The organism is Pseudomonas sp. TH39(2020) (assembly GCF_016650715.1).
GTDB classification, from domain to species: Bacteria; Pseudomonadota; Gammaproteobacteria; order Pseudomonadales; family Pseudomonadaceae; genus Aquipseudomonas; species Aquipseudomonas mandelii_C.
This window is the reverse complement of sequence record NZ_JAEKFF010000002.1, coordinates 1-57,099: the sequence shown is the minus strand read 5'-3', so window position 1 is coordinate 57,099 and position 57,099 is coordinate 1. Positions and strand designations below refer to the sequence as shown.

Annotated in this window: 51 protein-coding genes and 5 pseudogenes (1 of these 56 only partly in view); 32 read left to right on the top strand and 24 right to left on the bottom strand. The window is 57.4% G+C overall.

Annotated features, from left to right (window positions below; all coding sequences use genetic code 11):
* The 11 genes from JFU47_RS00295 to JFU47_RS00245 all read left to right on the top strand — a co-directional run.
* Nucleotides 1–596: the 3' portion of an ABC transporter substrate-binding protein gene (locus JFU47_RS00295; protein ID WP_123368010.1), read on the top strand. Its footprint begins 430 nt before the window's first position; only the last 596 of its 1,026 coding nucleotides appear in the window; its start codon lies off the left edge, out of view; the stop codon is at nt 594–596.
* A complete protein-coding gene (locus JFU47_RS00290) occupies nt 593–1,537 on the top strand; it encodes an ABC transporter permease (protein ID WP_201180145.1) in 945 nt (314 codons plus the stop codon). Before JFU47_RS00295 ends, JFU47_RS00290 begins: the two co-directional genes overlap by 4 nt.
* A 6-nt stretch (nt 1,538–1,543) precedes the next feature.
* Nucleotides 1,544–2,353, top strand: coding sequence for an ABC transporter permease (locus JFU47_RS00285; protein ID WP_059404770.1), 810 nt, complete (start codon nt 1,544–1,546; stop codon nt 2,351–2,353).
* 17 nt (nt 2,354–2,370) lie between these two features.
* Nucleotides 2,371–3,525 (top strand): ABC transporter ATP-binding protein, encoded by a 1,155-nt coding sequence (locus JFU47_RS00280; RefSeq protein ID WP_201180144.1) that lies wholly within the window; start codon nt 2,371–2,373, stop codon nt 3,523–3,525.
* 329 nt (nt 3,526–3,854) lie between these two features.
* Nucleotides 3,855–4,721, top strand: coding sequence for a formyltetrahydrofolate deformylase (gene purU, locus JFU47_RS00275; RefSeq protein WP_123366043.1), 867 nt, complete (start codon nt 3,855–3,857; stop codon nt 4,719–4,721).
* The gene (gene folD, locus JFU47_RS00270; RefSeq protein WP_140683848.1) at nt 4,718–5,623 is read left to right on the top strand and encodes a bifunctional methylenetetrahydrofolate dehydrogenase/methenyltetrahydrofolate cyclohydrolase FolD; all 906 of its coding nucleotides are present in this window, start codon (nt 4,718–4,720) and stop codon (nt 5,621–5,623) included. Before purU ends, folD begins: the two co-directional genes overlap by 4 nt.
* Nucleotides 5,605–6,846, top strand: a complete 1,242-nt coding sequence (locus JFU47_RS00265; protein ID WP_201180143.1) for an FAD-dependent oxidoreductase — start codon at nt 5,605–5,607, stop codon at nt 6,844–6,846. The genes folD and JFU47_RS00265 overlap by 19 nt, the downstream gene beginning before the upstream one ends.
* 13 nt (nt 6,847–6,859) lie before the next feature.
* A complete protein-coding gene (locus tag JFU47_RS00260) occupies nt 6,860–7,159 on the top strand; it encodes a sarcosine oxidase subunit delta (protein WP_140683846.1) in 300 nt (99 codons plus the stop codon).
* Nucleotides 7,156–10,053, top strand: coding sequence for a 2Fe-2S iron-sulfur cluster-binding protein (locus tag JFU47_RS00255; protein ID WP_201180142.1), 2,898 nt, complete (start codon nt 7,156–7,158; stop codon nt 10,051–10,053). Before JFU47_RS00260 ends, JFU47_RS00255 begins: the two co-directional genes overlap by 4 nt.
* Nucleotides 10,054–10,056: 3 nt before the next feature.
* On the top strand, nt 10,057–10,653 hold the full coding sequence (locus JFU47_RS00250) for a sarcosine oxidase subunit gamma (RefSeq protein WP_140683842.1): 597 nt from the start codon (nt 10,057–10,059) through the stop codon (nt 10,651–10,653).
* 394 nt (nt 10,654–11,047) lie between these two features.
* Nucleotides 11,048–11,272: an AbrB/MazE/SpoVT family DNA-binding domain-containing protein gene (locus JFU47_RS00245; protein WP_207202827.1), complete on the top strand. Its 225-nt coding sequence runs from the start codon at nt 11,048–11,050 to the stop codon at nt 11,270–11,272.
* 257 nt (nt 11,273–11,529) lie between these two features.
* Here the strand turns inward: JFU47_RS00245 and JFU47_RS00240 are convergent, their stop codons facing one another.
* Nucleotides 11,530–12,567, bottom strand: a complete 1,038-nt coding sequence (locus tag JFU47_RS00240; protein WP_185049265.1) for a GGDEF domain-containing protein — start codon at nt 12,565–12,567, stop codon at nt 11,530–11,532.
* 444 nt (nt 12,568–13,011) lie between these two features.
* Here JFU47_RS00240 and JFU47_RS00235 point away from each other — a divergent pair, with 444 nt between their 5' ends.
* A complete protein-coding gene (locus JFU47_RS00235) occupies nt 13,012–13,293 on the top strand; it encodes a hypothetical protein (protein WP_140682411.1) in 282 nt (93 codons plus the stop codon).
* Between the two features lie 90 nt (nt 13,294–13,383).
* On the opposite strand, the pseudogene JFU47_RS33420 reads toward JFU47_RS00235, so the two are convergent.
* Nucleotides 13,384–13,515, bottom strand: a pseudogene (locus JFU47_RS33420) (DNA methylase); the annotation flags it as partial.
* Between the two features lie 310 nt (nt 13,516–13,825).
* Here JFU47_RS33420 and JFU47_RS33250 point away from each other — a divergent pair.
* Nucleotides 13,826–13,957, top strand: a complete 132-nt coding sequence (locus JFU47_RS33250; RefSeq protein ID WP_274609972.1) for a hypothetical protein — start codon at nt 13,826–13,828, stop codon at nt 13,955–13,957.
* Nucleotides 13,958–13,961: 4 nt separating this feature from the next.
* Here JFU47_RS33250 and JFU47_RS00225 read toward each other — a convergent pair whose 3' ends face one another.
* The gene (locus JFU47_RS00225) at nt 13,962–14,894 is read right to left on the bottom strand and encodes a helix-turn-helix transcriptional regulator (protein WP_046048641.1); all 933 of its coding nucleotides are present in this window, start codon (nt 14,892–14,894) and stop codon (nt 13,962–13,964) included.
* 584 nt (nt 14,895–15,478) lie between these two features.
* Between JFU47_RS00225 and JFU47_RS00220 the strand changes: the two genes are divergently transcribed.
* From JFU47_RS00220 to JFU47_RS00205, 4 genes are all read left to right on the top strand, one after another.
* The gene (locus JFU47_RS00220; RefSeq protein ID WP_201180140.1) at nt 15,479–16,828 is read left to right on the top strand and encodes an MFS transporter; all 1,350 of its coding nucleotides are present in this window, start codon (nt 15,479–15,481) and stop codon (nt 16,826–16,828) included.
* A gap of 98 nt (nt 16,829–16,926) precedes the next feature.
* Entirely contained in the window at nt 16,927–17,619 is a 693-nt protein-coding gene (locus JFU47_RS00215; RefSeq protein ID WP_201180139.1) for a fumarylacetoacetate hydrolase family protein, read from the top strand.
* Between the two features lie 43 nt (nt 17,620–17,662).
* Nucleotides 17,663–18,421, top strand: a complete 759-nt coding sequence (locus JFU47_RS00210) for an SDR family oxidoreductase (RefSeq protein ID WP_140682420.1) — start codon at nt 17,663–17,665, stop codon at nt 18,419–18,421.
* Between the two features lie 33 nt (nt 18,422–18,454).
* Nucleotides 18,455–19,411, top strand: a complete 957-nt coding sequence (locus JFU47_RS00205; protein WP_140682423.1) for a 2-hydroxyacid dehydrogenase — start codon at nt 18,455–18,457, stop codon at nt 19,409–19,411.
* A 45-nt stretch (nt 19,412–19,456) separates the two neighbouring features.
* On the opposite strand, the gene JFU47_RS00200 is transcribed toward JFU47_RS00205, so the two are convergent.
* On the bottom strand, nt 19,457–20,758 hold the full coding sequence (locus JFU47_RS00200; protein WP_140893153.1) for an Nramp family divalent metal transporter: 1,302 nt from the start codon (nt 20,756–20,758) through the stop codon (nt 19,457–19,459).
* A 281-nt stretch (nt 20,759–21,039) separates the two neighbouring features.
* On the opposite strand from JFU47_RS00200, the gene JFU47_RS00195 reads away from it, so the two are divergent.
* Nucleotides 21,040–22,173 (top strand): beta-propeller fold lactonase family protein, encoded by a 1,134-nt coding sequence (locus JFU47_RS00195; protein WP_201180138.1) that lies wholly within the window; start codon nt 21,040–21,042, stop codon nt 22,171–22,173.
* 202 nt (nt 22,174–22,375) lie between these two features.
* Here the strand turns inward: JFU47_RS00195 and JFU47_RS00190 are convergent, their stop codons facing one another.
* The 3 genes from JFU47_RS00190 to JFU47_RS00180 form a co-directional block, all read right to left on the bottom strand.
* A complete protein-coding gene (locus JFU47_RS00190; protein ID WP_201180137.1) occupies nt 22,376–25,462 on the bottom strand; it encodes an efflux RND transporter permease subunit in 3,087 nt (1,028 codons plus the stop codon).
* Nucleotides 25,459–26,580 carry an efflux RND transporter periplasmic adaptor subunit gene (locus JFU47_RS00185; RefSeq protein ID WP_201180136.1) on the bottom strand — a complete coding sequence of 374 codons (1,122 nt, stop codon included), beginning with the start codon at nt 26,578–26,580 and terminating at the stop codon, nt 25,459–25,461. Before JFU47_RS00185 ends, JFU47_RS00190 begins: the two co-directional genes overlap by 4 nt.
* A 178-nt stretch (nt 26,581–26,758) precedes the next feature.
* Nucleotides 26,759–27,379, bottom strand: coding sequence for a TetR/AcrR family transcriptional regulator (locus JFU47_RS00180; RefSeq protein ID WP_201180135.1), 621 nt, complete (start codon nt 27,377–27,379; stop codon nt 26,759–26,761).
* 87 nt (nt 27,380–27,466) lie between these two features.
* Here JFU47_RS00180 and JFU47_RS00175 point away from each other — a divergent pair, with 87 nt between their 5' ends.
* Nucleotides 27,467–28,933, top strand: coding sequence for an efflux transporter outer membrane subunit (locus tag JFU47_RS00175; protein ID WP_201180134.1), 1,467 nt, complete (start codon nt 27,467–27,469; stop codon nt 28,931–28,933).
* 70 nt (nt 28,934–29,003) lie between these two features.
* Here JFU47_RS00175 and JFU47_RS00170 read toward each other — a convergent pair whose 3' ends face one another.
* Nucleotides 29,004–30,131, bottom strand: coding sequence for a GGDEF domain-containing protein (locus JFU47_RS00170; RefSeq protein WP_201180133.1), 1,128 nt, complete (start codon nt 30,129–30,131; stop codon nt 29,004–29,006).
* A 184-nt stretch (nt 30,132–30,315) separates the two neighbouring features.
* Here JFU47_RS00170 and JFU47_RS00165 point away from each other — a divergent pair, with 184 nt between their 5' ends.
* Nucleotides 30,316–30,543 carry a hypothetical protein gene (locus JFU47_RS00165; RefSeq protein WP_242485022.1) on the top strand — a complete coding sequence of 76 codons (228 nt, stop codon included), beginning with the start codon at nt 30,316–30,318 and terminating at the stop codon, nt 30,541–30,543.
* 62 nt (nt 30,544–30,605) lie between these two features.
* On the opposite strand, the gene JFU47_RS00160 is transcribed toward JFU47_RS00165, so the two are convergent.
* The 3 genes from JFU47_RS00160 to JFU47_RS00150 all read right to left on the bottom strand — a co-directional run bounded on the left by JFU47_RS00160 (nt 30,606) and on the right by JFU47_RS00150 (nt 34,039).
* Nucleotides 30,606–30,842, bottom strand: a complete 237-nt coding sequence (locus JFU47_RS00160; protein ID WP_140893159.1) for a hypothetical protein — start codon at nt 30,840–30,842, stop codon at nt 30,606–30,608.
* A gap of 797 nt (nt 30,843–31,639) precedes the next feature.
* Nucleotides 31,640–32,833: an MFS transporter gene (locus tag JFU47_RS00155; RefSeq protein WP_201180132.1), complete on the bottom strand. Its 1,194-nt coding sequence runs from the start codon at nt 32,831–32,833 to the stop codon at nt 31,640–31,642.
* Between the two features lie 177 nt (nt 32,834–33,010).
* Nucleotides 33,011–34,039, bottom strand: coding sequence for an alpha/beta hydrolase (locus JFU47_RS00150; protein WP_201180131.1), 1,029 nt, complete (start codon nt 34,037–34,039; stop codon nt 33,011–33,013).
* 191 nt (nt 34,040–34,230) lie between these two features.
* On the opposite strand from JFU47_RS00150, the gene JFU47_RS00145 reads away from it, so the two are divergent.
* The 3 genes from JFU47_RS00145 to JFU47_RS00135 all read left to right on the top strand — a co-directional run bounded on the left by JFU47_RS00145 (nt 34,231) and on the right by JFU47_RS00135 (nt 35,875).
* Complete coding sequence (locus tag JFU47_RS00145) at nt 34,231–35,130, top strand: LysR family transcriptional regulator (protein WP_201180130.1); 900 nt, start codon at nt 34,231–34,233, stop codon at nt 35,128–35,130.
* Nucleotides 35,131–35,195: 65 nt separating this feature from the next.
* The gene (locus JFU47_RS00140) at nt 35,196–35,369 is read left to right on the top strand and encodes a hypothetical protein (protein ID WP_201180129.1); all 174 of its coding nucleotides are present in this window, start codon (nt 35,196–35,198) and stop codon (nt 35,367–35,369) included.
* Nucleotides 35,370–35,689: 320 nt separating this feature from the next.
* Nucleotides 35,690–35,875, top strand: a complete 186-nt coding sequence (locus tag JFU47_RS00135) for a ribbon-helix-helix protein, CopG family (protein WP_045060687.1) — start codon at nt 35,690–35,692, stop codon at nt 35,873–35,875.
* 63 nt (nt 35,876–35,938) lie between these two features.
* Here the strand turns inward: JFU47_RS00135 and JFU47_RS00130 are convergent.
* Nucleotides 35,939–36,262: pseudogene (locus tag JFU47_RS00130) on the bottom strand (hypothetical protein); the annotation flags it as partial.
* A 257-nt stretch (nt 36,263–36,519) separates the two neighbouring features.
* Between JFU47_RS00130 and JFU47_RS00125 the strand changes: the two are divergent.
* From JFU47_RS00125 to JFU47_RS00110, 4 genes are all read left to right on the top strand, one after another.
* On the top strand, nt 36,520–36,750 hold the full coding sequence (locus JFU47_RS00125) for a hypothetical protein (protein ID WP_140893163.1): 231 nt from the start codon (nt 36,520–36,522) through the stop codon (nt 36,748–36,750).
* A gap of 791 nt (nt 36,751–37,541) precedes the next feature.
* A complete protein-coding gene (locus tag JFU47_RS00120; protein ID WP_201180128.1) occupies nt 37,542–38,786 on the top strand; it encodes a malic enzyme-like NAD(P)-binding protein in 1,245 nt (414 codons plus the stop codon).
* Between the two features lie 317 nt (nt 38,787–39,103).
* Entirely contained in the window at nt 39,104–39,865 is a 762-nt protein-coding gene (locus JFU47_RS00115) for a YoaK family protein (RefSeq protein WP_123366082.1), read from the top strand.
* Between the two features lie 488 nt (nt 39,866–40,353).
* The gene (locus JFU47_RS00110) at nt 40,354–41,367 is read left to right on the top strand and encodes an isocitrate dehydrogenase (protein WP_201180127.1); all 1,014 of its coding nucleotides are present in this window, start codon (nt 40,354–40,356) and stop codon (nt 41,365–41,367) included.
* Between the two features lie 339 nt (nt 41,368–41,706).
* Here JFU47_RS00110 and JFU47_RS00105 read toward each other — a convergent pair whose 3' ends face one another.
* On the bottom strand, nt 41,707–41,937 hold the full coding sequence (locus JFU47_RS00105) for a hypothetical protein (protein WP_045060682.1): 231 nt from the start codon (nt 41,935–41,937) through the stop codon (nt 41,707–41,709).
* A 525-nt stretch (nt 41,938–42,462) separates the two neighbouring features.
* Here JFU47_RS00105 and JFU47_RS00100 point away from each other — a divergent pair.
* Nucleotides 42,463–42,729, top strand: coding sequence for a hypothetical protein (locus JFU47_RS00100; protein WP_201180126.1), 267 nt, complete (start codon nt 42,463–42,465; stop codon nt 42,727–42,729).
* A gap of 155 nt (nt 42,730–42,884) precedes the next feature.
* Here JFU47_RS00100 and JFU47_RS00095 read toward each other — a convergent pair.
* Together JFU47_RS00095 and JFU47_RS00090 are read right to left on the bottom strand one after the other, a co-directional pair.
* A pseudogene (locus tag JFU47_RS00095) lies at nt 42,885–43,064 on the bottom strand (L-serine ammonia-lyase, iron-sulfur-dependent, subunit beta); the annotation flags it as partial.
* A 24-nt stretch (nt 43,065–43,088) separates the two neighbouring features.
* Nucleotides 43,089–43,727: pseudogene (locus JFU47_RS00090) on the bottom strand (LysR substrate-binding domain-containing protein); the annotation flags it as partial.
* Nucleotides 43,728–43,729: 2 nt separating this feature from the next.
* Between JFU47_RS00090 and JFU47_RS00085 the strand changes: the two are divergent.
* The 3 genes from JFU47_RS00085 to JFU47_RS00075 all read left to right on the top strand — a co-directional run bounded on the left by JFU47_RS00085 (nt 43,730) and on the right by JFU47_RS00075 (nt 45,547).
* The gene (locus tag JFU47_RS00085; RefSeq protein ID WP_242485039.1) at nt 43,730–44,035 is read left to right on the top strand and encodes an alginate export family protein; all 306 of its coding nucleotides are present in this window, start codon (nt 43,730–43,732) and stop codon (nt 44,033–44,035) included.
* A gap of 398 nt (nt 44,036–44,433) precedes the next feature.
* Entirely contained in the window at nt 44,434–45,186 is a 753-nt protein-coding gene (locus JFU47_RS00080; RefSeq protein ID WP_207202825.1) for an SPOR domain-containing protein, read from the top strand.
* A gap of 70 nt (nt 45,187–45,256) precedes the next feature.
* Complete coding sequence (locus JFU47_RS00075; RefSeq protein ID WP_201180125.1) at nt 45,257–45,547, top strand: DUF6388 family protein; 291 nt, start codon at nt 45,257–45,259, stop codon at nt 45,545–45,547.
* A gap of 103 nt (nt 45,548–45,650) precedes the next feature.
* Here the strand turns inward: JFU47_RS00075 and JFU47_RS00070 are convergent, their stop codons facing one another.
* Together JFU47_RS00070 and JFU47_RS00065 are read right to left on the bottom strand one after the other, a co-directional pair.
* Nucleotides 45,651–46,505: a helix-turn-helix transcriptional regulator gene (locus JFU47_RS00070; RefSeq protein ID WP_201180124.1), complete on the bottom strand. Its 855-nt coding sequence runs from the start codon at nt 46,503–46,505 to the stop codon at nt 45,651–45,653.
* 189 nt (nt 46,506–46,694) lie between these two features.
* Entirely contained in the window at nt 46,695–47,666 is a 972-nt protein-coding gene (locus tag JFU47_RS00065) for an XdhC family protein (RefSeq protein WP_201180123.1), read from the bottom strand.
* 90 nt (nt 47,667–47,756) lie between these two features.
* Here JFU47_RS00065 and JFU47_RS00060 point away from each other — a divergent pair, with 90 nt between their 5' ends.
* On the top strand, nt 47,757–48,542 hold the full coding sequence (locus JFU47_RS00060; protein ID WP_201180122.1) for an alpha/beta fold hydrolase: 786 nt from the start codon (nt 47,757–47,759) through the stop codon (nt 48,540–48,542).
* Here JFU47_RS00060 and JFU47_RS00055 read toward each other — a convergent pair.
* The 7 genes and pseudogenes from JFU47_RS00055 to JFU47_RS00025 all read right to left on the bottom strand — a co-directional run.
* Nucleotides 48,535–49,887 carry an MFS transporter gene (locus JFU47_RS00055; protein WP_201180121.1) on the bottom strand — a complete coding sequence of 451 codons (1,353 nt, stop codon included), beginning with the start codon at nt 49,885–49,887 and terminating at the stop codon, nt 48,535–48,537. The genes JFU47_RS00060 and JFU47_RS00055 overlap by 8 nt on opposite strands.
* A gap of 185 nt (nt 49,888–50,072) precedes the next feature.
* Nucleotides 50,073–50,876: an enoyl-CoA hydratase/isomerase family protein gene (locus JFU47_RS00050; protein ID WP_201180120.1), complete on the bottom strand. Its 804-nt coding sequence runs from the start codon at nt 50,874–50,876 to the stop codon at nt 50,073–50,075.
* A gap of 19 nt (nt 50,877–50,895) precedes the next feature.
* A complete protein-coding gene (locus tag JFU47_RS00045; protein ID WP_201180119.1) occupies nt 50,896–52,434 on the bottom strand; it encodes an AMP-binding protein in 1,539 nt (512 codons plus the stop codon).
* A gap of 5 nt (nt 52,435–52,439) precedes the next feature.
* Complete coding sequence (locus tag JFU47_RS00040; protein ID WP_201180118.1) at nt 52,440–52,940, bottom strand: (2Fe-2S)-binding protein; 501 nt, start codon at nt 52,938–52,940, stop codon at nt 52,440–52,442.
* Nucleotides 52,941–52,942: 2 nt separating this feature from the next.
* Nucleotides 52,943–53,749 (bottom strand): FAD binding domain-containing protein, encoded by an 807-nt coding sequence (locus JFU47_RS00035; protein ID WP_201180117.1) that lies wholly within the window; start codon nt 53,747–53,749, stop codon nt 52,943–52,945.
* A pseudogene (locus tag JFU47_RS33245) lies at nt 53,746–56,746 on the bottom strand (xanthine dehydrogenase family protein molybdopterin-binding subunit). Before JFU47_RS33245 ends, JFU47_RS00035 begins: the two are co-directional and overlap by 4 nt.
* A 162-nt stretch (nt 56,747–56,908) precedes the next feature.
* Nucleotides 56,909–57,099 (bottom strand): EAL domain-containing protein (locus JFU47_RS00025; RefSeq protein WP_201180116.1); only part of this gene is annotated, 191 nt, incomplete at its 5' end.

Genomic DNA, 57,099 nt, shown 5'->3' with positions numbered 1-57,099 from the left:
AGGACTGGTCCGCGCTGTTCGACACCAAGACCTACCCCGGTAAACGCGCCCTCTACAAATGGCCAAGCCCAGGCGTGCTTGAACTGGCCCTGCTGGCCGATGGCGTAGCCGCCGACAAGCTCTACCCGCTGGACCTGGATCGCGCCTTCAAGAAACTCGACACCATCAAGAAAGACATCGTCTGGTGGGGCGGCGGCGCCCAGTCGCAACAGTTGCTGGCCTCTGGCGAAGCCAGCATGGGGCAATTCTGGAACGGCCGGATCCACGCCCTGCAAGAAGACGGCGCACCCGTGGGCGTGAGCTGGAAACAGAACCTGGTCATGGCTGACATTCTGGTCGTGCCTAAAGGGACAAAAAACAAGGCTGCGGCCATGAAGTTCCTGGCCAACGCCAGCAGCGCCAAAGGACAAGCTGACTTCTCCAACCTGACCGCCTATGCGCCGGTCAACGTCGACAGCGTGGCCCGCCTGGATTCGGTACTGGCCCCTAACCTGCCGACTGCCTACGCTAAGGATCAGATCACTCTTGATTTCGCGTACTGGGCCAAAAACGGTCCGGCCATCGCGACACGGTGGAACGAATGGCTGGTCAAATGAAAATGACGGTAACCGCGTCCCGTCAACCCACGCAGGTCGGGAGCGCCACGGGCGCTGCCGGCTCGGCACTCGGCAAGGCGGCTACGATGAACCAATCCCCTTCCCTGGCACAGCGCTGGCGCGGCGCAAGCAACCTGATCCCCGCCCTGCTGTTCCTCGGCCTGTTTTTTCTGGCACCGCTGATCGGGCTTCTGCTGCGTGGTGTGCTGGAGCCGGTACCGGGACTGGGCAACTACGAGCAGCTGTTCGCCAACTCGGCGTATGCGCGGGTATTGCTCAACACCTTCTCGGTGGCGGGACTGGTGACATTGTTCAGCCTGCTGCTCGGCTTTCCACTGGCCTGGGCCATCACCCTGGTGCCCCGTGGCTGGGGGCGCTGGATCCTCAACATCGTGCTGCTGTCGATGTGGACCAGCCTCCTCGCCCGCACCTATTCCTGGCTGGTGTTGCTGCAAGCGTCCGGGGTGATCAACAAGGCGTTGATGGCGATGGGCATCATCGATCAGCCGCTGGAGATGGTGCATAACCTCACCGGCGTGGTGATCGGCATGAGCTACATCATGATCCCGTTCATCGTGCTGCCACTGCAGGCGACCATGCAGGCCATCGACCCGATGATCCTGCAGGCCGGTTCCATTTGCGGCGCGAGCCCCTGGACCAACTTCTTCCGGGTGTTCCTGCCGCTGTGCCGGCCGGGGTTGTTCTCCGGTGGCCTGATGGTGTTCGTGATGTCGCTCGGTTACTACGTCACCCCGGCACTGCTGGGTGGTGCGCAGAACATGATGCTGCCCGAGTTCATCATTCAGCAGGTGCAGTCGTTCCTCAATTGGGGCCTGGCCAGCGCCGGCGCCGCGTTGTTGATCGTCATTACGCTGGTGTTGTTCTACTTCTACCTGAAGCTCCAGCCGGAATCCCCGGTTGGCGCCAGCAACGCGAGGTAAGCCGTCATGCTCCTGACCCCCAATGCCATGAGCCGGCGCATGCGCTTCGGCCTGTACTTCACGACCGGATTGATCGCGCTGTTTCTGTTGCTGCCGATCGTATTCATCGTGCTGCTGTCCTTCGGTTCCTCCCAGTGGCTGGTGTTCCCGCCGCCGGGCTGGACGCTGAAATGGTACGGCCAGTTCTTCTCCAACGCCGACTGGATGAACGCGGCGCTGGCCAGCCTCAAGGTTGCGGTGCTGACCACCTTCTTCGCCGTGGCGCTGGGTTTGCCCACCGCTTTTGCACTGGTGCGTGGGCGCTTCCCGGGACGGGAGATGCTTTACGGTCTGTTCACCCTGCCGATGATCGTGCCGCTGGTGATTATCGCGGTGGCGGTGTACGCGCTGTTTCTGAAACTGGGCTACACCGGGACGATGTTCGCCTTCGTCGTGAGCCACGTCATTGTTGCGTTGCCGTTCACCATCATCTCGATCATCAACTCGCTGAAGCTGTTCGATCAGTCGATTGAAGATGCCGCGGTGATCTGCGGCGCCTCACGCTTGCAAGCGGTGTTCAAGGTGACCTTTCCGGCGATTCGTCCGGGCATGGTGGCCGGCGCGCTGTTTGCGTTCCTGGTTTCCTGGGATGAAGTGGTGCTGAGCGTGATGATGGCCAGCCCGACCCTGCAAACCCTTCCCGTGAAAATGTGGACCACCCTGCGCCAGGACCTGACGCCCGTGATCGCCGTCGCCTCGACGCTGCTGATCGGCCTCTCGGTACTGGTCATGGTGATCGCCGCCGCCCTTCGCCGGCGCAATGAAATCAGCGCCTGAGCGCCCAGGAGTACGACATGAGTGCAGTGATCAAAGATTCCGCGCATCAGAACGACCAACCGTTGGTTAGTCTGCGCAACCTGAACAAGTACTACGGTGACTTTGCCGCCGTGGACGACATCTCGCTGGACATCAAGGACGGCGAATTCCTAACGTTCCTTGGCTCCAGCGGCTCAGGTAAAAGTACAACGCTGTCGATGCTGGCCGGCTTCGAAACCCCGAGCAGCGGCGAGATCCTGGTCAATGGCCAATCGCTGGTCAACGTGCCGCCGCACAAGCGTGACATCGGCATGGTGTTTCAGCGTTACTCGTTGTTCCCGCACCTGTCGGTACGCGACAACATCGCGTTCCCATTGGCCATTCGCAAACTGGCCACCGCCGAGCGCGAGCGCCGGGTCGATGCGATGCTCAAACTGGTGCAGCTTGAGCAATTTGCGCATCGCCGCCCTTCGCAACTGTCCGGCGGCCAGCAGCAACGTGTAGCGATTGCTCGGGCGTTGGTATATGAACCACGCATTCTGCTGATGGACGAACCGCTCGGTGCTCTGGACAAGAAACTGCGTGAAGACTTGCAGGATGAACTGCGTCAACTGCATCGGCGTCTGGGCATCACCATCGTCTATGTGACCCACGACCAGGAAGAAGCCATGCGCCTGTCCCAGCGCATCGCGATTTTCAGCCACGGCAAGATCGTCGGCCTGGGCAGCGGTTTTGACCTGTACCAGAATCCGCCGAATGCCTTTGTTGCTTCATTCCTGGGTAACTCGAACTTCCTCAAGCTCAAGGCTCAGGGCAATGCAGTGGCTTCGTTTGAAGGGCAATCGTTGTCGATTCGCCTGACTGCAGGTTTGCAAACTGATCAGGATGTGCTGCTGATGGTGCGTCCGGAAAAAGCGCTAGCCTTGAGTGTTGAACAATCCGCTCAAGAACCCTTGGCGGCGGGCTGGAATGAAGTCTCGGCGATAGTGGGTGAGGTGCTGTTCCTCGGTGAAAGCCAGACCTGCACGGTGAAAACCCTGGGCGGCACTTCGATGACCGTCAAGGCGCTCTCCGCCGCCGGCATGCCGCTGAAGACTGGCGATCCTGTGCGTGTGCGTTGGGCTACTGCGGATGCATGTGTGTATACCGAATGGGCTGAGAGTGATTTGAACAAGGCTGCTGGGGCTCATTGATTTGGCGCCGGTCCATGCCAGTGGGCCGTGATTCATCTGTCACCCTCGGGTCGCTGCAACGTCGGGTTGTGGCGGCCTTTTTTTTGCTTTTTGGTTGGGGGTACACGATTAAATCACCCAGGCCGACTATCAGGCCGCCCTCTCATAATTTCCTCCCAGTTAAAAAACTTTCACAAAACCCCTAGACGCCACGCACCCATTTCCCCTATAAAGCCATCAACAGGAATAATTTATTCCCCACAAGAAAACGCGCTCATGGATGAGCCTGCTGTCCGCTGACACTTTTTTCGCTATGCGATGAGCTGCCGCCATCATCCCGAGGACGTGTCATGCAACACGAAAAAAACCATTTCATCATCAAGATCACCTGTCCCGCAGTGTCCGGCATCGTCGCTGCCGTCACCACCTACCTGGCGGACAACAGTTGCTACATCGGGGAGATGGCGCAATTCGACGACGACTTCAGCGGCCGGTTTTTCATGCGTGCGGTGTTCCGCTTCAACGACGGCCATCAGGGCGACATTCAACAGATCAAGGACGGCTTCGCCGACGTCGCCAAGGCGTTCGAGATGACCTGGGAATTGCACGACACCCGCGAGCCGATGCGTGTGCTGCTGATGGTCAGCAAGTTCGACCACTGCCTGACCGACCTGCTCTATCGCTACCACAAGGGCGAGATGGACATGACCATCACCGCCATCGTCTCCAACCACCTCGACTTGCGGCCCATGGCCGAACGCGAGGGCATTCGCTTCATCTACTTGCCGGTGACGAAGGAAACCAAGGCCCGACAGGAAGCCGAACTGATGAAGATCGTCGACGACACCGGCACCGAACTGGTGGTGTTGGCGCGCTACATGCAGATCCTCTCCGATGACCTGTGCAAGCAACTCTCGGGGCGGGCGATCAACATTCACCATTCGTTCTTGCCCGGCTTCAAAGGAGCCAAGCCTTATCACCAGGCCTACCAGCGCGGCGTGAAACTGATCGGCGCCACCGCCCATTACGTCACCAGCGACCTCGACGAGGGACCGATCATTGAGCAGGAAGTACAGCGGGTCGATCACGTCTACCTGCCCGACGACCTGGTCGCCACCGGCCGTGACACCGAAACCGTGGCCCTGTCCAAGGCGGTCAAGTACCACCTGGAACACCGGGTTTTCCTCAACCAGGACAGAACGGTGATCTTCCGGTGAACGCACACAAACTGATCGACGGAAAGGCTACCGCCGCCCGCGTCCTGGTGCAGGTCCGCAAGGACGTGGAGCGCCTGCGCGAGCAAGACATTCAACCGGCACTGGCGGTGATTCTGGTGGGCAGCGACCCTGCCAGCCAGGTCTACGTGCGAAACAAGATCCTGCGCGCCGAAGAGGTGGGTATCCGCTCGCTGGAACATCGGCTGTCCACGGACACCAGCACTGAACAGTTACTCATCTTGATCGCCCGACTGAATGCCGATCGCTCGATCCACGGCATTCTTCTGCAGCTGCCGCTGCCTTCGCATATCGACGAATTACGCGCACTGGAGGCTATCGCTCCGGACAAGGATGTAGACGGGTTCCACAGTCAGAACGTCGGCGGTCTCAGCCAGGGTCGCACGGTACTCGCGCCCTGCACCCCCAGTGGTTGTTTGTATTTGCTGGAACAAACCTGCGGCGATCTGCGCGGCAAGCACGCAGTGGTGATCGGTCGCTCGAACATCGTCGGCAAACCCATGGCCGCGTTGTTGCTGCAAGCCGACTGCTCAGTGACCGTCCTGCATTCGCGCAGCCCGGATCCGCAGGCTCTGTGCCGGCAGGCAGACATCGTCATCGCCGCCGTGGGGCGCCCAAGGCTGATCGACGCCAGTTGGCTGAAGTCAGGCGCAGTGGTGATCGACGTCGGCATCAACCGCATCGAAGACGATGGCCGCAGCCGTCTGGTGGGCGATGTCGACTTCGACAGCGCCCTGCCCCACGTCGCGGCGATCACCCCGGTACCTGGTGGTGTCGGGCCGATGACCATCGCCTTTCTGATGAAAAACACTGTCACCGCAGCCCTTGCGCAACACCAGGCTCAACGCAGCCAATCGGAGGCCCTATGCCATTCAATCTATTGAAATACGGGCTGAGTTCGGAGTACCCGGTGGAAGTGGATTTGCCGCCACCGAAGGAACTCAAGTCGAGTTATGACGTGGTGATCATCGGTGCCGGCGGCCACGGTCTGGCCACCGCTTACTACCTGGCCAAGTACCACGGCATCACCAACATCGCGGTGCTGGAAAAGTCCTATCTGGGCGGCGGCAATACCGCGCGCAACACCGCAGTGATCCGCTCCAATTACCTGACCAGCGAAGGCGTGCGCTTTTATGCCGAGTCGGTGCGGATGTTCCAGTCGCTGTCCAACGAATTCGATTTCAACATCATGTACTCCGAGCGCGGCCAACTGACCCTGGCTCACACCGATGCCACGGTGCGTTCGTTCCGTCAGCGCGCCGAGGTCAACAAACACTTCGGCGGCCGTACAGAGATGATCGACCGCCAGCAGATCCGCGAACTGGTGCCCAGCCTTAACCTCGATCCCGGCCACTTGCCAGTGATCGCCGGTCTGTGGCACATCGACGGCGCCACCGCGCGCCACGACGCCGTGGCCTGGGGTTACGCCAAGCAGGCGGCCAAGCGTGGCGTGGAAATCCATCAGCTGACCGAAGTCCAGGACCTGATCATCGAGAACGGCGCCATCACCGCCGTGAAAACCAATCGCGGCACCATCAAGTGCGGTTGTGCAGTGCAGGCGATTGCCGGACACAGTTCCTTGTTGATGGCCAAGGCCGGGATCCGTTCGCCGATCCAGACCTTTCCGCTGCAAGCGATGGTCACCCAGCCGTTCAAACCGTTTCTCGATCCGCTGGTGAGCTCCTCCGCCCTGCACTGCTATGTGCAGCAGACCGGCCGCGGTGAAGTGGTGTTCGGTGGCGGCTCCGATCCCTATCCACTGTTCAATACACGCTCGACGCTGGACCTCAAGGAAAGCTTGCTGGCCCATGCCATCGAGATGTTCCCGTTCCTGGCCAACGCCAAGCTGATGCGCCAATGGGCCGGTATCACCGACATGACCCCGGATTACAGCCCGATCATGGGCCTGTCGCCGGTGAAGAATTACTACCTCGACGCCGGCTGGGGCACCTGGGGCTTCAAGGCCACGCCGATCTGCGGCAAGACCATGGCAGAGTTGGTGGCCAGCGGCGGCAAGGTGCCGGATCTGATCAAACCTTTCGGCCTCGAACGTTTCTCGACCTTCCAGCAAGTCAACGAAATGGGCGCCACGGCGGCCAGTCACTGACGGAGAGCGGACTATGAAAATCATGAATTGCCCGCTCAACGGGCCGCGCAATATCAGCGAGTTCACCTATGGCGGTGAATTCAAGCCGATGCCTGACCCGGTCAGTTGCAGCGACGCCGAATGGGCCGACTACGTGTTCAACACCGACAACCTCGCCGGTGTGGTGCGCGAATGGTGGATGCACACGCCATCCAGCTACTGGTTTCTGGCGGAGCGGCACACCGTAACCGATGAAATCCTGCGCACCTTCGACCCCAAAGAACTGTTCACCGCCCGCGTCGACTTCAGCGTCGCCAAGGAGATCGCAGGATGAATCGCCTACCCGCCCCCATGGGCTTGCTGATCGACCGTGATCAGCCGCTGGATTTCAGCTTCGACGGCCACCGCTACCAAGGCTTGCAAGGCGACAGCATCGCCAGCGCCCTATTGGCCAATGGGCGTTTCCTGATCTCCCGTTCGTTCAAATACCATCGTCCGCGTGGCCCGCTGACCATGGCCGGCCAGGACGCCAACAGCCTGGTGCAGTTGCCCGAAGAGCCCAACGTACTGGCCGACGCACATGCGTTGTCCGCTGGGTTGCAGGTGACGGCGCAGAACGTCAACGGCTCGCTGGATAACGACAAGGACGCCTACCTCGGCAAGTTCTCGAAATTCATGCCGGTGGGTTTCTACTACCGTTCTTTCTACAAGCCCAAAGGCATGTGGAAAGTCTGGGAACCGATCATTCGCAAGAAGGCCGGCCTCGGTGTGCTCGACCTGACCTTCCGGCCCGAGTACTACGACAAGGCTTACCTTTTCACCGACCTGGCAGTCATCGGCGCAGGCCCCGCCGGGCTCCATGCGGCGCTGACGGCAGCCAACGCGGGGGCCAAGGTGTTGCTCATCGAGCAACAACCGGTGCTCGGCGGTTCGCTAACCTATGCCCGCTTCGATATCGAAGGCACCAGGGCTGAAAACCTGCGCCGCGAACTGCTCGCTGCGGTAGAGCAACACGCCAATATCCAGATCCTGACCGAAGCCACTTGCAACGCCTGGTTCACCGACAACTACCTGCCGGTGATTCAGGGCAAACGCATGTACAAGGTCCGCGCCCGCCAGTGCCTGGTGTGCAGCGGGGCCTTCGATCAACCGGTGATCTTTCGCAACAACGACCTGCCGGGCGTCATGCTGACCAGCGCCGCGCAACGACTGATGAAACTGTATGCGGTCAAACCCGGTAAACGCGCCGTGGTGCTGACAGGCAACGATGACGGTTACCTCGCCGCGCTGGATCTGCATGACCAGGGCGTGGAGGTCGTCGCGGTGGTGGACCTGCGCCATGGTCCTTCGGACGAATCCTTGCTGGGTGCACTGGCGCAACGCAAGATCTACCGTCAGAGCAACAGCACCGTCTATGAAGCCCAGCACGAGAAAGGCATGCGCCATATCAACGGCGTCGACGTGCGCAAGATCACCGCACAAGGCCAGGTCGCCGAGAGCGGGCAACATCTGGAGTGCGATTTACTGTGCATGTCCGCCGGTTACATGCCGGTCTATCAACTGCTGTGCCAGGCCGGCGGCAAACTGGCCTACGACGATCAGCGTGCCGAGTTCACTCTCAGCGGCCTGCCAAAGAATCTGAATGTCGCCGGCTCGGTCAACGGTCGTCACCAGCTGGATAACGTGATTGCCGATGGTGTGAATGCCGGTACCGAAGCCGCCCTCGCGCTGGGTCTGACAGTCGGTACGCAACGCGCGCCATTCAGCGGCGAGGCTCGGGTCAACTTTAATTGGCCAATCTTCCCGCATCCCAAAGGCAAGGACTTCGTCGACTTCGACGAGGATCTGCAAGTAGCCGACATCGTCAACGCCACCCGGATCGGTTATCGCGACGTGCAACTGGTCAAGCGCTACTCCACCGTCGGCATGGGCCCGTCTCAAGGTCGTCACTCGGCGCTGCCGACCGCGCGATTGGTGGCCTGGGCCACCCAACGCAACATCAGTGAAACCGGCGTGACCACCGCACGACCACCGTTTGTGGCTGAAAAGCTGGCGCATGTCGCCGGTCGCGCGTTCGACCCGTACCGGCAAACGCCGATGCACGCACGTCACCTGCAAGCCGGGGCGAAGATGATGCCTGCGGGCATCTGGCAACGCCCGGCCTACTACGGCAACGCGAAGGATCGCGAGGCGTGCATGCAGGCTGAAGCCCTGCACGTGCGCAACAAGGTCGGCATCATCGATGTCTCGACCCTCGGTGGCCTTGATGTGCGCGGCCCGGATGCGGCCGAACTGCTCAATCGGATGTACACGTTCGCCTTTCTCAAGCAGCCGATCGGCCGCTCCCGTTATGCGCTGATGACCAATGAGCACGGCGTGGTGATCGACGACGGTGTCTGCGCGCGGTTTGCCGAGAACCATTTCTACGTCACCGCCACCACCAGCGGTGTCGACCGGATCTATCAGCAAATGCTTAAGTGGAACGCGCAATGGCGCCTCGACGTGGATGTCGCCAACGTCACTGCGGCCATTTGTGCAGTCAACGTCGCCGGGCCGGACTCGCGCAAGGTGCTGGAACAGGTCTGCACCGACCTCGACCTGAGCGCCGATGCCTTCCCTTATCTGGGCGTTCGCCAGGGCACCGTGGCCGGCATCAAGGCCCGGTTGTTGCGAGTCGGTTTTGTCGGCGAACTGGGCTATGAAATCCACGTACCCGCGCGTCATGGGCTCAAGCTCTGGGACGCACTGATTGAGGCCGGCAAAGCACATGACATCCGCCCCTTCGGCGTCGAAACCCAGCGCCTGCTGCGTCTGGAAAAAGGCCACGTGATCATCAGTCAGGACACTGACGGCATGACCCACCCGGCGGAAATCGACATGGGCTGGGCGATCAGCCGCACCAAGCCGTTCTTCGTCGGCCGCCGCTCGGTAGACATCCTCGAAGCCCAGCCACTGAAACGCAAACTGGTGGGTTTCAGCCTGCCCAAAGGCAGCCTGCAACCGCTGGAAGGCCATCTGGTGCTGAACGGCCCCGACATCAGCGGCAACGTCACCTCCTGCGAATATTCCGCCTCCCTGGGCAAGATCATTGGCCTGGCCTACGCCGGCATCGATCAGAGCACGCCAGGGCAACGGATTCCGATCCGCGTCGAAGGCGGCATCGTGGTCCAGGCCGAGGTGGTGCAGTTGCCCTTCTTCGATCCCGATAACCAACGCCAGGAGCTTTGACTCATGACCAGTCTGAGAGAACAACACAGCATCCCTCGGCAAGCCCTGGCACCGATGCCAGGGTGCCGCCTGGCGGACCTGACTGACCTGCCGCGAGTCGGTTTCCGCGGCGCCCACAGTGCCGCGTACCTGCGCAGCCGCGGCTTCGTCCTGCCGGATGCGCCCAACCGTGCGGTGATTCAAGCCGACGGCAGTCAGGTGGCGCGGCTGTCGCAGACCGAATACCTGCTGCTCGGCAGCCCAGAGGATCAAGGCCAACGAATGGCGGATGAAGAGGCACGCTGGGAACTTGATCATCAAGCCAACTATCTGCTGCCTCGGCAGGACAGCCATGCCTGTTTTCAGCTGACGGGGGATCATCTGAGCGAAGTGTTGGCCAAGCTCTGCGGGGTTGACCTGAGCCCTCAGGCGTTCGGCCCGGGAGCGGTGGCCCAGACGTCGGCGGCACGCATCAACGTGATCGTGATCAATTCCGGCACCGTGCAGCAGGCGAGCTTGCACATCCTTTGTGACCGGGCGTCGCGGGAGTATTTTCGGGGGGCGTTGGAGGATGCAATGCAGGAGTATTCAGGTCTGGCTACCGCTGTGAAAACGCGCTGACTCTGCCGTCCTACTGGTCATGACTGCTGAGACGAAATTCCGTTCCAAGCATGCATGGGCAGATGCCGACAGTGATGGCAATGCCGCTTGTAAATGTCACGCACAAAAAAACGCCACTCATTGAGTGGCGTTTTTTTGTGGATCCTGGAGCAGGAACGGACTCAATTCTGAGGGGGTCTATAACAGTCAGCGGCAAGTACTTTCGCAAGTGTGTGATTTCCCCGGCCTTAATGACAAACAGGAAATTACAGATGGAGCGGTTGTTCGGTCAGAGCGCCGGAGCCGTAGAGCTTAGCTATTTGGGATGTCTAGGTTCGCTCTAAACCGGATAGACCAAAACACGTTACCATTGCCGACTCAGAAGCATTGGAGACTACACGTGAGAAAGCCCCCTATGAAAATCATCATCGAAGAATGGGATGGTGACGGTGCTATTCGAATTCCCGATGAAGCGTTGCAGGAGTTGGAGCTGGATGTCGGCGACTCTGTGTATCTGATAGAAGAATTTGTCGGCAACACGCGCTGCCTGGTCCTATCAAAAAAGCCTCAAATCACAGATCGGATAGACGAGCTCACTGAAGCCTGGAATAGCGAACCGCGCGGCAGCCTCGAAGACTAATGAGGAAGGCATAAAATGCTTCGCTGAACCGGTACATCAGGCTGAACTTCAGAGTCCTCCGCCAAGCCGCAAACGCATACCTGGACACATCACCTGAAGGCGCAAGATCGAGCCGGGCTTAAGCCCGAAGGAGCGACCTCTCCATTGACGTTACTTCACACCACAGCTTAGCTATGGCTGCCATGCGAAAGGAACGCGAATCGAATCACCATATCCTGTGGGGCTATGTGATTGCAGATTGAATCCGAATGCCAGTTTCAATTCACTCGGTTGCGCCCGCTGCGCTTGGCTTGATAGAGGGCATCATCGGCACGAGTCAGAAGGCTTTCCACATCGTCACCCGCTATGGCGAGGGCGACACCAAGGGACGCAGTTACAGTGTCCAGCACCTCATCCGTGCCACGAACCTTGATCCGCAGCGCCTGAATTTTCAGGCGCAGCTGCTCAGCAAAAGTATGAGCACTGGTGAGATCAAAACACTCTTGCAGGACTACACAGAACTCTTCACCACCATAGCGTGCCGCCAGGGCCTGAGACGGGATTGAGTTCCGTAACACCTGACCGACATGTTCAAGTACGCGGTCGCCCAAAGGATGGCCATACCGGTCATTGAACTGCTTGAAATGATCAATATCCAACATGACCAATGCCACCCCATGAGGAGCGTTGATCAATGCATGCTCCAGCAAGCGAGTGAAGGTAGCCCGGTTCAACACCTTAGTCAGACCATCCAAAGATGCAGCCAGTTGGGCTCGCTCGAGCTTGTCTCTCAGACTCATAATTTCATTTTGCGCTGAGTGCAGCTGGGAGAGGAAAAGCGCTTGCTGATCCTGCATGACCTGGGTGCTCTGTTGCAGCTCGCTCAGAATGGCGGGCAATCTCTGATCGACCGGCTCCGCGAGCATTTCCATGCAATGGCCAAGACTGGCTTGAAAGTTGACACTGCCATTCACACTACGCGAGACATTACGCTCCATGTCGTCAACCAGATTGATCGCTTGTTGTTGCCCTGCGCGTGCCTCTTCCAATTCGTCACGAATGATGTAGTCACGAAAAAGCTTCGTAGCAGATTCTGGAGGGAAACAGTCGAAGTCTTTGACCACCCTGTCCAGATGGCGATTAAGCTCTGGCTCCTGACCTTTGCTGTAGGTGTACCAGAGAGCATAGTGCACGGGGTTTGGTGGAATGTTGTGACGCACCATCAGTGGTACGGCCTGCTTCAGCAGAGCCGCCGCCTCGCGGGAGTCCTCTGGATACAGCGTTAGGGCAGTCGCACGCGTCTCTGATTGGCTCATAACGTCACTGTGGTTGGTTTTTATTGGCATATATGAAGTCGGGAGGCAGCATATCCTTACGTACACCAAGCAGCCATACATAAAGTATGCCTACTCCCTGTTGGACTAGCTATAGACCGAACTCTCGCGTTCAAGTCGATCCAGCCATAGATATCCACGTAGAGGTCAACACCAATGATCAGCACGCCGGAAATCAAAAAGGGATCGTAGCTTTGTATTCTCTCACTGCCTGCGTTTCTGTCGATTACGGAATCATCCCAGGCATGTACCCAATTTGACACGATCGCCGCGTTGGAAGAAATTGATGATTCGCCTCTTCTCCTCGACCTGAAATCCTGTGGCTGTATCTGCAGCCCAAATTTTCAACACGATCGATTGGATGTTCCCCCCGACCTAGGGCCCAGTCGATTACTGGGTGCCTGGTTTCCTAATAGGAGTGACAAATTGCTGACTCGGCCCGACAAAGATGCGCTACGTGCGATGCTGGAATCGCAAGTACAAGAAAAGCTACAGCACGACCCTGACGTGGTAACGACTTATGCAGCACAGCCTGAACCCGAACGAAAGCCATACACCAGTAAGCCCACGGTTCAGGACAAGGCATTTCACAAGGAGCTCGAGCAGATGCGCGCGGACGCTGAAGCTGGAGTGATTCATAAGCCGAAGCGCGAACCTGAGGACGGAGGCGTGTCTAGCCTTGCGCTGGATGATTATCCGAATTTGTAAAACGTACCGCCGAGAGGCTATCAGGTGTGGGACGGCTTGGTGCCAGCTCTAGATCATTGGTGACCCCGCATCCATGGTGGGCCTATTCAATCAAGCGAGCACTTTTATTGCTTCACGCATAAAAATCTCAACGGTCTTAGGGCCCATCCCATCGAATTCTTTTAATCGTTTTTCGACATCACGGTGATCGCCACTCACCTTGAAGATATTTCCTACCTTTCCAGACTATTCGTCGTCGATCCTGCACAAGCAGCGTCGAACTCTTTCAACTGATCAGGTAAGAGCATTAGGTCGATAACTGTCCTTCTTGACGAGCAGCAATCGGCCGTGGCGGCTAACTTCATCTCAGCCCGCAAAGTTCGCGGATCTGTCGCTTCGTCCTGGCCATCGCCCATGACACACGCTAAAGCGGTGTGGCCATGAGTTTCATAATTTTTAAGGCTTGCTTAAGGACTTTAAAGGTCGCCGGCGGACAGACTTTCCCTAACGATCAGGAGAGCCGCACAAGGGCAGAAAATTTCCAGTGATTTGCATGTCGGCACACTGGGATGAAGCCACACTGGCCGAATCCAGCCGCTATGAGCCCATCGAATGCTTGCGTAAACCCTTCAGCGGCGATGCCTTGCTGAGCGCCGTCGAGTTTGCGCTGCGATGTGAGCGATGAACAATCACGTATTGGACGGCGATTGCGGCGTATCAGGATTGAGTTGCTGACGCCTGAATTGCCCAGGTGGCTGGCCATGAATCTGGCGAAAGCGTCGGGAGAAATAAGCCTCGTCAGCGAAACCGCACAACCTCGCCACCTCCCCCACCGGTCGTGTCCCATTGAGCAGGTAATTGCGTGCCGCGTGCATCCTGCGCTCGAGCACCAGCTCTGTGAAGGTCTTGCCGATTTCCTTGCGCAACCAGTGCGTCAGATACGTCGGTGACAGGTAAGTCGCAGCAGCCACCTTGATCAGGTTCAGATCGGGGTCGGCAATATTCTTGCGCAAGTATTCGGACATCCTGCTCAGCGCATCGCGTCGGCTGACTTCGGCGGCATTCTCTTCGGCCAACCGTTTGAGCGGCTCGGCATACAAGGCACAAACGCTCCCCACCAGTTGCAGCAGCAACCCCTTGAGCATCTCGCGGGTGCCGAACTGACGGTTCTCATCCAGGACTCGCATCTGTTCGATCAAGGCACAGACTTTGCGGAAGTCCTCATCGCCCAGAATGAAATCCAGATGCTCCTGAAAGCGGAACGGCGACAACTCCGGCGCCAGGAGAATCGAGACTTCCTCCAGGTCCATCGGGTCGCACTGCAAATGTGGCAGCAGGAAGGTCTGGGAAAAATTGATCACCATGAAATTGCTGTCGGCCGGATGCGGAATCACGTGCACGCGATGCGGCAGGATGAAGGCCAGCGTATTGCGCGGAAATGGACGTTCGACATTGCCGATGTGCTGCACGGTATCGCCACCGAGGTTGACCTGGATCTGGAAATACTCGTGGCGATGCGGGCTGGTTTCGGCGCGCCGTCCCTTTTTGTCGCGGATGTAAAAGTCCGTCAATTCGCTGCGTTGCTGCATGACGTAAGTGGGCACTCGATCGGGTGACGACATCGCCTGGGATTCCTCGACAGGTACATGGGCAGGTTGTCGTCGCGCCGGGATGCAAGCGGCGACTGCGGTGATTGTGAAGGCAGACACCGCCGGCTTCAACACGTCATAGGATGACAACGAAATACAGATAATTAATTGTATCCGTGTGTGATGTGTCCTCCGTCCAAAAAACCATGAGCACACTTAAATATTTAATCCTTTAAAAACAATAACTTATTAAACAAATAAAGCATAACGAAGGAAATGAGCTGATTTGATTTTTCTTGGACACCTGCATTAATCGCCTTTTCCAGAAGAAAAAACGATCTAACGCCTCCGTTGATTTTGAGAGGTTGTACGACCACTGTGACAACCAATGCAGCCCGACCCTTCCAAAAACAATCAAAAGGTGCGCACGTGATGAACCTGTTTTTCCCCCTCGCCAACCCTCCCCCGATCAAGCCAGTCCGAAGGCGTATCTGAGCGCCTGACAGCGGCTGTCCGCGCCTCTCATTCCAGCAGCGATTGCTCTGCCCCGGCACTGCGGGCACGGCTTCGGCTGCGCGCGAACATCTCGATTCTTCTAACAATAAAAAGGTCTACTCATGTCGAACTCGCAAACCTCCCCGTCCACCGCGCCGTCGGTGAGCGCCGGCGCCCGGGACGCCCTGTTGCCTCAGCGACTGCCGACGCGTCGGCGCTGGTTCATGCTGTCATTGCTGCTGATTGCGACCATCATCAACTACATCGACCGCGTAAACATCTCGATTGCCGCACCGTTCATGGCCAAGGATCTGGGCCTGGACAAGATCGAAATGGGCCTGATTTTTTCCGCGTTTGCCTGGACCTACGCACTCGCCTTGGTGCCTGCCGGGTTCATCGCCGATCGCTTCGGTTCCCGGTTCACTTACGGGGTGTCGCTGATCAGTTGGTCGACGGTCACCGTGTGCCAAGGCCTTGCCACAGGATTCGCGTCGCTGTTCGGACTGCGCCTGGCCGTCGGTGCCATGGAAGCTCCAGCGTTTCCGGCCAACAGCCGAGCGGTCACGGTGTGGTTCCCGGCCCGCGAACGGGGCCTGGCCAGCAGCATTTACGTGTGCGGCCAATATCTGGGCACGGCACTGTTTACCGGCGTGCTGTTATGGCTGGCCACGACCTACGACTGGCGCCATGTGTTCTACAGCACCGGGATACTCGGCATTGTGTTCGGTGTGATCTGGCTCTACTTGTACCGCGATCCGCTGAGCTGCAAGAACGTCAGCCAGGAAGAACTGAAGTACATCGAAGCCGGGGGTGGACTGGTCAAGAGCAGTCAGGAGCGCACCCGGTTCAACTGGAGGCAGATCACCGAGCTGTTCAGCTATCGGCAAATCTGGGCGATTTGCATCGGCAAGTTCGCCAGCACCTCGGCGTTGTACTTCTTCCTGACCTGGTTTCCGACGTACCTGATCGAAGAACGCAAGCTGACCATGATCAAGGCCGGGATCTTCGCGGTACTGCCGTTCGTGGGTGCAACGGTCGGCATTCTGCTGGCCGGCATCGTCTCCGACTTGCTGATACGCCGTGGTTACTCAATGTCCTTCGCTCGCAAGTTGCCATTGGTGGTCGGATCGATGCTGGGTATGTCGATTGTGCTGGTGAATTTCACCGACTCGAATGTGATCTGCATTGCCGTGCTGACCATTGCCTTCTTCGCTCAGGGAATCGCTTCGTCGTCGTGGGCGGCCGTATCGGAAGTCGCGCCCAAGGAACTGATCGGCCTGACCGGCGGGGTCACCAGCCTGGCCGCCAACATCGGCGGGATCGTCACCCCGATCGTGATTGGCGGCATCGTCCACGCGACAGGCTCGTTTGCCTACGCCTTCTGGTTCATTGGTGGCGTGGCATTGATGGGGACCTTGTCCTATTCGTTGCTGCTCGGTCGCTTGTATCGCATCGAACTCAAGGCGCGCTGAGCCAAGAAACCGTTTTTCTCCAACACGAGACGGCATTCGTCCAACTTCGCAAAAGATTGCCGCCGTACGCTGACGCTTCTAACAGGACTACTACAAAAATGACGATGACCGAATATGTGTTTACCCCGGATCTGCCCGTGACCTTGCCGGTGTCTGGCAGCCAGCAGCGCTTTCCTGTTGGCCGGGTATTTTGCGTCGGCCGCAACTACCCTTGGCCAGACACCCAAGGCCAGTCCCGCCAGCCGCCAGTGTTCTTCATGAAACCGGCGAGCAACGTGGTGGATGCGGCGGGTGAAGTGACTTTCCCGCCGTTGACCGAAGAGTTTGTCCACGAAATCGAATTGGTCGTGGCCATCGGTGAAGGCGGCGCCAACATTCCGGTGAGTCAGGCGCTGGCCTATGTCTGGGGCTATGCCGTCGGTCTTGATCTGACCCGTCGTGATGTCCAGCGCACGGCCAAAAGCAATGGTTTGCCGTGGGAAGGTGCCAAGGTGTTCGACGGCGCCGCGCCGATGACCGCCATCGTGCCGGTGACTCGCGCCGGACACCCGGACGGCGATTTGTGGCTGAACGTCAACGGCGAAGAGCGCCAGCGCGACAGCCTCGACAGCCAGATCTGGTCGGTCAGTGAAATCATCAGCCGCATCTCGCAATCGGTAGCGTTTCGGGCCGGTGACTTGATCATGACCGGCAGCCCGGCAGGCGTCGATGTGCTGCAACCAGGCGACATCATCAACGCCGGGATCGACGGCATCGGCCAACTGGAAATGCGCGTCGGTCAGCGACCTTGAACCCGGCACACGCTCTCGTGAATTGAAAAAAGGAGATAACAACATGAACAGTCCTTTGAAAGTCGCCCTGGTCACCGGAGCCGGTAGCGGAATCGGCCGCGCCGTGGCCCTGGCTCTGATGGCCGACGGATTCACCCTGGTATTGGCCGGACGTAGGCCGGAGCCGTTGCAGGCCTTGGTCGAATTGGCGCTCAGCGAAGGACACGAAGCGCTGGCGGTGCCCACTGATGTGCGCGACCCGGCCAGTGTCGATGCGCTGTTTGCCACCATCACCGAGGTATACGGACGCCTGGACGTGGTGTTCAACAACGCCGGGGTCAACGCCCCTGCCGTGCCGCTCGATGAGCTGACGTTCGAGCAGTGGCGAAACGTGATCGACACCAACCTCAACGGCGTTTTCCTCTGCGCCCGTGGTGCCTTCGCACTGATGCGCCGGCAACAGCCACAGGGCGGACGCATCATCAATAACGGCTCGATCTCGGCGCATACCCCACGCCCCTTCAGCAGCGCCTACACCGCCAGCAAACACGCGGTGCTGGGGCTGACCAAATCCCTGGCCCTGGACGGGCGTGAATTCAACATCGCCTGCAGCCAGATCGACATCGGCAACGCCCTGACCGAAATGTCGGTGCGCATGACCAAAGGCGTGCGCCAGGCCAACGGCACCATCGCCGTGGAGCCGATGGTGGACGTCAAGCATGTGGCCGATGCCGTGCGCTACATCGCCGGTCTGCCGCTAGAGGCGAACGTCCTGAACATGACCGTCATGGCCAGTGCCATGCCGTTTGCCGGTCGCGGTTGAACCGGCCTTTTTATTCCGTTACGCGAGGTTTACATGAAGCCAGAAGTCTTGCAGCTCAGCCCGATCCTGATCCCCGAAATCAATGCGCGGCTCGATGAGTTGTTTACCGTCAGACGTTACTTCCATCAGGCCGACAAGCAGGCTTATTTGCAGGTACACGGCGCGAACATTCGCGGGGTGATCACCGGCGGGCATACCGGTATCAGCCAGGCGCTGATGGCGCAGCTACCGAAACTGGAAGTGGTGGCGGTCAACGGCGTGGGCACCGATGCGGTGGATCTGGCTTACGCCCGGGATCGCGGGATCCGCGTGACCGCAACCATCGGCGCGCTGACCGAAGACGTCGCCGACCTGGCCATCGGATTGTTGATTGCCGTGTGCCGGGGTCTGTGCACCAGTGATCGTTATGTGCGTTCGGGGCAATGGCCCCATAGCCCGACACCGTTGGCCCCGTTGCCGTTGGCGCGTCAGGTGTCGGGCATGCGCATCGGCATCGTCGGCATGGGCCGGGTCGGCCGTGCAGTGGCGACCCGGGCCGCAGCGTTCGGCTGCCCGATCAGTTACACCGATCTGCAGCCGATGAGCGATGTGAACCACACTTTCATCGCCGATTTGAAGCAACTGGCCAGCAACAGTGATGCGCTGATTCTCGCGGCCGCTGCCGACAAGGCTGAAGCCATCATCAATGCCGAGGTACTGCAGGCGCTGGGCAAGGACGGGTATCTGATCAACGTGGCGCGCGGCAAGCTGGTCAACGAGGTCGATCTGGTGGCGGCGCTTGCCGCTGGTGAGATCGCGGGTGCGGCGCTGGATGTGTTTGTCGATGAACCGAACGTCCCCGAGGCACTGTTCGGCAACGAGAAAGTGGTACTGCAGCCCCATCGCGCCAGTGCGACGCTGCAGACCCGCACGCGAATGGGAGAGATGGTGGTGGCGAGTCTGGTGGACAGTTTCGCCGGGAGAATACCGCAGGGTTCCGTGACTGACTGAACGCTGGCCACCGAGGGGACGTTGCGTTCCCTCGGCGGCTCGGTGTCAGGTAAACAGATCGACGCCCAACTGGAAGGCGACCCACAACGCGAGGCCTGTAGCAAAGAGCAGCGCGATGTTTTCAAACAGGTTGTTGCGATATTTCTTGTCCAGCAGTGACTTCTGGTTGGACATGATCAGCAGGCCCAGGGAAATGACCGGCAAGCCAATGATGTTCAACGCGCTGACACCAATGGTCAGGGTCACGAAATCCGGCATGCCTGGCAGCGACCAGATCAACGGCGTCACGAGGATAAAAAGCATGAACCATTTGTGCATCGGATCATGATGAAACTCTTTGCCGTACTTTTCGCGACGTTCAGGACGAACGTGTTGGAAGGCATCGGTAATCAGCATCGGGAACGCAGTGGTCTTGCCTGAAATACTGGCAAACAGTGTCGCGAACACGCCGATGAAGAACACATACCAACCAATCGGGCCGAAGAAAATTTCCAGCGCTTTGCCCAGGTCGCCCAAGGTCTTCACCTCGATGCCGTTGGGCCGCAGGATTTCCGCGCCAACGATCCAGATGGCCAGGTTAATGACGATCCCGACGAACACTGCAAACAGCAAATCGTTACGTTGAACACGCTTGTGCTGTGGCCCTACCCAGCCCTTTTGGCGCATGACATACGGATGCACGAAGTTGGCAATGGAGCCTGCAACCGCACCGATAACCGATACCGCCACCAGCAGCGCGCCATGCACGCCTTCATCCGGCGGGATGCTGAAGCCGATGGTGCCTTTGACGATGCCGACGACATCGGGACCGGACATTACGGCCAAGGCAATAAAGGCCAGGGTCATGATCGCCAGCAGCACCTTCATCACGCCTTCGATCATCGAATAAATATTACGACCCACCAGCATCCACACAGCGAGTACCACCGCCAGTGAACACAGCAGTGGCTGGTCGATTTTCAACAGCATCGCCAGCGACTCACCCGCCCCCTTGATCATGTAGGCGTTCATCAAGTGCCCCATCAACAGGGCGTAGACGAGCATGAACCAGGCGAAAAAGGGATTCAGTTGCGCATAGCCTTGCAGGATGGTCATGCCCTGGTTATTGCACAACTGGAAGCGAGCGATGATGTTTACGATCAGGTATCTCAAGAGCAGAGAGACCGCCAGCACCCACATCATCGCGTAACCGTAATTGGCCCCAGCCACGGATGACGTGATCAGGTCACCTGCGCCCAGCCAGGACAGTACGGCGATGATTCCGGGGCCCAGCAGTTTGAGTATTCGGGAAAATCGGTTTTGTGCGGGCGCCGCAGCCTGGCCTTCGACGGAACGAATGCTCGTCATAGAGGGTATCTCCATTTATTTTTTTTGTGAGAACAAGCGCAGTCGAACACGGTAGATACGACGTCGTACAACAATTCTTGAGCGAGTATGTTTAGAAATGTTTCAAGATCGCAGGCCGGGAACGTCGGGCTGCGTGGATGGGCATCGAACCAGGCTGGGCTCATGTAACCACTGCGCCTGAGCCACGACGTATTTTTTCCAACTTGAGAAAACAGCGATTGATGTCGCAAAAGGACAGTCATAGGATGACCGACCACAACTACAAAAATAAGGAATCACCTGTGAGAAACCCCCTCCTCTTGGCCGCTGCCGTTGTCTACGGCCTCAGCCTGCAAGCCAATGCCGCCACTTTTGCCTATATCTCGAGCCCGGGAGACGGTCTGATTTCCCAGTATCGCCTTGACCAGAACAACGGCGCGCTGCGCCTGATTGAACAGGTCAACGCCGGTGATCAGGTCAACCCCATGGCCATCACCCCTGACGGCAAAGTGTTGTTTGCCGCCTTGCGGGTCAAGCCGTTTCAGGTGCTGGGCTATAGCATCGATCCCAAGAGCGGACATCTGACGCCGCTGTCCAAAGCGCCACTGGCAGAAAGCATGGCTTACCTGTCTACCGATCGAAAAGGACGCTATCTGCTCGGCGCATCCTATGGTGCCGACACCGTCAGCGTTCAGGCCATCGACAAGGCCTATCAGCCTTCCGTCAACATCCTGAGCTACAAGACTGGCCCGCATGCGCATTCGGTTCGTACCGACCCGAGCAACCGTTTTGCCTACGCGGGCAATCTTGGCGCGGACCAGGTCCTGCAATATCGCCTTGATGCCAAAACCGGCACGCTCACCCCCATCGGCAGCGGCTACATCAGTGTCCCGGACAATACCGGGCCTCGGCACCTGGCCTTTTCCCCGAACGGCAAATACCTGTACGTGGTCGGTGAAATGAGCGGCACGGTCACAGCGTTTTCAATCAATGACAGCACCGGCGCATTGACTCAGGTTGCCGTTGCCAATGGCATTCCCGAGCGTTTGAAACTGGCTCACGGCGAAGTGCGTGATGCACGTAACAACGACTTGAAGGACGACCCCACACCTCGTATCTGGGCGGCGGACCTGCGGATCTCGCCCGATGGCAAGCTACTGTTGATGACCGAGCGCACCAGCAGTTCGGTTTCGGCATTCGCGGTTGACCCTTCAACAGGCGGCTTGAGCTTTCTCGAGAATTATCCGGTGGAAGAGAAGCAGCCACGCAATATCGCTTTTTCACCCAACGGGCGCTGGTTGCTGGTGACGGGCGAGAAAAGCGAAAAAGTCGGCACTTACGCGGTCAGCAACACCGGCGCCTTGAAGCGTGTCGGTGAAGCGGCGTCGGGCAAAGGCGCGTTATGGATTGAGGTACTGCAAACGTCGGCGGAGTAATCTTCGAGCGGAAAAAGACGCGACGTATGGAGGTCGGGAGTTGGCTCATTCCGACCTCCATGGTTTGGCGGTCACCCATAAAACGCAGCGCAGGTGTGTGCCTTGAATCGTCGTAGGTTTCTACGGGCGCATTCGCCTGGTTTTAGCTGTTATTTAGTGGGTCCAGGTGCTGGGCAGATATACGATCCCGTCGTCATTGAGCTCATGCGGATTGAGTACGCGCATCCACATCACTTGCAGACTCAGGTCTGATCTTGAACCAGAGGGAGTACATCGCTGGAAGGAACACCAATGTCAGCACTGTGCCGGCAAACGTACCGCCAATCAGCGTGTACGCCAGCGTGCCCCAGAACACCGAATGGGTCAGCGGAATGAAAGCCAACATCGCTGCCATCGCCGTGAGGATCACCGGCCGCGCCCGCTGTACAGTGGCTTCGACCAATGCGTCATAAGGCGCCAGGCCGGCTTGCTCATTGGAATGAATCTGACCGATAAGGATCAGCGCGTTGCGCATCAGAATCCCTGACAACGCAATCAGTCCCACCAAGGCGTTGATCCCGAACGGCTGTTGGAACAGCAGAAGAATCGGCACCACACCAATCAGCCCAAGGGGCGCGGTGGCGAAAACCATCATCATCGCAGACATCGAGCGCACCTGAATAATGATGGTCAGCAACATCAGCGCGATCATGATCGGGAACAACGGCAGCAATGCCTTGTTCGCTTTACCCGACTCTTCGATCGCGCCTGCCAACTCAATCCGGTAGCCCACAGGCAACTGTTCAATGACCGGTTGCAGTTGCTTCATCACGGCGTTGGAGACATCCGGGGGCTGAAGTCCTTCAGCCACATCACCGCGTACGGTGATGGTCGGCGTACGGTCACGGCGCCGCAGAATGGGCTCTTCCATTCGCGTATCGACCGTCCCGACCTGAGACAGCGAGACCCGTTGACCCTGGGCGCCGGTCAGCGTGAAAGCGTCAATTTTTGAAGGATCCAGACGTGTGTTTCCAGCAGAGCGAGCGACCACCTGGACCGAACGGATATCTTCACGCACCTGGGTGACAGGCGCTCCGGTCAACAGGAACTGCAGTTGCTGAGCAACATCAGTGGAGGTTAAGCCAAATGCCTGCAAGCGATCCTGATCCAGCGTGAGGTGGAGTGCCGGAACGCGCTCGCCCATGTCGGTGTTGACGGTTCTCGTCATGGGACTAGCAGCCATGACCTCGCGCACCTGTGCGGCGATATCGCGCAACACTGTCCGGTCCGCACCCATAACCCGAAAGGCCACCGGGTACGGCGAATAAGGACCGAACACCAACTGTGTTACACGCACCCGTGCTTCAGGCGCCAAACCATCAGCCACGGCTTGCCGCAGCCGGATTTTGAGCGCCTCGCGCTCTTCCTGGCTCGCCGTCAGCACGACGATTTTTGCAAACGAAGGATCGGGCAACTCAGGTGCCATCGCCAGATAGAAGCGTGGCGCGCCCTGACCGATGTAGGCAGTAACTATCCGAGCCTCCGGTTGTTTTGCCAACCACGCCTCGACCTTGGCCGCCGCCGAATCGGTTTGCGCGATCGACGTCCCGTACGGCATCTGCACCTCAACCAGCACCTCGGGCCGGTCGGATGTAGGGAAGAACTGTTTCTTCACCAAGCCCATGCCAAGAATCGCCACAATGAACAAGGTCACGACGGATATCGCAACAAGGCCTTTACGGCGAATAACCGCCCCCAACAGACGCCTGAAACGCAGGTAATTCGGTGTACCGTAAATCGCTGCATGCCCCCCCTCAGGCACCTTGATCTGCGGCAGCAGTTTGACGCCCAGGTAAGGTGTGAACACCACTGCCACCACCCAGGAGGTAATGAGCGCAATGCCGACGATCCAGAACATATTGGCGGTGTACTCACCGGCCGTAGATTTGGCAAAACCGTTGGGCATAAAGCCTATGGCAGTCACCAGCGTGCCCGACAACATGGGGGCTGCAGTATGACTCCAGGCATAGGCGGAGGCTTTGATTCGGTCGTAGCCCTCCTCCATCTTCACCACCATCATTTCAATGGCAATGATTGCATCGTCCACAAGTAGCCCCAGCGCCAGAATCAACGATCCCAGGGTAATCCGGTCAAAGTCTTTACCTGTGGCGGCCATGACAATGAACACCGCAGCCAGAGTCAACGGCACCGCCGCAGCGACGACGATACCGACTCGCCAGCCCATGCTGAGGAAGCACACCAGCAACACCACCCCTAGCGCCGCGAAAAATTTGACCATGAACTCGTTGACGGCCCCGTCAATATTCACCGCCTGATCGGTGACCTTGGTCAGCGTCATGCCTAAAGGCATTTGCTCATTGACAGACGTTGTCTCGGCGTCGAGCGCCTTACCTAAATCAAGGCCGTTCCAGCCATCGCGCATCACTACGCCGAGCAACAATGCCGGCTCTCCGTTGTTGCGCACCGAGAACGTAGAGGGGTCCTCATAACCACGCTTGACCTCAGCCACATCGGACAATTTGAGGGTTCTGCCCTGCACTACCAGCGGCGTATCTCGAATCTTCTGCAAGTCATCAAACGCACCATCCAGTCGGATGAAAACCTGTGGGCCCTTCGCCTCAACCGAACCGGCCGGAGTCATCATGTTCTGCGCGTTCATCGCACTGAAGATATCTCGTGCGGAAACACCCAGTGTCGCGAGACGCTCGTATGAAAATTCGACAAAAATGCGCTCGGACTGCTCACCAATGATATTGACCTTCTTCACTCCCGCCACATGCAGCAGACGCTGGCGCAAGACCTCGGCCTCGCGCACCAGCAAGCGCTGCGGTTCGCCCTTGGCCTTTAGCGCATATAGAGCGAAGGTGACATCGGCATACTCATCATTGACCATCGGGCCGATCACCCCGGACGGCAACCCCTTCTCCTCATCAAGGATTTTCTTGCGTGCCTGGTAAAACTCCTCCGGGACGGCGGAGGGCGGCGTGCCGTCGAGCAGATAAACTGTGGTGAAAGCCAAGCCTGGCCGGGTAAAGGTCTCGGTCCGGTCGTACCAACGCAGTTCCTGCATGCGCTTTTCCAGCTTTTCAACCACCTGGTCCTGCATCTCCTGAGCAGTCGCCCCAGGCCAGGCAGTAACCACCGTCATTTGTTTGATGGTGAAGGCAGGGTCTTCCGCGCGCCCCAGTTTGAAGAAGGCATACAGCCCACCTACGGAAATCAGCAGGATCAAAAACAGCGTGATCGAACGCTCACGCACCGCTAGTGCGGACAGATTGAACCCGATCATCGGCGCACCTCGGCCACCGGTGCTTGGGCGCTGACGGACATTTGAGACCTGACCCGTTCCCCTTCACTTAACAGATGCGCGCCCAGCGCGACGATACGATCGTCGATCTGGAGGTTGCCCGTCACTCGAGCAGTTTCTGCATTGCTTAGGCTGAGGACCGTGACAGGGCGCCACGTCACCTGCTCAGGCTCGCCCCCAATGGACCAGACACCAGGACCTTTACCCGCGTCATAGAGGGCAGCGATAGGCACTTGTAATTCATTGGCATTGGCGACTGGCGTACCGTCTATGGCAACTGAGATGGTCGAACCCAGGATGGCATCAGCAAGCGCGCCCTCCAACACATAGCGCGCCTCAAAGGTACGGGTTTGCCGGTCAGCCGAATCGGACAACTGGCGTAAACGCGCGCTGCCTGCACGTTGGTTTTGCCCATAAAGTTCAACCGTCGCCGACGACCCTATCGCAGGACGTAGCGTTTCAGGCAACTGGATCACCGCCTCGCGCTGCCCGGAATGCGCAACACGTACCACTACCTGACCTGCGCTTATCACTTGCCCCGGCTCCGCCAAGGTGTCGACAACAACCCCGTCAGCATCAGCCAGCAACGTCGAATAGCCGGTAGAGTTTCTCGCCACATCAGCCTGGGCTTTGGCCGCGTTAAGCTGCGCTTTCGCCGAGTCGGCAGCCGCTTTGAACCCTGCATAAGCTGAAGCAGATACAGCACCAACAGACACCAAATCCCGGTAGCGAAGCTCATCATCGGAGGCCTGCCGGGATCGGGCCATGGCGGCCAGCACCGCTTCCTGCTGCGCCCGCGCGGTCAGCGCCAGATCATTAGCATCGATTCGCATGAGTGGCTGCCCGCGCTTGACGCTCTGCCCGGTGTCCACCAAACGTTCCAGCACTTTCCCAGGAACTCGAAATCCGAGATCGCTCTGAACTCGAGCTGCGACGATACCGGTGAATACCCGATCTGCAGGCGCGGAGGGTTGAACCACCGCGATGCGCACCAAGGGCATTTGGAGGCGAGGATCTGGAGGTATGGCCTCGTTGCATGCGGCTAAGGCAAACGGCAACAAGCCAATGAAAATGAATGACATGTGGCGACGCTGGATCATAGAGACCTCTTGGAAGCGGATATGCCATGCTTATTCAAGTGACCAATTAAGTCAATAGTCACTATTCAGACAAATGAAAGCTGCCCTGATGATCAGAGCAACGCAGAGGGGTTTGAGATCTGATTTTTTAGATACGCATGCTGCCGCGGATGCGCAACGGATCCATCAGCCAAGCCTTTTAAGGCATCAGACCGCGTAGAATCAGGTTGGAAATGAGCCCAGGAGCCTCTTCAACAACATCAAGGTTGTACTGCAACAGCAAAGGATTGATGAAGGGCCGTAGAGCGAGATGAATCGATTCCACTGTCTCGTCCAACGGGGTCTTGCGCTCAAACTCACCGAGTTCCCGCCCCTCTCGCACGATCTGCAGCACGAAGCTCTTGATGCGCGCGTCATAAACTCGTGAGCTGGGCCAGCTTTCCGAAGCGGCGAACGCCGCGATGTCATAAAGTTTTCGGTCATTAAAAAACAGGTCTACACCCTTGGTGATCAAGGTTTTGACCAAACGTCGAAAGCGCTCAGTCGGGGAGATACCCTCAACATTGGTAGCCTGCTCAACAGCCGCAACGATTTCCGACAGACAATTTCTACAAATAGCCTCACCAATCGCCTGCTTGGAATCGAAGAACTTGTAGATGTAAGCCTTGGAAAAACCGATGGCTTTCGCCAGGTCGGAGACTGTTGTCTTGCTGTAACCGTATTGACTGAAATGTTCATTGGCCGCCGCGACAATCTGGTCTCGGATGTCGTGATCGGCTGGGCCGCGGGCGCTGGGCGAAGAAACTGAAGGTTGGTTCATGCGAGCAGCTTACGCACCCTGAAGGTAGTTGACAACTTGTGACCAAATTGTAATATCGTCACAAATCGATCATTTCGAAGGTATCACATGTACCGTCCTCGTTTTGCCGTCTTGCTGTGGTTCGGTATGGTTGCGGGTTGCGCAGTGGGCCCTGACTATTCAGAGCCCGATGTGCAATTGCCTGAGCATTTTTTGGCGCAAACACCTAAAGCACACCAAGTTGATGCAGCACCAACTGATCTCGCCGCTTGGTGGAACGCGTTCAATGACCCCGTACTCAGTCAACTGATCAATCGAGCACTTGAACAAAATCTCGATTTAGCTCAAGCAACAGCAAGGATCGAGCAGGCTCACGCGGGTTTGGGGGCAGCTAACGCAGCGCTTTTGCCATCGGCTACAGTCAATGGCCAAGCGGCCAGAGCCCGGCAATCCGTGGAGACGCCGTTGGGCCAAGTACTGAATTCAGACCCATCCTATAATCGCTACGGTAGCGCCTATGAGGCGAATCTGAATGCAGGCTGGGAACTGGACGTATTTGGCGGACTACGCCGAGGCCAAGAGGCAGCCTTCGCCGATTATCAGGCCTCCCAAGCCGGAGCGGTTGCCACACGCCTCGCGGTGGTAGCGCAGACTGCAGACCTTTACATCAGCATCCGTGGCCTGCAAGCACGCCTGGAAATTGCCCGAAAGCAGGTAGACACGCGGCAACAACTGCTCACCACCATCGAGCATCTGTATGCAAAAGGATTAGCTGCTGAACTACAGTTGAACCAGACCCAAGGGTCGCTGAATCAAGCACAGGCAACCGTGCCGGTACTGCAGGCTGGCCTTGCAGCTGCGATGAATGCGCTGGATGTCATGTTAGGCAAACCGCCGGGTACTTACAGCGCGCAATTGATTAAGTCGGCGCGCATCCCTGATGTGCCAAGTCTCGCCGACTTAGGCTCTCCGGCCGATCTGCTGCGTCGGCGTCCAGATTTGATCGTCGCTGAGCGCCGACTGGCGGCGTCGAATGCTCGCATCGGCGAAGCCATCTCCGAGTACTACCCCAAGTTTTCTGTGGGTGCGCTGCTAGGCAGCGCTACATCGGTATCCAGCGGGAATCTTTTCAGCAACGGTGCCAGTCAGGCCTCGGCGGTCCTGGGACTACGCTGGAGGCTATTCGATTTTGGCCGCATCAACGCCCAAATTGACTTGGCAAAGGGTCAGGAAGCCGAAGCGTTAGCCGTTTACCGCCAGTCAGTTCTGCGGGCCTCCGAGGATGTCGAAACCGCTTTTTCGGCACTGATCAACCGCGAGCAGCAATCCGAAAAGCTAGCCCAGGGCGAGTCTGCTTATGCGAAAGCACGAGCGACGTCGTTTACCGCGTATGAAAAAGGCGTTGTCAGTCTGATAGAAGTATTGGACGCCGATGAAAACCTTTTAGCGGCATCTGATGGTAGAGCCCAAGCACAAACTGAATCGGCTCGTGCTGCAGTGGCCACATTCAAAGCATTGGGCGGCGGCTGGCAGCGCGAAGACTCAAATGGCCGTTTGATCTCGAGTGCACAATGAGCACCCCTTCGGGACGCTCAAACAATGGATGGGTCTTCTACGGATGATGGTTTTCGGCCAGAAGCCAAACCTACTGAGCAACAGCGACTTGATTCCGCCCCAGCGCCTTGGCTCGATAGAGTGCTTTATCAGCATTGTTCATCAAGCTGTGCAGATCTTTATTACCGGCATCCGTTGACGCTACGCCGAGGCTGGCTGTTATGCAGTGAACAGGCTCGATCACCAATCCAGCAATAGTCTGGACGAGCTGTTCTGCAATCTTAACGGCAGCCTCAATGGAGGTGTCCGGGAGCAGAACTGCGAATTCTTCTCCACCTAACCGGCCGTGGATATCCGTTGCACGAAAGGACGAACTGATGACCGCACCCATTTGGCGCAAAACCTGATCCCCAACCTGATGGCCGTAGGTGTCGTTGATATGCTTGAAGTGATCCATGTCCAACATTACGGCGCACAACCCTGACCGGTTGGTTTCACATTCGTTGTAGAGCTGCTGGGCATGCTCGAAAAAAGCTCGTCGACTCTTCAGGCCGGTCAGTTCATCAGTTTGTGCTGCACGGGTTGAAATGCTGTTCGCCTGTTCCATTTCACGGGTTAGTCGAAAGGCGGTTTCCAGTGCCTCGGACATTTTCCGTGTAGCGCGGGCAAGAAATGACGCGAACACCAAAACCGAGAGTGCCATGCCGACTTGAATCGTGGACGATTGAAACAGCAGCCAGGCGGTGCATGGCAACAGAACCAGACCAATGGACACTAGTGTCATATCGCGGTAGGCCGAGTAGCAGGACACCGCGCTGACAGACATCCCGACAGTAAAGAGCATGACCAACGCCTGCGACAAAAGATCGTCTGCTGGCATGACAATGAATGCGCCTCCCCCCCAGATACTGGCGGATAACACGAGCGTGCTCCAGTATTTGCGCTCCCAGCGTTGAGGCGTACGTTTACTTTCGTCGCTGCGAAAATAGGCAACAAACATCGAGATGCGCAACAGCGTCGATCCGGTCAGTATGGCCAGCCACCAAAGAATAACGCTGTGCTCAAAACGATCCCAACACAGCCAACACAGCATGATGGCAGCGAGGTAGCTACCAAAAACCGCAGAAACTGATTGGCGAAATAGTTGATGCAATCGGTCAGTTCGCACCCGCCCGGCTATGAAAAATTCTTGGTCACTCCAAGATCCTGGGCCATCCATGTGATCCACCTGATCATGACTCAATTAAAAAACTATTGTGGCACCCTGCCACCAACGCAAACAACCGAATTACGCTCGTGGCCGTCCGCAAAGCTCTTGGAGAATCACCCCGCCTCGTAGCCAAGCCCAAACGCCAACCAATTCAATGAGCTGCGCTCCTGTCGACCCATGAGGAGTGATCGTTATGGGACGATTTCAACTTTCGGCACATCGAGTGTGGCTTGATCAGAAAATTGTCGAGTGGTCTCGCTCCATTGCAGAGTCGGATCCAGATCACACCCTCAATTACACAAGCATGAAGGGAGTACCGGCTGACAGAAGCTTTTATGGTTTGGTGATGTCCATTTCTTCAACCATCAGACGCATCGGCGAAACAGCGCAGCCATCCGGGCTGGTTGTCGATCCCGAGTGACGGCAAATGGCCAGAAGAGCTCTTTATGCCTAGGCGCGCGTTGCTCGTCGCTGCACGTAACATCAACCGGGTTGATCGACGACCTTAATCTGCGTCAGCCCTACCCGCTCAGCCTGCTCTAAAATCTCCTCCGGCGTTGCGTCCGCAGTGGGCATGATCAGGCTGTTCTCTCCATCCCCAAAATGCAGCTGTAGCAGGTGCATCGCCGCCTCATGGACGGGCAGCTGAGGCTGCTTGAATTCGAAGATGTAAGTGCGGGGCTCGCCGTTGAACAGGTATTCCAGGGTGTAGTTGCGCATGGTGGGATCCTCGTAATGGGAGGGAAGTACTTCGCTGATTTGGCTCCCAAGTAAATGGTGCGTTACGTGCGTAACGTGCTCAAGAAAGTCCTCCTCCATGCAGCCGCCGGACAACGAACCACGAACCACGATGCTCCCCTGTCGGAACAGGCGCATCAATCGGCAGATCTGAATAAGGAACTGACCAAGCCCGGTCCACGCAGTACTCATTGGTTGAACGGTTTAACCGATAACCGATCAATCCTCATGGAGAGGCCCGCCTTACACGGGCTTTTGCCCGCGCTTTCGTATCCGCCCTGTCATGCCTTCGTCACACCCACCAAGCACAATGCGGTCAGCCAAAAGGATTTGGCCCCATCGACAGAGAACCCGGCTAAGTGCCAGGTTTTTTCGTTCCTGCGACATGCTTTTCACGAAGTGCTCACAGAACGGAGCGCAGATTGAACGGACAAAAGGATTTGACCCCATACAGAGAGCCCGCCATGCGCGGGCTTTTTGTTGTCAGACATTCCTGCGGCTAAGCTCCCCACTCTCTCGAAATGTAGTCAGGGAGGGTGTAGTCCTTCGCACGAGGTTTGGCGTGTCGGACCGCGGTATCAGTGAGGGTCATCGTACAATCTCCGTCTCGTTTGGATGGAGGAGATTTGTACGGTTTGCCGACTGTCGGAATTCCCAAGCTGTCAGTAGTGACGGCAGCACGGGCCAGGAGGGTCTGCAATCGTTGCCGCACGGCTCCTGGCAGTTGCCATTGCACGCATAGTCAAAGGGTTTTTGCGTAGCGCAAACGCCTCAATAGATCATCGTGAAAGAGGCGTAGTCGTCCGCGATACCAACAACGCTAGTACAGCAGCAACCAGAAGAAATACCCCACTCGCGATGAATGTGGCCTGATAGCCAACTCCGTCATACAGCAACCCACCCAACGTCGCGCCAAGCGTAATCGCCAACTGAATCACCGCCACCATCAGGCCGCCTCCGGTCTCAGCATCTCGTGGAAGCGTGCGTGACAGCCATGTGAACCAGCCTACTGGCGCGCATGTAGCAATCAGACCCCATACCCCCAGCAAGACTGCAGTAGTCCACATCGAACTACCATAGACCAGTAAAGCCACGGCTATCCCCGACATCAACAATGGGATGATCATGAGTACCCGATAAAGGCTTTTGTTCAACACCGAACCGATCACCATCGTACCCGCCAATCCTGCCATCCCAATGATCAGCAATAGCAGGGACAGTTCAGACACATTAACGTGGGTCACCGACTCGAGAAACGGGCGCAGATAGGTAAACAACGCAAACTGCCCCATGAACAGAAAGCCTACTGCCGCCATACCTAACGCGACCTTGGCACTACCTAGCAGCCGAAACACATCAGTTGCAGATCCAGACGCCTTATCGCCAGGCATTTTCGGCAAGGTAAACGCCTGCCAACAGAGCGCGACAGCCGCAAGCGGCACCACACAAAAGAACGCTCCTCGCCAGCCGATCAGTCCGCCCATGAAGCTACCAATGGGTGCGGCTACCGCTGTAGCCAACGCGGTGCCACCCTGAATCAAAGCGATGGCCTTGGGTACAAAGCCTTCTGGAGCAATCCGCATGATGACGGCGGTCGACATTGCCCAGCTGCCTCCAATCGCGATCCCCAAAATCGCTCGACCAACCATCAGCGTTGAATAATTTGGGGCAAAGGCGACGAGAGTACCGGAGGCAATCATCAAGGCTGTCAGGAACAGTAAAACGGGCCTACGGTCGAGTCGGCGAATGGCTGAAGAAATGAAAAGACTGGTGATGACCGCAAAGAGGCCAGAAATTGAAATCGCCTGTCCAGCCTGCCCCTCAGTCAACGCGAGATCGGTCGCAATCGGTGTGAGCAAGCTCACCGGCAGAAACTCCGAAGTCACCAGGGCGAAGGCGCACAGCGACATCGCCAGGACGGCTCCCCATACCTGTCGGCTCGCTGCTTGAATAGGTAAAGCAGTACTGTTCATCTAATCTCCTCCAATACGTAAAGCTCCAACACCTGCGAAGAAAGCATGGCGTCGGCATTGCTATGCGGGTACATCGAGTGATCCCCTAGGCTCAGAACTGCTGAGCTGAAAGGAATCGAAAGGCCCCGCTCAATGCCGGGGCCAGGTATTAGGTTGCGTGGCCGTTTGACGACAACGTCACTTGAGGTTGGTTTGGAAGAACGAGGTCAGCTTGGCAAACGGGATAAGGCCGACCCGATCATAGAGATCCACGTGGCCCGCACCTGGAATGATGACAAGCTCTTTGGGTTGACCAGCCAGTCGATAGGCCTCTTCACTGAACTCACGCGAGTGAGCATTTTCACCGGCAATGAACAGCATTGGGCGCGGCGAGATTGTCTCGATATCGTTGAACGGATAGAAGTTCATGAACTTGGCGTTGCTGGTCAGCGTCGGGTGAGTGGTCAGCAACGGTGACTGACCTTTGGGGGTGAACTCACCACGTGGCGTGCGGTAGAAATCGTAGAACTCACGTTCGATAGGGTTGGATTTATCCGTCAGCTCATGGACAGTTCCGCTGGTGTACTTGGTTTCGCCACCGGTGAACTCGACATAACGCTGCTCGGCAGCAGCGGCGATAGCTTGCTTCCTCTGCTCGACAGTGACGGAATGCTTCAGGCCATTTCGGTTGGCTGCGCCCATGTCGTACATGCTGACCGTGGCAATGGCCTTCATCCGAGGGTCGATCTTGGCGGCGCTAATGACGAAGCTGCCGCTACCGCAAATGCCCAGGACACCAATCCGGTTCCGATCAACAAATGTCTGTGTGCCGAGGTAATCCACAGCGGCACTGAAGTCTTCAGCATAGATTTCTGGCGAAACCGCGTTGCGCGGTTGCCCGCCGCTTTCGCCCCAGAACGACAGATCGATGGCAAGGGTGACGAAACCTTGCTCCGCCAGTTTCTGGGCATACAAGTTCGAACTCTGCTCTTTGACCGCGCCCATGGGATGGCCAACGATGATCGCAGCGCTTTTACTGCCAGGTTTCAAATCTTTAGGAACGAACAGATTCCCTGCAGTTTTCATCTGGTACTGATTTTTGAAGGTCACCCGTTGCATCGTGACCTTCTCACTTTTGTAAAAGTTATCGGCTCCGTTAGACATGTCGGCTCCCAGTGCAGAGAGCGACGACATCAGAAGGCCGAGCAAGATTACAAGTTTTCTCATGAAGCGCTCCCATCAGTGAATAGATGCTGATCGACGTGGTTGCCGGATCTGGATCAGCACATCGTGTGCACCCTGCCTGTGACCACAGGTGAGGCTTGCCCTATTCTCTGGGAATACGTCATGCTTGATAATCTAATCAAAGCTTGTTGAAGTTATAAGCACAGCTAATTAATTGCGACAGGCAGGCTCCGATGCCACGACATAATCTGAACGACCTTCTGGCCTTTGTGACGGTCGCAAGAGAAGGCAGCTTCACCCGAGCGGCCGCCCTCTTGGGTGTCACGCAGTCCGCCCTGAGCCAGACTGTTTCCGGGCTTGAAAAGCGGCTGAAAATTCGCCTGCTTACGCGCACCACTCGTAGCGTTTCGCCGACCAGTGCGGGTGAACGCTTGATGCAAGCCATCGGTCATCGTTTCGACGAGATCGAGGCCGAGCTGGATGCGTTGACCGAACTTCGTGACAAGCCTGCAGGTACGGTGCGCATTACCTGCGGTGATTTTGTTCTAAAGACAATCCTCCTTCCGCGACTCACGCCTTTGCTCCTTGAATACCCCGATATCAAGGTTGAGTTTGATATCAACTATGGCTTCCGAGACATCGTTGCTGACCGCTTCGATGCGGGCATCAGATTTGGCGACACCGTCGATAAAGATATGATCGCCGTTCCAATCGGACCCGAGGTACGGATGGCTACAGTGGCATCGCCATCATATTTCGCACGCAACCGTGTGCCAAAAAAGCCGCAAGATCTGGTGAATCACAGCTGTATCGACATACGCTATCCAACCCTAGGCGGACTTGATGCGTGGGAATTCGAAAAGCGCGGTCGCAAGGTCAACGTGCGTGTCGTTGGCCAGGTCATTGTGAACACAAGTGCACACGTCCCGGCTGCGGCTGTTAACGGCTTAGGCATCGCCTATTTACCGGAAGAAGAGTTTGCCCCGCACATTGAGGATGGTCGCTTGGTGCGGGTACTGGAAGACTGGTGCCCTTTGTTCTCGGGCTATCACTTGTACTACCCAAGCCGTCGTTTGCCGACGCCGGCCTTCTCGCTTGTTCTGAATGCACTTCGAGGTGAGGCTTTGATTTAACGCAGCATGGGTGGAGGGATGCTTTGGATTTGGGACCCTGCTGGCCTACAGCCTCAGCGCTGTCGATGACCTGGCCAACACTTGCCGAATGGCTGGGCATGCCGCAACCAGCATCAATCGAGATCGACTACGTGATGCACGGGATGGCCCATCAGCACTTCGTGCTGGCGGGCCTTTTTTTATCTAACCATGCGCTGCTGCTCCGTCACTCTCGCGCCGAGAGAACGGTTTTCGCCTGAAGTTCTTGACCCAGGAAATAGGAGAACGGCCATGACAATGCAACTGGACTACCTTTCCGACGGTTCGTCGGCATCCATCTGGAGGGGATGGCTGAGTCTAAGAGTCTGGAGATCGAACAAGAGCTGATCGCTAAATGCGACATCCCGGTTTTCTCAGACGAACCACACGGGATGGCAATTGTGTTGGTCCGTTTCTGGTAGGCGTACCGTCGCCATTTTCTGACTATGGTAGTCAAGTTGACTGTCCTAACCGGTGACAAATAAATCCCCTACCATTACAATTTGATTAACATCGACCGTTTTAAGGTACAGACAATTCCATGGAAAATAAGACTGCACGACTAACTGTGCTCATTGATCCCGTCAAGAAAAAAGCGCTTGAGGAGCTTTGCGCATCTCAGGATCTGACGCCTTCTCAGGTCGTTCGTCAGCTCATTCGGGACTATCTGGAGACGCATGGCGTTTCCTACGCTACCAAAAGCAAAACTGCGGCCAATGGTAAGTGATTCAGCTGCACATGAGCGGGTACGACGAATGCCTGCTCATCGCCCCTTCTACTCTCTTGCAACTCATCTCCAACCTTGGGTCTTGTCGATCTCGGCGTAACGGCCCAGTGCGCCACTGAAGTCAGCATGATACGGCTGTGAGCCGAGTGCCTGAAAAATCCCTGCCTTGTCGATCTTGCCAAGGACTCTTTCATTGGCTTCACACAACTTCACGCTGACGCTGCATTTGCGCAACGACTCAATAACTTCGAGCAGCGTTTGTAAGCCCGTGATATCCGAAGCCAGAGGCGCCAAGAAGAAGATCAATAAAATCAACGTGACGGCGTGCGCAAAACCCGCGATGGGGCTGTTGCCGCCATTGCGGATGTTGGTCGCTGTTCGAGTGATCACGAGGCCTAGGGTAGCGCCACGACGCCGACGAAGCCCCCCCCCGGAGACGCTTATTCGAAGTCAATGCTCGCGCCGTAACAAGCCTGCTTTCCAGGCCTCTCGAATCGCAATCATGACTAGCCTCGCATTGGCCGCATGTGCATACTATTCACACGCAGTGATAATCTAAAAGCAATTATCCTCGCTTCGTACGATACCAGCGACACTGTAGATTCGGTGCCGAGAGCGCATAAACATTTGCCCGGAGACCCCGCATGAAACGCGAAGACGTCAAAACCAAACACGGTGAAGGCATGCACTTCGACACGCATGTGATAGCCAATCCGGCCAATACGCACGAGTGGATCATTCTTTTCAAAAAGGAAGCAGGCAGAAGCTATTTTCTGGTCAATGACAACGAGGAAATTGAGTCCTTTGGACGCCTCGATGAACTGATCCATGAGCTTCGAGAGCTTGGTATCAAGTCCGCCGAAGTTCATTTCTGATAGTTCCGTAAAGGTTGAGTATCTGTCCGGTCAGAGCGGAGCGCTTTGGTCTGTTTGTTTCGGCAGCCGCTGCATCCAATTTCGGACTGAGCAGGGGGCAAAGGACTATGCCGCCATACTCAAAGAAAGAATCGACGCACCCCATGCCTTCCCGCCAACTCACGCCGCCGCTCACAGTCAAGACCACTGATCAATGCTGATCCGGACATTTCCCTCCATTGGGCAACCTCGACGCTTGTCGAGTAGAGACAGAACACCAAGCCCCTTGACGATGAAAGCCATCGAAAGACAGCTCAGAACACCCCATGAACTGTTGCCTGTTAATTGACGGTGGGCTGGCCAGGTTATATCGCGCACGGTACTGAAGCCCCAGGCACCACTAGCCCTCGCGCACTCAAACAGGATTGCCGGGCACCTCTCTCATCGCCTTTATCATGGCCAACTCCCCTTCGCTCCCAGCTATTTTGATCCGCTATACCGCCTTCATCTGAGCCTATCGTTCTCGCCCATAACTTCAGCGCCTTGACGCTTGGGACATTCGCGCGCGCAAAAAAATGGCCACACGAGGTGGCCTAAGACGGGTTCAAGCATAGGAGGATCTCTATTGACCACCAGATACAGGCCCGCCCTGAAGTCTTAGGGCCAATAGAGTGGCTCCGCTGGCTGATAAACCCCTTCATCAGCAGCGCTCAGCCGGCAAATTGATCCTGGTCTGTGGGTCAGGAGCTCGTTGCCTTGCATTATAATAGTGTTAACATGCAGTTGTAATCAATGTCTAATTAGGGGATCGCATGACTACCGACTTCAAGAAGGCCGCACTGGATTACCACGAATTCCCAATCCCTGGAAAAATCAGCATCGCGCTGACTAAGCCTGCCGACACAGCCGCCCAACTCGCACTGGCCTACAGCCCAGGCGTAGCCGAGCCCGTACGCGAAATTGCGAAGGACCCAGAGAATGTTTACCGCTTCACCGGTAAAGGAAATCTGGTGGCCGTGATCACCAACGGCACTGCCATTCTGGGCCTCGGCAATCTAGGCCCCTTGGCCAGCAAGCCGGTCATGGAAGGCAAGGCATTGCTGTTCAAGCGCTTTGCCGGAATCGACTCGATCGATATCGAAGTCAATGCTGAGAGTTCCCAGGCCTTTATCGATACAGTCGTGCGCATTGCCGACACCTTTGGTGGTATCAACCTGGAAGACATCAAAGCTCCTGAGTGCTTTGAAATCGAAAAGGCACTGATCGAACAGTGCAGCATCCCAGTCTTCCATGACGATCAACACGGTACTGCCATCGTCACTGCCGCCGGCATGCTCAATGCCTTGGAGATTCAGGGCAAAACCCTGGAAAATGCGAAAATTGTTTGCCTCGGTGCTGGTGCCGCCGCCACTGCCTGTATGCGCCTATTGCTTAGTCTTGGCGCTCAAAAAAGCAACCTGTACATGGTTGATCGCACCGGTGTCATTCACTCCGCACGCAAAGACCTCAATCAATACAAAGCACAGTTCGTTAACGACGGTGGCCCTCGTACGCTGATGGAAGCCATGAACGGCGCTGATGTGTTTGTCGGTCTGTCTGGAGCCAATCTCCTTCCGGCAGAAGCGCTGGCAGCAATGGCTCCCAATCCGATCGTGTTTGCCTGCTCGAACCCGGATCCTGAAATCAGCTACGAGCTGGCCATGGCGACACGTGATGATCTGATCATGGCGACCGGTCGCTCTGATTACCCGAATCAGGTGAATAACGTTCTGGGCTTTCCTTTCATCTTCCGCGGGACGTTGGATGTTCGGGCAACCCGGATTAACGAAGCGATGAAAATTGCGGCGGTGGAAGCACTGCGCCAATTGGCCAAAGAGCCGACGCCCGTGGAAGTGCTGAAAGCGTTCAACGTCGATAAGCTTGAGTTTGGGCGCGATTACATCCTCCCCAAAGCGCTCGATGCTCGCCTGCTCGGAGCAATAGCCGGCGCAGTGGCAAAGGCCGCAATCGACACCGGCGTTGCGAAGCTGCATTACCCGGCGCACTACCCGCTCTAGGCTGACGTCCATCATGCTGACGTGTCGCAGCTGTACGACCTTTTTCACGGCTGGCAGCTGCCGCACTTGGGATTATCGAGTCGCTGCACCTTCTGAAAATCGGCAGTCCGCCATTTGCAAAGTCATCCGCCTTTGGCTGATCACTGAAGCCCCATCTGCTGCTCCAGCAGACGATCCTGTTCACCGATCAGAAGAAACAACAGCGGCTTCAACACTTAATGAGCAGACCCGTCTAAATCGCGAGAACCCGGTGATATCAGATATGCGTAATCGGTTGGCTTTTTTGCTTTTCATACCTTTGAGACAAGGGTGAATAAATGCCGATCAAATATGTCAGGAGCCTCACCGGGCGAAGGCGTACCACAACCGCAAACCGACATCTGGGGTTTGCCTTGGCCTTCGTCGCGGGAGCAATCAACGCTGGCGGTTTCCTGGCAGTGCATCAGTACACCTCACACATGACAGGCATCGTCTCTTCGATGGCAGACAACAGTGTACTGGGAGCCTACGACCTGGTGCTTAGTGGCGCCGGCGCATTGTTGTCCTTTCTGGTTGGGGCTGCGTGCTCTGCAGTCATGGTCAATTACTCCCGACGCAGACGGTTGCACAGTGAATTTGCAGTGCCCCTCCTGTTCGAAGCCTTTCTGCTCATCTGCTTTGGATTTATGGGCGCTCAGCTTTCCACCGTGGATGGTTTGTTCGTGTCCGTCACCGTGATGCTGCTGTGTTTCATCATGGGTCTACAAAATGCGGTGATCACCAAAATTTCCAAAGCAGAAATCCGAACGACTCACATCACCGGCATCATCACGGATATCGGTATCGAGTTTGGAAAACTGTTTTATTGGAATGCCGTCAGCACATCGACCCATCCAAAAGTTCTCGCCAATCGGACCCGGCTCAAAATACTGATACTGCTCGCACTGAATTTCTTCTTCGGCGGCGTGGTGGGTGCATTTGGCTTCAAACACATTGGTTACATCTCAACGGTACCGCTCGCGATGGTTCTGGTGACGCTGGCAATCGTGCCCGCCTTTGATGACGTCAGGCTTTTTGTCCGCCGCGTCATACGAAAGTGAGCCAACGACTTTTGATGAGCGCGAGTCCGCTGGTTTTGGCCTGGCGGTACGACTACCAGAACGATTCGAGCCACAATTCGTGCTCTTTTATTCCTGCCTGAAAGCCACCTCAACATGTAACGCACAGACGTCCAAACACCTTACCGCCTCAAGACGAAAACGCTCCTTGTCACCGCAATGCATTATCATTGTATGTTAACGTAATGCGCATATTCACAGAAGCAATGACGGCACGCTTGACCCGGTAGCTCGCCCCGTAGCAGCAGCATCCTCGAGTAGTTCTGTGCGGCGCGAGATCTGACACCCTCTCAAGACGCCCGTCATTTGATCCGCGATGACCTGCGCAGTCACGGCGCGGAGGATGAAACACAGCACACTGGCGCGGTGAAAGCCGTCAGACCATCAACGCCTATCAGCAGACTCGTGACACCAGTCTCAATGACCCAATCAATACAGCAGGCTGACAAAGCCCTGTTAAGGAAGAGACCATGAGCAGAACAATCGCAATCATCAAGGGCGACGGCATCGGCCCTGAGATCATGCAAGCGACGCTACGCGTACTCGATGCCCTTGACTGCAATCTTCGCTACGACTTCGTAGAGGCCGGCCTGGAGGCGCTGCAGCAACATGGGCAGTTGATGCCACCCGCCTCCATCGACACGATCGCCAAACATGGCGTCGCACTTAAAGGCCCTCTGACGACACCGATTGGACGTGGGTTCTCATCGATCAACGTTCACCTTCGCCGCCATTTCGATCTCTACGCCAATGTCCGACCAGCGATCAGTTTCCCAGGTACCCGTTCGCGCTTCGAAGATATCGACATCATCACGGTGCGCGAAAATACCGAGGGGGCGTACTTACCCGAAGGACAAAGTATTTCAGCAGACGGTGAAGTCGCTTTGGCGAGCATTCGCGTCACACGCACAGCCTCCGAACGCATCGTGCGATACGCGTTCGAGCTGGCTCGTAGCAAAGGCCGTAAGAAAGTTACCGCGGTGCACAAGGCCAATATCATCAAGTCTTGCTCCGGTTTGTTTCTTGAGGTTGCGCGTGAGGTCGCGGCGGAATATCCGGAGATCGAATTTCACGAGATGATCGTCGATAACGCCTGTATGCAGTTGGTGATGAATCCCCATCAATTCGACGTCATTGTCACCACCAACCTGTTTGGTGACATCCTTTCAGACCTGTGCGCAGGCCTTGTGGGCGGATTGGGCTTGGCGCCCGGGTCTAACATCGGCGTCGATGCGGCCATCTTCGAAGCGGTCCACGGTTCGGCACCGGACATCGCGGGCAAGAACATCGCGAACCCCTGTGCATTGTTGTTGGCGGCTGCGGACATGCTTGATCACCTAAACATGGTAGACAAAGGGACACGCATCCGTACCGCTATCCGCGTTGTCCTGCAAACCTCCTGCGATCAAGTGACACCGGATATGGGGGGAACCGGTACGACTGAGTCCTTCGCTGACGCCTTGGTGGCCTACTTGCGTGACTAGGTAGATGTAATCGCCAGCTCAGTCAGAGCTGGCGTTTTTATATCAAGACCTCGAAGCCATCATTAGTGACCAGGACCATCTGCTTCAATCTTTAAAATAAAACAAGGGCTTAACATTTAATTACTGACTGCTATTTCTGTCATCGATTATCGGCGCCGCATAAGGGTATAGATGCGGAGCGTCAATACGTTCTTTCAACTTTGCCGCGTAGTCTTTTGCGCCCTGCTCATTGCGGAACTGAATTCGCCGGGCACCTACACACACGGACCATAGATCTTCACTCTGACTAGACAGATGTTCGACCCTGACAGACATGACGACACTCCAGGGAAAAAGAATTCAAAAATGAATTTCAGCAACCTTGATACCGATTTCACGCAGTTCATGAATCAAATCATCAAGGTGTCGGAAGGGTTCAATCTCTTCGTTGTCATTGACCAGGAAAAAGCTTCGCCCTGCTTCCTTTTTAAAGAAGGCAATCCACTCCTGGGTGTTGGCCGGATTGGCGATTAAATGGGTGTCAAACTGAATACCTTCAGCGTGTTTGATTTTTACGTCCTCACGTTTCATGCAGCTCTCCAAGCGCTCACGTATTTCCGTTCTCATGCGTGATTTTGCCTCCCTGCAATTGAGCAAAAAACTTCGTCCCAGCCTGAGGCAAGGGCGAGCAGATTGCCTTTCTATTATCACTGCATGATAATATTATGCACATATGAGCCCTCGGAGGCTAGTCATGAGCAGAACCACCTAACCCATGAGGCACGCCGGCCGGAGCGGCCCCGCCCGATGCTTTGTCTTTGAACGCACACGACCTTGCGGGTGAACTTCAAGTGATAAAAGGCTCTGACGGCCAGATCGAGAACAAAACCGGGCCAAAAAAAAGCTCTCGCGATCAACAATGAGCTATCAGCGCCATGCTTTGAAGGTAATTCTCTGTACGGGTCCAAAGTGACTTATTTGACCGAGATGATTGCACCTTGAAGTGCACATATGGCGTCATGCTCAAACGCATGAGATGAGTTCCTCGCCGCAACGGATCGCATTTGCTTTTGATTTACCGCCTACGGTTTCTGAATTTTAAGGACGAAAGTCATCATGCGAAAAACAGAAATCAATATGTGTGTTCCGCTCAATGCGCCAACTCTGGAACCCGGGCAGCGATTGCTGGTTTCCTTTGAGCAATGCGTCGTCGTCCAGCAGCGAGAAACGAAAATCTATCAGGTTGTGTTTGACTGCAAAGCACCCAAAACAGCACGAATTCTTTGGACAGAGGACGAGTGGATTTTCATCGGCAGGCACAAGCAAAATGCTGAAAAAGATCCTTCGCTGGTTGCATTTGTATCAACACTTAAAACTGAATAGAGGGCTTCATGTCGGCGCTAATTGAAAACTGACCCACCCTGCCGATTGAAAATTGACCCTTGGGAAAAAGGTAATTTTCTCGGTGGTTGCGGCAGCTCATGTTCGAGCTGTTCTTGGATTAGGGCAGATCACTCTGCCCTCGGGTATCACCTGATTCAGCATTCGATAATGTTCACCGCCAGACCGCCTCGCGCGGTTTCCTTGTACTTGCTTTTCATGTCTGCTCCCGTTTGACGCATGGTGCGGATCACCTTGTCGAGCGAGACGAAATGCTGCCCATCACCACGCAAAGCAAGGCGCGCGGCGTTGATGGCCTTCACCGAGCCCATGGCATTGATCTGACAGTTACCGGGTCTGTGCGGCGCCAGGTGCGAGCGGCTGGGGTATAGCACCGATACGGGTCTTGGATGCGGACGATAGGCACGCAACACCTCAACCAATGTTCCGTCGGCTAGAAAACGGTCCAGAGTAATGCCTGGGGCCTGAAGTATGCCGAAGCCCGCGACGCCACACTCGACATAGGCGTTTGACTCGTTGACGGTGATGCCCTGGCGACTGATGTGGGAATGCTCGCGCCCCTCATCCATAAATTGCCAAGCCAGCGGGCGCTGGTTTTGCCCAGAGAGAAATGTCACGCCGCGGTGCGCGCTTAGATCCTCCAAGGTCTTGGGCTCGCCGTGTTCATCCAGGTATCGCGGCACCGCGCAGGTGATCATGGTAGCCATCCCGATGCGACGGGCTACGAGGCTTGAACTTGGTAACTCGCCGATTCTCAGCGCACAGTCCACACCTTCTGCGACCAGATCGACGGTTCTATCGGTGACCCCCAGGGCCAGTTCGATTGCAGGATAGATGGTGGAAAATGCTCGCAAGCTCTCGATCAGCCCAGGCTGCGAAAACGCGGTGGGGATATCGACGCGTAATCGACCACGCAGGATTGAACGTGGGGACGAAAACATCGCCGTGGCACCGGCAACTTCGCCAAGAATTGTTTTAACGCCTGGTAGGCCCGACACTCAGGTTCTCTCCCTTCAACAGGTTCCGTTTCGAACCGGGCATATTTGCTGCGTGGCGAGAAAGCAACGATGACGGCGTCTATTTGCCAGGCATGACCACAGCCCCCGGAACAACCACCAGCAGCGGAAAACGCTTGGGCACCCTGTATCAGGCCAACGCCAATTGGACGCCGACCGCTAACGTTTCCGTTGACCTCGACTATTTGTTCTACGACATCGGTTCGGCGATCAAAAGCGCCGGCGGCAACAACTCGCAAATACTGGTGCTGCGCTCCACGTTTCGCTTTTAGGCATCAAGAACATCCGGCAGGAACGCCGCTCGGCAATTCATTAAATTTGCCGTCGACAAAGACGTTGACTGCGCGCACCAGATTGATATCGGTGAATCATCGAGGCTTTCCGACAGTAAGGTGCTTTGGCCTCGATGTTCACCTTGAATACAAGCGTTTTAATGGATCACCCTCAAATCCATCTGATACGGTTTTTTTTCGATCACCTGAGTCTTTTTCGTCAACCAACAGTCTATAAAGTGCATGCCCGATGTTCTTTCAAACAACAAAAAGCAGCCAACTAGCTTTGGCTCTTTGGCACACTGACGCGCTCAAGAATTTAGACCATCCCAGGATCAACAATAGAACCCTGTTTATCAGAAACAAATGGGACAAATAACTATTCACTTGATTTGGAGATGGCCGCTGTGCGAAAGCTTGGCTTGAGCTTCCTGGTAACTGGCGTTTTGGGGCAACTATCAGCACTACTATGGACCTACACGTCCACAGGACCCATTTGTCAAAATAACGTCGACAATTCATACCTCCAGCAAAAAGTGACAAAGTTCGAACAACTCATCGATGACACCGCTAATAAAGTTGTGACAGAGCTCAGTACAAAACATTCCGACGGGCTCACGCCCCTTGCGAAAAACGGATCCCACATACCCGATTCAACGGAGGCTGACGCCGTACAGTTTTTGGTCGAAAAGCCAGACGAAACTCCAGCACTTACGCTGCCTTCATTGCCCGCACAGGCACACAAATGGACGATTATTCTCAGCGGTCTGATCACTGTTACCGGCCTGCTCTTGGCCGTATTCGCCCGCAAAAAAACCATTGATCCGCAATGGCACGTCTTTCGCACCGTGCCAGGCGCGCTAATCACGCTGGAACGCCCGTGTTTGACGTGCGGCGGCTTCATTTCCCACACTGCAAAACCCGCTTCAGCCACGCCTTCATCCGGCTTGTGGGTGATCGAAATAGCGTTGAACACACCCAACCGTCATCGCGCCACAAAAGCCATTAAGCAGCTGGAGTTGCCGGTAGCGCGTAAAGAAAACAACTTTGTCGTCATCGGCCCCTATAAACAGAAGCAGGACGCGGCTCGAGTCGTGAAAGAGTTGAGTGAAAGTCATGGCGTTAGAGGATGGATGATGGCGGGAAATTGACATAGCCCGATTTAGCGCTGCACCGACCTCAAACAAACGGCTACTTATTTTATGACACAAGAGAGCATTCATGATTGCAAAAGAACTTAGAGCCGAACTCGCCCTGAAAAAGTTCCTGGCCGCCAACTTATGGATCCAACTTAAGCTCAGCGAGCTGAACTACAGCCTTGCCGAAAACTGCGGGCTGTCGCCGGAAGAATATCGCCTGAAATTTCTGCAAGAAGCATTTGAAGCAGAAGCAGACGCTCACGACTGCGATTGCTGGGACTTCATTCTGCAGTGGGTGGCCGACACTAAGGAAGAGCTTGAGTTGATGCGTGAAGAACGCATGAAAGAGATTTATGACTTTCTGGACGATTAGTAGACCCTACAACTTTCGCAGCCTATACAAGCCGCCAGTTTCAAGATGAAAGACTAACTTCATAGGCGGGAGGGTTGCCCAATCCCCCCGCCCTCCTCTCGGCTCAAACCGTCGCATAACAATCCACTACACGCCGATATTGGCTGGGAGAAGCTCCGATGTGTTGACGGAAAAACCGTGTGAAATGGCCTTGCTCGGAGAACCCGAGGTTCTCCGACAACAGGCCCAACGTCCCACTGCGCTCTCGCTCCAGCCAGGCAAAAGCCCGGCGCATGCGCGCGTCGTTAAGCAACAGGGTCGGCGTCATGCCGGTATCTTTCTTGAACAGCGCAAAGAAGTGCGCCCGAGACAGACCACAAGCCCGCGCGGCATTGTCGATCGGGTTCGGATCATCGAGGTGCTCAAGCAACCAGGCGGTGCCACGGCGCACGCGCGCATCCCGAAACTCACCGGAGCTCGGCGCACCCAGTAGCGACAAATGCCGCCAGCTGGAAAAGTCCTCGATCAGTTCGATCAGGAAGTCGAACAGCATGAATTCCATGCGCTCTTTCGGCACGATCCCGCAGCCATGCGCTTCGGCGACCAGGATGTCGGCCAAGGTGCGATTACGGCTCGACAGTTCGATGCACGACTGGGCAAAAAAGTCCGGCCGACTGCTGAGCGCCAGCGACTGCTGGGCAGTGGCCAGCCAGGCGGGCTCGATGTAGAGCGCCAGGATTACGGTGGCACCGGCACCCGGCTGCGGATCGTAGAAATGCGGCTCCCAGGCGTTGACCAGCACCGCCGTGCGATCGCTGAGCGGAACCCGCCGACCGTTGACGTTGAAGTAAGTGTCTTCGCCAGACACTTTGACCAGCACATGGCATTCGGAATGGGTGTGGGTGACCAGCGAACGATCCATATTCAGCAAGGCGACCCGGCCAAACCTGCCGTGGAAAACCCGTTGGGCAATCGACATCAGATTCCTCCGCTCGCTAGAAGTAATATTGTTTTCGGCCACAATGCAGGATTATCGCGGCGTCTATGTGTTTCTGGACCCCGGCGGTCACTCAATGGTTCAGCAACACGTGGCTGGCTACTATCGCGCGCGAAGGATTGAGGGTCTACCTCGACTTTCGCAGCCCCCACGCTCATCGGATAAACCGCCTTACAAGGCATGGCGTTCTTTCCCGTGATAAACGCGCAGGATATCGGCCACCACCGCCAGAGCGATTTCCGCCGGGGCCTTGCTGCCCAGATCGAGGCCGATGGGCATGTGCAAACGGGCAATCTGTTCATCCGTCAGACCACCGATGCGTTTGAGCCGCTCGGCGCGTTTGGCCGAGGTTGCCTGAGACCCCATGGCGCCGATGTAAAACGCCGGAGTGTGCACCGCTTCCATCAGCGCCAGATCATCGATTCGTGGATCGTGAGTCAGCGCCACCACCGCGGTCGCCGCATGGCAACCACCGGCGGCGATGAACATCGAGGGCAGCACGCGTTGCATCTCCACGCCTTCGAGCTGGATATGCAGCATCTCTTCCCGGGGGTCGCAGGCGATGACTTCGCAGCCGATGGCGCGGGCGAAACTGGCGCAGACTTCCGCGACCGGCGACAGCCCGGCCAGAATCAGTCGTAACGCCGGGCCAACACTGATGCGCACCGTCTCGTCGACGACTTGCACCCGCTCGCTGCCGTGTCCGGTGTCTGCGTCCAGGCGCAAGGCACCGCTACTCAGGTCGACGTGACGCAGCAGACGGCGCTGGCCGAGTAACGCCGCTTGCAGACTCTCCAGGTGCGCAGTCCATTCGAGACTGGCAGCGCGGTGCTCGACCAGCACGATCAGCACGCCGCCACAGGGCAATCGTAGACGGTGGCGTTGCTCGACGCTGTCGCCATAACTGACGATCTGCGCCGGTTCGCGTAATTCACCGCGCGCCAGGCTGTCGAGAAACTCCTCTTCGACGCAGCCACCCGACAGCGAGCCGACGTGTTCGCCCGTGCCATTGGTCACCAGCATCGCACCCGGCGCACGCGGCGCCGAGCCATAGGTGGAGAGCACCGTGCACAGCCACTGGGCCTGCCCGGCGCGAGCCCATTGCAGGGCCTGGTCGATCACCTGAACATCAAGATGACGCATGTTTTCTGTACCTCAAGCAAAGCGTGGTGCTGCATGCGGGGTTACGTTTACGGTAACCTTCGAGCAATCTTGTTCAATCGTTGATTTAACATGTCGCCACAACAGTTTTTGCAACTTGGGCCGCTGCGCCTGGAATATCGCCAACGGCCTCCGGCTGACCCGTCGCGACCGACGCTGGTGCTGTTGCACGAAGGCCTCGGCAGCGCCGACCAATGGAAAGACTTCCCCCTGCGCCTGGCCCAGGCCAGCGGTTGCGGTGTGGTCACTTACAGCCGTCAGGGTTACGGGCAATCGAGCCCGGTAACCCTGCCGCGTCCGCTGAACTACCTGAGCAGCGACGGCCCTCGTGAACTGCGGCAATTGCTCGATGCCTTGCAACTGCCGCAAGTGGTCTTGCTCGGTCACAGTGACGGTGCATCCATCGTCCTCGCCTATGCCGCCGCCAACGATCCACGCGTGTTGGGCAGCATTGCACTGGCGCCTCACGTGATTGTCGAGACTGAGAGCCTCGATGGCATTCGCCATACCACCGAGGTTTGGCATCAGGGCGAATTGCGCGAACGCCTGGCACGCCACCATGGGACGAATGTCGACGGCGCTTTTCACGGCTGGAGCGACAGCTGGTTGCACCCGGACTTTTCCCTGGACGATCTCGAAGCGCAGTTGGCTTATATCGAAAAGCCGCTGCTGGTCATTCAGGGTCGCGAAGACCACTACGCCACGCCCGAGCAACTGGTGGTCATCAAGCGGCAGGTGCCTGGGCCGTGCCGCTGTGTGTTGCTGGATAACTGTCGGCACTTTCCCCAAACGGAAGCGACCGGGCGGACCTTGCAACTGATCTGCGAATTCCTGGAGCGCCTGCCCGCCTTTATTTGAAATTGCCTTGGGTTTCTGGAATCACCACGCTGCCAATCAGGTAGATCACCGACAGCCCGGCAGCGAAAATCGCCAGCACCATGGGGATCTGCGCCGGGCTGCTGCTGACCAGGGACACAAAGGTCGGCATGGTTCCGCCGAGGGCGAAACCGATGTTCCAGGACAACCCGGTGCCGCTGGCGCGCAGCTCGGTGGCAAAGCGCTCGTTGAGGAAGATCAGGATCGGCGCGATGATCGCCCCGCCCATGAAGGCGATGCCCACGCAATACAGCGCAGTGCGGGTCAGCGAGCCTGGCTCGGCGACACCGAGGAACATCATCGGCAAGCTCACAAGGTTGAGCACACCCAGCAGCATAAAGGTCTTCTTGCGACCGATCAGGTCACTCAGGTAGCCGAAGGCCAGTGCTCCGACAATTGTCGCCACCGACCCGTACATGAGCATCTGCGAAGTCTGCGTATGGGGCACTTTGGCGACCACGTTGAGCAATGTCGGCAAATAACCGCAGGCCAGGTAATACGTGGCACCGCCTCCAAACGTAATCAGCAGATTGACCAGCATCACGCCGCGATACTCGCGACCGAACAGACGCGTGAGTGGCGACACGACCACTATTGCCGGCCCCTTGGTTTTGCGGGCTTGTTGCAGTTGCTGCCAGACCGGGGTTTCTTCCAGGTAACGAAACATCACCAGACCGAAAAACGTGCTGAGCAGGCCGCAGAAGAACATGAAGCGCCAGCCCCAGACGTCAAATTCTTCCCCGGTAAAAATCTCCGACAACACCAGATAAGTGACTGACGCCAACAGCGCGCCCATGCCGGCGCCGGCGCCACCGATCAACCCGGACATCAATCCGCGATAGCGCGGCGAGATGGATTCGGTGCCAATGGTGTGAGTGGAGGCGACGATGCCGCCAACGAAAACGCCCTGAATCACCCGCAATACCAAAAACAGTATCGGGGCCAATACCCCGACCTGGTGAATGGTCGGCAACGCGCCAAACAGTGCAGTGGAAATACCGACGCCGACCATCGACACCATCAACGCACGCTTGCGGCCGTGTTTGTCGGCATACGCGCCGAAGATCGCCGAGCCCAGCGGACGCACCAGCAAGGCCACGGCGAACGAGGCATATACCGCAGCCAGCGACAATGTCGGGGTGTCCGAGGGGAAGAACAGGCGGCCGATGATCGGCGCCACATAGAGCAGAATGAACAGGTCAAACAAATCCAGCGCCCAGCCGAATGTCGAGGCAAATGCCGCAAGCAAGGCCTTGCCCGGTGGAATCTGCGGTGTATCGATAGCGGCGCTGGTGGGTGATGCAGTTATTGTTGTTGTCGTGGTCATGGTTGCCTCACACAAACGGTGAATCGAAACGTTCTGCATCCCGGTGCGCGGGTTGCGGGTAATCAGCAGGTCAGCGGTGATACCTTGATGTGCCCTTTCAGTTGCATTGAAGGGGCGGCAGGCCCTGCTCCGTAGGGGCGCACGCCGTTGCCGACGTGCTCCCGGGCCTGCTCGCCGGTACGCATTTACTCGCCGGTGAACACGGCCGTACGCTTGCTGTGAAACGCTTCGACGCCTTCCTTGAAGTCCTTGGAACTACGCAGACGGCTGTAGCAGTGACCTTCCATTTCGATCGCGACGGTCAGCGGCGCATCTTCGTTGTCGTTGATCAGTTTTTTCGCCGTGCGCTGAGCCAGCGGCGAGAAGCGGCGCAGTTCATCGACCAACGCATCGACGGTGCTTTCCAGTTCGGTATCCGGCACGACCTCGGTTGCGATACCCCAGGCATAGGCCTGGTCGCCCGTGATGCGTTTGGCGCGCATCACCATGTGTTTGGTGCGGGTGATGCCGATGATTTTCTGCAGGCGTGCGGAGCCACCCGAGCCCGGGATCTGACCCAGGTTCTGCTCAGGCAAGGCGTAGCGAGTGGTTTGCGAAGCAATGCGGAAATCGCAGGCCAGGGACAGTTCGAAACCGACGCCGAAGGTGTAACCACGGTTGGCAACGATCACCGGTTTTTCGCAACGTGCCGGTGCCGCGACGTTCCAGGCCAGCTTCGAAACGTGCTCCGGCGACGCTTCGAGGAAGCCCTTGATGTCGCCGCCGCTGGAGAAGTGTTCACCTACCGAGCGCAGCACGATGACGCGAACGTCTTTGTGTGCGTCGAGGGCTTCGAAGACCAGGCGCAGTTGATCGCGCTGCCCCATGGAAATGACGTTCAACGGCGCCCGGTTGAGGATGATGTCAGCGCGCTCGCGGGACACATCGACTTCAACCTGGAAGCCATCGAACTGAGTGTCGAGAAATTGCTGGATCGCTTGTTGTTGCATGGGAGTGTCCTCTGAATGATTAGCTGATGGCCTTCAAGGCCTGTTCCTGAAATTGGGCCAGCAGCACGCGCCGCAGGACCTTGCCAACTGGAGATTTGGGAATCTGATCGATGAACTGGTAACGCCGTGGCCGCTTGAATTTGGCCAGGCCCGAAGCGATGCAATGGGCATCGAGGTCGCATTCCGAGACCTCGGCGCGCAGCTTGATAAACGCAGCAATGATCTTGCCCCACTGCTCGTCCGGCAGACCGACCACCACCACTTCTTCCACTGCCGGGTGCAGAGAGAGCATGTTTTCGATTTCCGCCGGGCTGACGTTTTCGCCACCGGTGATGATCAAGTCATCGACGCGTCCCGTGACGAACAGATCGCCCTCCAGATCGAAGTAGCCGATGTCACCGGTGAAATACCATCCGTCACGCAACGCCTTGGCGGTCGCTTCGGGGCGGTTCAGGTAGCCTTCGAACGCCTCGTCACTCGCCAGGTCGGCGATGATCTGGCCCTCCTCCAATGGGTTGACCTGCACGTCCACCGTTTCAGCATCGATCGGCACCACCCGCACTCGCTGGTTCATTGCGCTGCGCCCTGACGAACCGGGTTTGCGGCTGGCTTGCTGGTCGATGGTGAAGGTGTAAATCTCCGAGCTGCCGTAATGATTGACGAACAATTGCGGCTGGAACGCTTGCTCGACGCGACGCATCAAGCCGTCGCTCATCGGTGCACCGGCAAAGCCGATTTTCTCCACACTGGCGACTCGCTCGCGGGCAAAGGCCGGGTGTTCGATGAGCATGTGGTAGAGCGTCGGCACCAGGTATAGGTTGGTGACCTTTTCCCGTTCGATGGCCTGCAGCGTGGCTTCCACGTCGAACTTCGGCACACAGACAAAATGCCCGTCGATCAGCGCCATGGACAGCAACGAGCGCACGCCCATGGTGTGGTAAAGCGGCATGACACCCAGCGTGCATTCACTCTGGCGGTAGAGGTTTTGCGCTACGTGGGCAACCGCCGCGGCGCGTTCGGAACGGTGCCGACGGGGCACCCCCTTGGGCTTGCTGGTGGTGCCGGAGGTGTACAGCAGCAGTGAAAAGTCTTCGGCGTCGGCCTGCAAAATGATTCCGGACGGGGTCTGCGAACACAGTTCCTCGAAACTCAGGTCGGTGTCGGCGGCACGCAGACCGGCGGCAATCCGTGGCAGCCTTGTGGCGGCGCTGCAACCGGCCACCGCGGCCACCGTCGAGTCGTCGTAAGCCAGTGCACGGATTTGTGCATCTTCGATGCAGTAGCCCAGCTCATCGGCAGTCGAGCGCCAGTTCAACGGGGTCATGACGATGCCCGCAAACTGACAGGCCCAATGCAGAGTCGCCATCTGCCAGCGGTTCTGCATCGCTACCAGCAGTCGGTCACCCCGCTGCAGCCCGAGGCGTTGCAAGCCCCGAGCTGCGTTCTGGATATCGACGAACCAGTCTTCATAGGTTTTCTTCAACGCACCGTCACTGACCCCCACGGCGTGTGGTCGGCGTTCAACGGCAGCTAGGAAGCTGCGTCCGAGATCGAACATTATTGTTATTCCCCTTTGTTCGTTTGGCGCTGGGCAGCTACTTCGAGCACGGACTGGACGATGCCGGTGTAGCCCGTGCAGCGACATAAATGCCCCGAAAGCATGTCGCGTACCTGGGTCTCGTCCGGGTTGGGTACCCGTTCGAGGAAATCCACGCAGGACATGAGAATGCCCGCAGTGCAGAAGCCGCACTGCAAGGCGTGATGACGGCGAAAGGCTTGTTGCAGGTCGCTCAGTGTGTCGTCGTCGGCCAGGGACTCGACGGTCTCGATACGCCGCTCGTGCCCCTGTACCGCGAGCATCAGGCAGGAACGCATGGCGACTCCGTCCACCAGCACCGTGCAGGCACCGCAGACACCGTGTTCGCATCCGACATGGACACCGGTGGCACCGAGGTCGTGGCGCAGGAAGTCGCAGAGTTGGGTCCGCGGTTCAGCCAGTGCTTCGCGAGAGCGGCCATTGAGTTCCAGGCGAATCGGAAAGGTTTGGTCGGCAGTTACACGCATGTTCAGACTCCTTCGATCAGCTGATGACCCAGCTCGCGAATCAGTTGGCGGCGATAGGCAGCGCTGGCCTGCACGTCGTCCTGTGCATCGAGCGACCAGGCGGTTTGATTGAGCGCGTCTGGCAGCGCCGCACCCCGAGGCAGGCTGCGACGTTGCGGACGGTCGGCGACCCCGCCGATGCCGAGTTCGACCTGGTCCGTGCCGATGGCCGCGGCCAGGGAGACAATTGCAAAGTCGCCGTGGCGCATGGCGATTTCGCGGAAGCGATAGGTGATGCCTTCGCGCTTGAGCGGAAAACGCACCTCGACGACCAGTTCATCCGCACGCTTGTCGGTGGTGAGAATGCCTTGGAAGAAGTCGGCAGCCTTGACGATGCGCTTGCCTTTTTTCGACTCTAGAACGATCTCGCCGCCCAGCGTCACCAGGCACAGCGGCAACTCGGCGCTCGGGTCGGCATGAGCCACCGAACCGCAGACTGTGCCGCGATTACGCGTCTGGAAGTGACCGATCCAGGGCATCGCCAGTGCCAATAAAGGCACCTCGTCCATCAGGGTCGAACGCGCCAGCAACTGCGCCTGTCGTACCCCGGCACCTACCGCCAGGCAATCCTTGCGCAGTTCGATATAGGCCAGCTCAGCCACATGATTGATATCGATCAGCAACTTGGGTTGGGCCAGGCGCATGTTCAGCACCGCCATCAGCGATTGGCCACCGGCGATGATGCGAGCTTCCTGGCCGTACTCGGCGAGCAACTCAACCACCTGACGACGGGTGTCAGCCCGAACGTAGTCGAAAGCAGCCGGTTTCATTGCGCACCTCCCTTGCCAAACAGCGCGCCAAGCGAAGCACGCAGGCGCGCCCACCAGCCGGTGGAGATGGCTTGGCCACTGACCCGTTGCGACAGGCGAGTAAAGATTTGTCCGATGATCACTTTCGAGGCCCCTTGCAACATACGGCCGCCGACCGCGGCAACTTTGCCGCTGACCGCCACCTGGTATTGGTATTCCAGGCGTGTATGGCCATTTTCCAGTTCGACGAAACGCACCTTGGCCTGGCCCTGGGCCGAGCCCATCGAACTGCTGCCGGATCCGGACAGACGCAACGAATGCGGCGGGTCCAGATCACTCAAGGCAACCTTGGCCTCGAAGCGCGCACGGATCATGCCGACGCCGACGGTGACGTCTGCGCGGTAACGGTTTTCGCCTTCAAGCACGAGGTCGTGGCAACCGGGAATGATCGCCGCCAGCGTCTGCGGGTCGAGCAAGGTATCGAAGACCTGTTGCGGCGACGCAGGGATCACCACCGAGTCGTTGGCCCGCAGTGCCGGTCCACCGGCAGCTGCCGCGTCCAGGCTTTCATCGGGCTCCATGCCGGCGGGCCGTGGCGGCTCGTCGATGCCGATCAGCGTGCGTACTTTCGAGGGTGTCAGTGGCAGACGGATGTCCGAGCGACCGAGGGCGTCGGCCACCGCGTTGGCGATGCACACCGGCGTGCTCATGTTGTTGCCCTCGCCTACACCCTTGGCGCCCAGTGGGGTGAATGGCGATGGCGTTTCCATGTGCAGGATCACCGGTTCGATCACTTCCGGTGCGGTCGGCACCAGATAATCGGCGAAGGTCCCGGAGAGGAAGCTGCCGTCCTCGCCGTAGGCGAATTCTTCCATCAGCGCCGCGCCGAGGCCTTGGGTGAAGCCACCACGAATCTGGCCATCGACCAACGCCGGGTTGAGCAGGCGGCCAGCGTCATGGCAGGTGACGTAGCGATCGATGTGGATCTCGCCGGTCATGCGGTCGATTTCCAGACCACAGATGTCGAAGACAAAGCCGTAGCACAGCGAGCTATTGACCTGATCCTGGTCGTCCGGTGCCACCAATTGCGGCGGGCTCCAGAAGGCGGTTTCGCGCAGACCGCCGCTTTCACCTTCCGGCAGCAGGCCCGGCGACCAGTGGGTCGCACCGGCAATCCGATGGAATGGCGCCACCGCCCCGCCATTGACCACAAAAATCTTGCCGCCCGCGAAACGAATATCCTCGGGACAGGCCTGCAATTGCTCGGCGGCAATCGCGGCGAGGCGATCACGGATCTTCAGCGCTGCCTTGTAGACGGCACCAGCCACAGCACCGGCAAAACGGCTGGAATAGTTGCCCGAGGCAATCGACCAAGCGTCCTTCTGGGTATCCAGTTCGACGTTGACCACGATGGATTCCAGCGCAACCCCGAGCACTTCGGCGACGACCTGAGCGACCGTGGTTTGATGGCCCTGCCCTTGCGGTGCCGAGGACACGTGCACACTGACGTCACCCAGCGGGCCGACGTTGATGGTTGCGGTTGCGACAGCGCCGTTTTTCGGACCGGCCTTGCGTCGCTCTTCGGGCGTCATCGCGGTGGTGATGTAACCCATGTTGGAAATCGAGGGTTCGATGACGGCGGCATAACCGATGCCATAGATTCGGCCTTCGGCACGCGCCTGATCACGACGCTTGAGCAACTCGTCGAGACCGCCATCAGCCGCCGCCAAGGCAATGCCTGCCTGGTAATTGCCGGAGTCGAGCAACGCACCGGCGGCCGCGCGATAAGGGAAGGCATCGGCCGGCACCAGGTTGCGGCGGATCACGTCCAACGGATCAAGCTTCAACTGCACGGCGATGTGTTGCAGCAGCCGCTCCAGGGCAAAATACACCTGCGGGCCACCAAAACCACGGTTCAGGCCTGAAGGGGTTTTGTTGGTCAGCACCACCCGGTTGCGCACTTGCAAATTGCGGATTGCATAGGCCCCCGTCAGGTTGCCGTGCATGCGGTAGAACGTCGCCGGTTCGGGTGCTCTCAGGTAGGCACCACAATCGTCGATCTGGTCATAACGCAAAGCGGTAATGCGGCCATCTGCTTCTACCGCCGCTTCAATTTCGGTCACCCGATTGGTCGCCGAAGAAGCCCCCTGCAAGATGTTCCAGACGGTCCTCGACCCACTTCACCGGTGCGCCGACCTTGCGTGACGCCAGGCCCATCATCACCACGTAAGGGAAAACCCCTTGCTTGATGCCAAAGCTGCCGCCGGAATCTTTCGGTGTGCGCAAACGCAAGCGGTTGCCGGGCACATTCAGCGCCCGGGCCATGACCGTGTGCAACGCATAGGGGCCCTGGAAATTGGCCAGCACGTCATAAATGCCGGTGGCGCGCTCGTACTGAGCCAGCACCACATAGCATTCAATGGGTGTGCAGGAACTGCGCGGAAACTTCACTTTGAGCGAGACCTTGTGCGGCGCCTGTTCAAAGGCCTGCTCCGGTTCGCCATAACGAAAGCGCCGTTCGTTGACCACGTTGCTGCCGACAGCTTCGTGCAGGATCGGCGCCTGTTCGGCGGTGGCCAGTTCAGGATCGATGATCGGGGGCAGCGGCTCGTATTCAACGCGCACACCTTCGATGGCGTCCTCGGCCAGGTAGCGGCTCTCAGCGATCACCACGGCCACCGGCTCTCCGACATAACGCACCTTGTCGACGGCGACGCACCAGTGCTCCATCGGCTGACGCACACCCACCGGAAACGGCAGCGCCCAGCGTTTGACGTCTTCGCCGACCAGCACGCCGTGCACGCCTTTCATCAGCAGCGCTCTGGAAAAGTCCACCGAGGTAATCCGCGCATGAGCGTGGGGTGAACGGATGATCGCCGCATGTAGCGTGCCCGGAGGGATCGCAGCGTCATCGGCATAGCAGCCCAGGCCACGCAACAATGCGGCGTCCTCGACACGGGTCTGACGGGCGCCAATGTGGCCGGTCTGGCTTTCGGTAGCAGGTTCTAAACTAGTCATTTTTTCGCGGCTCTTGTTGTATTGCAGCGCGATAGCGTTAGAGCCGAGTGTGTGAGAAAGGCGCAGGGAGCGCCTTGCCTGGGGAGAGGGAGTTCTGCGCGGGAGTCTGAAAATTTGCCTTTGCGTCTGATTTTCAGGCCTGGGACCCGGCAGAACTGCCGGTCAGGGATGGGATGCGGGTTGGCTCAGGAACGCTTCGATTTCTGCATAGGGCATCGGTTTGGCAAAGTAATACCCCTGAAAAATATCGCAGCGACTGCCCTTCAGGAAATCCACCTGAGACGCCGTTTCCACGCCTTCGGCGACCACCGTCAGGCTGAGGTGATGGGCCATGGAAATAATGCCTGGTGATC

What these genes read in the sequence shown, in the direction of transcription:
- JFU47_RS00290 (WP_201180145.1), top strand. Translation starts at nt 593, where the DNA reads ATGAAAATGACGGTAACCGCGTCCCGTCAACCCACGCAGGTCGGGAGC.
- JFU47_RS00285 (WP_059404770.1), top strand. Translation starts at nt 1,544, where the DNA reads ATGCTCCTGACCCCCAATGCCATGAGCCGGCGCATGCGCTTCGGCCTG.
- JFU47_RS00280 (WP_201180144.1), top strand. Translation starts at nt 2,371, where the DNA reads ATGAGTGCAGTGATCAAAGATTCCGCGCATCAGAACGACCAACCGTTG.
- purU (WP_123366043.1), top strand. Translation starts at nt 3,855, where the DNA reads ATGCAACACGAAAAAAACCATTTCATCATCAAGATCACCTGTCCCGCA.
- JFU47_RS00265 (WP_201180143.1), top strand. Translation starts at nt 5,605, where the DNA reads ATGCCATTCAATCTATTGAAATACGGGCTGAGTTCGGAGTACCCGGTG.
- JFU47_RS00260 (WP_140683846.1), top strand. Translation starts at nt 6,860, where the DNA reads ATGAAAATCATGAATTGCCCGCTCAACGGGCCGCGCAATATCAGCGAG.
- JFU47_RS00255 (WP_201180142.1), top strand. Translation starts at nt 7,156, where the DNA reads ATGAATCGCCTACCCGCCCCCATGGGCTTGCTGATCGACCGTGATCAG.
- JFU47_RS00250 (WP_140683842.1), top strand. Translation starts at nt 10,057, where the DNA reads ATGACCAGTCTGAGAGAACAACACAGCATCCCTCGGCAAGCCCTGGCA.
- JFU47_RS00245 (WP_207202827.1), top strand. Translation starts at nt 11,048, where the DNA reads ATGAAAATCATCATCGAAGAATGGGATGGTGACGGTGCTATTCGAATT.
- JFU47_RS00240 (WP_185049265.1), bottom strand. Translation starts at nt 12,567, where the DNA reads ATGAGCCAATCAGAGACGCGTGCGACTGCCCTAACGCTGTATCCAGAG.
- JFU47_RS33250 (WP_274609972.1), top strand. Translation starts at nt 13,826, where the DNA reads ATGTCGGCACACTGGGATGAAGCCACACTGGCCGAATCCAGCCGCTAT.
- JFU47_RS00225 (WP_046048641.1), bottom strand. Translation starts at nt 14,894, where the DNA reads ATGTCGTCACCCGATCGAGTGCCCACTTACGTCATGCAGCAACGCAGC.
- JFU47_RS00220 (WP_201180140.1), top strand. Translation starts at nt 15,479, where the DNA reads ATGTCGAACTCGCAAACCTCCCCGTCCACCGCGCCGTCGGTGAGCGCC.
- JFU47_RS00215 (WP_201180139.1), top strand. Translation starts at nt 16,927, where the DNA reads ATGACGATGACCGAATATGTGTTTACCCCGGATCTGCCCGTGACCTTG.
- JFU47_RS00210 (WP_140682420.1), top strand. Translation starts at nt 17,663, where the DNA reads ATGAACAGTCCTTTGAAAGTCGCCCTGGTCACCGGAGCCGGTAGCGGA.
- JFU47_RS00205 (WP_140682423.1), top strand. Translation starts at nt 18,455, where the DNA reads ATGAAGCCAGAAGTCTTGCAGCTCAGCCCGATCCTGATCCCCGAAATC.
- JFU47_RS00200 (WP_140893153.1), bottom strand. Translation starts at nt 20,758, where the DNA reads ATGACGAGCATTCGTTCCGTCGAAGGCCAGGCTGCGGCGCCCGCACAA.
- JFU47_RS00190 (WP_201180137.1), bottom strand. Translation starts at nt 25,462, where the DNA reads ATGATCGGGTTCAATCTGTCCGCACTAGCGGTGCGTGAGCGTTCGATC.
- JFU47_RS00185 (WP_201180136.1), bottom strand. Translation starts at nt 26,580, where the DNA reads ATGATCCAGCGTCGCCACATGTCATTCATTTTCATTGGCTTGTTGCCG.
- JFU47_RS00180 (WP_201180135.1), bottom strand. Translation starts at nt 27,379, where the DNA reads ATGAACCAACCTTCAGTTTCTTCGCCCAGCGCCCGCGGCCCAGCCGAT.
- JFU47_RS00175 (WP_201180134.1), top strand. Translation starts at nt 27,467, where the DNA reads ATGTACCGTCCTCGTTTTGCCGTCTTGCTGTGGTTCGGTATGGTTGCG.
- JFU47_RS00170 (WP_201180133.1), bottom strand. Translation starts at nt 30,131, where the DNA reads ATGGATGGCCCAGGATCTTGGAGTGACCAAGAATTTTTCATAGCCGGG.
- JFU47_RS00165 (WP_242485022.1), top strand. Translation starts at nt 30,316, where the DNA reads ATGGGACGATTTCAACTTTCGGCACATCGAGTGTGGCTTGATCAGAAA.
- JFU47_RS00160 (WP_140893159.1), bottom strand. Translation starts at nt 30,842, where the DNA reads ATGCGCAACTACACCCTGGAATACCTGTTCAACGGCGAGCCCCGCACT.
- JFU47_RS00155 (WP_201180132.1), bottom strand. Translation starts at nt 32,833, where the DNA reads ATGAACAGTACTGCTTTACCTATTCAAGCAGCGAGCCGACAGGTATGG.
- JFU47_RS00150 (WP_201180131.1), bottom strand. Translation starts at nt 34,039, where the DNA reads ATGAGAAAACTTGTAATCTTGCTCGGCCTTCTGATGTCGTCGCTCTCT.
- JFU47_RS00145 (WP_201180130.1), top strand. Translation starts at nt 34,231, where the DNA reads ATGCCACGACATAATCTGAACGACCTTCTGGCCTTTGTGACGGTCGCA.
- JFU47_RS00140 (WP_201180129.1), top strand. Translation starts at nt 35,196, where the DNA reads ATGACCTGGCCAACACTTGCCGAATGGCTGGGCATGCCGCAACCAGCA.
- JFU47_RS00135 (WP_045060687.1), top strand. Translation starts at nt 35,690, where the DNA reads ATGGAAAATAAGACTGCACGACTAACTGTGCTCATTGATCCCGTCAAG.
- JFU47_RS00125 (WP_140893163.1), top strand. Translation starts at nt 36,520, where the DNA reads ATGAAACGCGAAGACGTCAAAACCAAACACGGTGAAGGCATGCACTTC.
- JFU47_RS00120 (WP_201180128.1), top strand. Translation starts at nt 37,542, where the DNA reads ATGACTACCGACTTCAAGAAGGCCGCACTGGATTACCACGAATTCCCA.
- JFU47_RS00115 (WP_123366082.1), top strand. Translation starts at nt 39,104, where the DNA reads ATGCCGATCAAATATGTCAGGAGCCTCACCGGGCGAAGGCGTACCACA.
- JFU47_RS00110 (WP_201180127.1), top strand. Translation starts at nt 40,354, where the DNA reads ATGAGCAGAACAATCGCAATCATCAAGGGCGACGGCATCGGCCCTGAG.
- JFU47_RS00105 (WP_045060682.1), bottom strand. Translation starts at nt 41,937, where the DNA reads ATGAAACGTGAGGACGTAAAAATCAAACACGCTGAAGGTATTCAGTTT.
- JFU47_RS00100 (WP_201180126.1), top strand. Translation starts at nt 42,463, where the DNA reads ATGCGAAAAACAGAAATCAATATGTGTGTTCCGCTCAATGCGCCAACT.
- JFU47_RS00080 (WP_207202825.1), top strand. Translation starts at nt 44,434, where the DNA reads ATGGCCGCTGTGCGAAAGCTTGGCTTGAGCTTCCTGGTAACTGGCGTT.
- JFU47_RS00075 (WP_201180125.1), top strand. Translation starts at nt 45,257, where the DNA reads ATGATTGCAAAAGAACTTAGAGCCGAACTCGCCCTGAAAAAGTTCCTG.
- JFU47_RS00070 (WP_201180124.1), bottom strand. Translation starts at nt 46,505, where the DNA reads ATGTCGATTGCCCAACGGGTTTTCCACGGCAGGTTTGGCCGGGTCGCC.
- JFU47_RS00065 (WP_201180123.1), bottom strand. Translation starts at nt 47,666, where the DNA reads ATGCGTCATCTTGATGTTCAGGTGATCGACCAGGCCCTGCAATGGGCT.
- JFU47_RS00060 (WP_201180122.1), top strand. Translation starts at nt 47,757, where the DNA reads ATGTCGCCACAACAGTTTTTGCAACTTGGGCCGCTGCGCCTGGAATAT.
- JFU47_RS00055 (WP_201180121.1), bottom strand. Translation starts at nt 49,887, where the DNA reads ATGACCACGACAACAACAATAACTGCATCACCCACCAGCGCCGCTATC.
- JFU47_RS00050 (WP_201180120.1), bottom strand. Translation starts at nt 50,876, where the DNA reads ATGCAACAACAAGCGATCCAGCAATTTCTCGACACTCAGTTCGATGGC.
- JFU47_RS00045 (WP_201180119.1), bottom strand. Translation starts at nt 52,434, where the DNA reads ATGTTCGATCTCGGACGCAGCTTCCTAGCTGCCGTTGAACGCCGACCA.
- JFU47_RS00040 (WP_201180118.1), bottom strand. Translation starts at nt 52,940, where the DNA reads ATGCGTGTAACTGCCGACCAAACCTTTCCGATTCGCCTGGAACTCAAT.
- JFU47_RS00035 (WP_201180117.1), bottom strand. Translation starts at nt 53,749, where the DNA reads ATGAAACCGGCTGCTTTCGACTACGTTCGGGCTGACACCCGTCGTCAG.